This is a genomic window from Palleronia marisminoris, assembly GCF_900172315.1.
GTDB lineage: Bacteria > Pseudomonadota > Alphaproteobacteria > Rhodobacterales > Rhodobacteraceae > Palleronia > Palleronia marisminoris.
Genome location: NZ_FWFV01000001.1, coordinates 226019 through 280894, shown reverse-complemented (window position 1 = coordinate 280894; position 54876 = coordinate 226019). Strand labels below are relative to the sequence as shown.

At 66.8% G+C, this 54876-nt stretch carries 55 protein-coding genes, 2 tRNA genes and 1 pseudogene (2 of these 58 only partly in view); 26 read left to right on the top strand and 32 right to left on the bottom strand.

Annotated features, from left to right (window positions below):
* Positions 1 to 465: the 3' portion of a hypothetical protein gene (locus PAM7066_RS18800; protein ID WP_176237554.1), read on the top strand. It extends 33 nt beyond the left edge of the window; only the last 465 of its 498 coding nucleotides appear in the window; its start codon lies off the left edge, out of view; the stop codon is at positions 463 to 465.
* A gap of 142 nt (positions 466 to 607) precedes the next feature.
* On the opposite strand, the pseudogene PAM7066_RS01360 reads toward PAM7066_RS18800, so the two are convergent.
* Positions 608 to 1341, bottom strand: a pseudogene (locus PAM7066_RS01360) (IS3 family transposase); the annotation flags it as partial.
* A 390-nt stretch (positions 1342 to 1731) separates the two neighbouring features.
* Here PAM7066_RS01360 and PAM7066_RS01355 point away from each other — a divergent pair.
* Both PAM7066_RS01355 and PAM7066_RS01350 read left to right on the top strand, forming a co-directional pair.
* Positions 1732 to 2364 (top strand): SOS response-associated peptidase family protein, encoded by a 633-nt coding sequence (locus PAM7066_RS01355; protein WP_175484557.1) that lies wholly within the window; start codon positions 1732 to 1734, stop codon positions 2362 to 2364.
* Positions 2365 to 2491: 127 nt separating this feature from the next.
* Positions 2492 to 2854, top strand: a complete 363-nt coding sequence (locus PAM7066_RS01350; protein ID WP_139214927.1) for a hypothetical protein — start codon at positions 2492 to 2494, stop codon at positions 2852 to 2854.
* Between the two features lie 27 nt (positions 2855 to 2881).
* On the opposite strand, the gene PAM7066_RS01345 is transcribed toward PAM7066_RS01350, so the two are convergent.
* Together PAM7066_RS01345 and PAM7066_RS01335 are read right to left on the bottom strand one after the other, a co-directional pair.
* Positions 2882 to 4660 (bottom strand): SLC13 family permease, encoded by a 1779-nt coding sequence (locus PAM7066_RS01345; protein WP_085852316.1) that lies wholly within the window; start codon positions 4658 to 4660, stop codon positions 2882 to 2884.
* A gap of 571 nt (positions 4661 to 5231) precedes the next feature.
* Positions 5232 to 5308 (bottom strand) — tRNA-Ile (locus tag PAM7066_RS01335).
* A 103-nt stretch (positions 5309 to 5411) separates the two neighbouring features.
* Between PAM7066_RS01335 and purM the strand changes: the two genes are divergently transcribed.
* Positions 5412 to 6455 carry a phosphoribosylformylglycinamidine cyclo-ligase gene (purM, locus tag PAM7066_RS01330; RefSeq protein WP_085852314.1) on the top strand — a complete coding sequence of 348 codons (1044 nt, stop codon included), beginning with the start codon at positions 5412 to 5414 and terminating at the stop codon, positions 6453 to 6455.
* Positions 6452 to 7057, top strand: coding sequence for a phosphoribosylglycinamide formyltransferase (purN, locus tag PAM7066_RS01325; protein ID WP_085852313.1), 606 nt, complete (start codon positions 6452 to 6454; stop codon positions 7055 to 7057). Before purM ends, purN begins: the two co-directional genes overlap by 4 nt.
* 62 nt (positions 7058 to 7119) lie before the next feature.
* On the opposite strand, the gene PAM7066_RS01320 is transcribed toward purN, so the two are convergent.
* Genes PAM7066_RS01320 through PAM7066_RS19235 form a run of 3 tightly spaced genes read right to left on the bottom strand, consistent with a single transcriptional unit; the run spans position 7120 to position 8525 of the window.
* The gene (locus PAM7066_RS01320) at positions 7120 to 7437 is read right to left on the bottom strand and encodes a phosphoribosyl-ATP diphosphatase (protein WP_085852312.1); all 318 of its coding nucleotides are present in this window, start codon (positions 7435 to 7437) and stop codon (positions 7120 to 7122) included.
* Positions 7434 to 8195: an imidazole glycerol phosphate synthase subunit HisF gene (gene hisF, locus PAM7066_RS01315; protein ID WP_085852311.1), complete on the bottom strand. Its 762-nt coding sequence runs from the start codon at positions 8193 to 8195 to the stop codon at positions 7434 to 7436. Before hisF ends, PAM7066_RS01320 begins: the two co-directional genes overlap by 4 nt.
* 6 nt (positions 8196 to 8201) lie before the next feature.
* Complete coding sequence (locus tag PAM7066_RS19235; protein WP_245749578.1) at positions 8202 to 8525, bottom strand: hypothetical protein; 324 nt, start codon at positions 8523 to 8525, stop codon at positions 8202 to 8204.
* On the opposite strand from PAM7066_RS19235, the gene PAM7066_RS19230 reads away from it, so the two are divergent.
* The gene (locus PAM7066_RS19230; RefSeq protein ID WP_306456054.1) at positions 8464 to 8673 is read left to right on the top strand and encodes a formate dehydrogenase accessory sulfurtransferase FdhD; all 210 of its coding nucleotides are present in this window, start codon (positions 8464 to 8466) and stop codon (positions 8671 to 8673) included. The two genes, PAM7066_RS19235 and PAM7066_RS19230, sit on opposite strands and share 62 nt — an antisense overlap.
* Here the strand turns inward: PAM7066_RS19230 and hisA are convergent.
* Positions 8608 to 9327 carry a 1-(5-phosphoribosyl)-5-[(5-phosphoribosylamino)methylideneamino]imidazole-4-carboxamide isomerase gene (gene hisA / locus PAM7066_RS01305; protein WP_085852309.1) on the bottom strand — a complete coding sequence of 240 codons (720 nt, stop codon included), beginning with the start codon at positions 9325 to 9327 and terminating at the stop codon, positions 8608 to 8610. The two genes, PAM7066_RS19230 and hisA, sit on opposite strands and share 66 nt — an antisense overlap.
* 134 nt (positions 9328 to 9461) lie before the next feature.
* On the opposite strand from hisA, the gene PAM7066_RS01300 reads away from it, so the two are divergent.
* Complete coding sequence (locus PAM7066_RS01300; RefSeq protein WP_085852308.1) at positions 9462 to 9851, top strand: DUF2147 domain-containing protein; 390 nt, start codon at positions 9462 to 9464, stop codon at positions 9849 to 9851.
* A gap of 69 nt (positions 9852 to 9920) precedes the next feature.
* Positions 9921 to 10742 (top strand): alpha/beta fold hydrolase, encoded by an 822-nt coding sequence (locus PAM7066_RS01295; RefSeq protein WP_085852307.1) that lies wholly within the window; start codon positions 9921 to 9923, stop codon positions 10740 to 10742.
* A gap of 34 nt (positions 10743 to 10776) precedes the next feature.
* On the opposite strand, the gene PAM7066_RS01290 is transcribed toward PAM7066_RS01295, so the two are convergent.
* From PAM7066_RS01290 to rimK, 3 genes are read right to left on the bottom strand one after another with little or no spacing between them, the layout of a single operon-like run.
* Entirely contained in the window at positions 10777 to 11130 is a 354-nt protein-coding gene (locus PAM7066_RS01290; RefSeq protein ID WP_085852306.1) for an SUF system Fe-S cluster assembly protein, read from the bottom strand.
* Positions 11131 to 11190: 60 nt separating this feature from the next.
* A complete protein-coding gene (locus tag PAM7066_RS01285; protein ID WP_085852305.1) occupies positions 11191 to 12900 on the bottom strand; it encodes a mechanosensitive ion channel family protein in 1710 nt (569 codons plus the stop codon).
* Between the two features lie 47 nt (positions 12901 to 12947).
* A complete protein-coding gene (gene rimK / locus PAM7066_RS01280) occupies positions 12948 to 14345 on the bottom strand; it encodes a 30S ribosomal protein S6--L-glutamate ligase (RefSeq protein WP_085852304.1) in 1398 nt (465 codons plus the stop codon).
* Between the two features lie 179 nt (positions 14346 to 14524).
* Here rimK and tgt point away from each other — a divergent pair, with 179 nt between their 5' ends.
* Complete coding sequence (tgt, locus tag PAM7066_RS01275) at positions 14525 to 15652, top strand: tRNA guanosine(34) transglycosylase Tgt (protein ID WP_085852303.1); 1128 nt, start codon at positions 14525 to 14527, stop codon at positions 15650 to 15652.
* Here tgt and pyrC read toward each other — a convergent pair.
* The gene (gene pyrC / locus PAM7066_RS01270) at positions 15649 to 16689 is read right to left on the bottom strand and encodes a dihydroorotase (protein ID WP_085852775.1); all 1041 of its coding nucleotides are present in this window, start codon (positions 16687 to 16689) and stop codon (positions 15649 to 15651) included. The genes tgt and pyrC overlap by 4 nt on opposite strands.
* A gap of 164 nt (positions 16690 to 16853) precedes the next feature.
* On the opposite strand from pyrC, the gene PAM7066_RS18470 reads away from it, so the two are divergent.
* From PAM7066_RS18470 to PAM7066_RS01255, 3 genes are read left to right on the top strand one after another with little or no spacing between them, the layout of a single operon-like run.
* Complete coding sequence (locus tag PAM7066_RS18470) at positions 16854 to 19088, top strand: glycosyltransferase family 2 protein (RefSeq protein ID WP_245749574.1); 2235 nt, start codon at positions 16854 to 16856, stop codon at positions 19086 to 19088.
* Entirely contained in the window at positions 19085 to 20656 is a 1572-nt protein-coding gene (locus PAM7066_RS01260; protein ID WP_085852302.1) for a class I SAM-dependent methyltransferase, read from the top strand. The genes PAM7066_RS18470 and PAM7066_RS01260 overlap by 4 nt, the downstream gene beginning before the upstream one ends.
* Positions 20653 to 22032 carry a hypothetical protein gene (locus PAM7066_RS01255; RefSeq protein WP_085852301.1) on the top strand — a complete coding sequence of 460 codons (1380 nt, stop codon included), beginning with the start codon at positions 20653 to 20655 and terminating at the stop codon, positions 22030 to 22032. Before PAM7066_RS01260 ends, PAM7066_RS01255 begins: the two co-directional genes overlap by 4 nt.
* Before the next feature lie 19 nt (positions 22033 to 22051).
* On the opposite strand, the gene PAM7066_RS01250 is transcribed toward PAM7066_RS01255, so the two are convergent.
* Entirely contained in the window at positions 22052 to 23017 is a 966-nt protein-coding gene (locus PAM7066_RS01250; RefSeq protein WP_085852300.1) for a hypothetical protein, read from the bottom strand.
* A gap of 173 nt (positions 23018 to 23190) precedes the next feature.
* Between PAM7066_RS01250 and PAM7066_RS01245 the strand changes: the two genes are divergently transcribed.
* The 4 genes from PAM7066_RS01245 (at position 23191) to PAM7066_RS01230 (ending at position 28452) form a co-directional block, all read left to right on the top strand.
* The gene (locus tag PAM7066_RS01245) at positions 23191 to 24129 is read left to right on the top strand and encodes a hypothetical protein (protein ID WP_139214926.1); all 939 of its coding nucleotides are present in this window, start codon (positions 23191 to 23193) and stop codon (positions 24127 to 24129) included.
* Positions 24130 to 24276: 147 nt separating this feature from the next.
* Positions 24277 to 26373, top strand: a complete 2097-nt coding sequence (locus PAM7066_RS01240) for an OmpA family protein (RefSeq protein WP_085852298.1) — start codon at positions 24277 to 24279, stop codon at positions 26371 to 26373.
* Positions 26374 to 26488: 115 nt separating this feature from the next.
* Positions 26489 to 27466 carry an XdhC family protein gene (locus PAM7066_RS01235; RefSeq protein ID WP_085852297.1) on the top strand — a complete coding sequence of 326 codons (978 nt, stop codon included), beginning with the start codon at positions 26489 to 26491 and terminating at the stop codon, positions 27464 to 27466.
* Positions 27466 to 28452, top strand: coding sequence for a molybdopterin-binding protein (locus tag PAM7066_RS01230; protein WP_085852296.1), 987 nt, complete (start codon positions 27466 to 27468; stop codon positions 28450 to 28452). Before PAM7066_RS01235 ends, PAM7066_RS01230 begins: the two co-directional genes overlap by 1 nt.
* 72 nt (positions 28453 to 28524) lie before the next feature.
* On the opposite strand, the gene infC is transcribed toward PAM7066_RS01230, so the two are convergent.
* Entirely contained in the window at positions 28525 to 29067 is a 543-nt protein-coding gene (gene infC, locus PAM7066_RS01225; RefSeq protein WP_085852295.1) for a translation initiation factor IF-3, read from the bottom strand.
* Between the two features lie 146 nt (positions 29068 to 29213).
* Between infC and PAM7066_RS01220 the strand changes: the two genes are divergently transcribed.
* Positions 29214 to 29957 (top strand): hypothetical protein, encoded by a 744-nt coding sequence (locus tag PAM7066_RS01220; protein ID WP_085852294.1) that lies wholly within the window; start codon positions 29214 to 29216, stop codon positions 29955 to 29957.
* A gap of 97 nt (positions 29958 to 30054) precedes the next feature.
* On the opposite strand, the gene PAM7066_RS01215 is transcribed toward PAM7066_RS01220, so the two are convergent.
* The 6 genes from PAM7066_RS01215 to cysG form a co-directional block, all read right to left on the bottom strand.
* A complete protein-coding gene (locus tag PAM7066_RS01215; protein ID WP_085852293.1) occupies positions 30055 to 30873 on the bottom strand; it encodes a ferredoxin--NADP reductase in 819 nt (272 codons plus the stop codon).
* Positions 30874 to 30937: 64 nt separating this feature from the next.
* Entirely contained in the window at positions 30938 to 31357 is a 420-nt protein-coding gene (locus PAM7066_RS01210; RefSeq protein WP_085852292.1) for a DUF934 domain-containing protein, read from the bottom strand.
* Positions 31354 to 32106 carry a phosphoadenylyl-sulfate reductase gene (locus tag PAM7066_RS01205; RefSeq protein ID WP_085852291.1) on the bottom strand — a complete coding sequence of 251 codons (753 nt, stop codon included), beginning with the start codon at positions 32104 to 32106 and terminating at the stop codon, positions 31354 to 31356. The genes PAM7066_RS01210 and PAM7066_RS01205 overlap by 4 nt, the downstream gene beginning before the upstream one ends.
* The gene (locus tag PAM7066_RS01200) at positions 32096 to 33763 is read right to left on the bottom strand and encodes a nitrite/sulfite reductase (RefSeq protein WP_085852290.1); all 1668 of its coding nucleotides are present in this window, start codon (positions 33761 to 33763) and stop codon (positions 32096 to 32098) included. Before PAM7066_RS01200 ends, PAM7066_RS01205 begins: the two co-directional genes overlap by 11 nt.
* A gap of 3 nt (positions 33764 to 33766) precedes the next feature.
* The gene (locus PAM7066_RS01195) at positions 33767 to 34066 is read right to left on the bottom strand and encodes a DUF2849 domain-containing protein (RefSeq protein WP_085852289.1); all 300 of its coding nucleotides are present in this window, start codon (positions 34064 to 34066) and stop codon (positions 33767 to 33769) included.
* Positions 34066 to 35496 carry a siroheme synthase CysG gene (cysG, locus tag PAM7066_RS01190; protein WP_085852288.1) on the bottom strand — a complete coding sequence of 477 codons (1431 nt, stop codon included), beginning with the start codon at positions 35494 to 35496 and terminating at the stop codon, positions 34066 to 34068. The genes PAM7066_RS01195 and cysG overlap by 1 nt, the downstream gene beginning before the upstream one ends.
* A gap of 138 nt (positions 35497 to 35634) precedes the next feature.
* On the opposite strand from cysG, the gene PAM7066_RS01185 reads away from it, so the two are divergent.
* Complete coding sequence (locus PAM7066_RS01185; protein WP_085852287.1) at positions 35635 to 36096, top strand: Lrp/AsnC family transcriptional regulator; 462 nt, start codon at positions 35635 to 35637, stop codon at positions 36094 to 36096.
* Here PAM7066_RS01185 and PAM7066_RS01180 read toward each other — a convergent pair.
* From PAM7066_RS01180 to PAM7066_RS01145, 8 genes are all read right to left on the bottom strand, one after another.
* Entirely contained in the window at positions 36093 to 36422 is a 330-nt protein-coding gene (locus tag PAM7066_RS01180) for a hypothetical protein (protein ID WP_085852286.1), read from the bottom strand. The genes PAM7066_RS01185 and PAM7066_RS01180 overlap by 4 nt on opposite strands.
* On the bottom strand, positions 36423 to 36791 hold the full coding sequence (locus tag PAM7066_RS01175; protein WP_085852285.1) for a PRC-barrel domain-containing protein: 369 nt from the start codon (positions 36789 to 36791) through the stop codon (positions 36423 to 36425). It abuts the gene before it with no gap.
* A gap of 88 nt (positions 36792 to 36879) precedes the next feature.
* Entirely contained in the window at positions 36880 to 38835 is a 1956-nt protein-coding gene (acs, locus tag PAM7066_RS01170) for an acetate--CoA ligase (RefSeq protein WP_085852284.1), read from the bottom strand.
* A gap of 42 nt (positions 38836 to 38877) precedes the next feature.
* Positions 38878 to 39642 (bottom strand): ABC transporter ATP-binding protein, encoded by a 765-nt coding sequence (locus PAM7066_RS01165; RefSeq protein WP_085852283.1) that lies wholly within the window; start codon positions 39640 to 39642, stop codon positions 38878 to 38880.
* Between the two features lie 11 nt (positions 39643 to 39653).
* On the bottom strand, positions 39654 to 40412 hold the full coding sequence (locus PAM7066_RS01160; protein ID WP_085852282.1) for an ABC transporter ATP-binding protein: 759 nt from the start codon (positions 40410 to 40412) through the stop codon (positions 39654 to 39656).
* A gap of 12 nt (positions 40413 to 40424) precedes the next feature.
* A complete protein-coding gene (locus tag PAM7066_RS01155; RefSeq protein WP_090928667.1) occupies positions 40425 to 41588 on the bottom strand; it encodes a branched-chain amino acid ABC transporter permease in 1164 nt (387 codons plus the stop codon).
* A 106-nt stretch (positions 41589 to 41694) separates the two neighbouring features.
* Positions 41695 to 42726 (bottom strand): branched-chain amino acid ABC transporter permease, encoded by a 1032-nt coding sequence (locus PAM7066_RS01150; protein WP_085852280.1) that lies wholly within the window; start codon positions 42724 to 42726, stop codon positions 41695 to 41697.
* Between the two features lie 111 nt (positions 42727 to 42837).
* Positions 42838 to 44211 (bottom strand): substrate-binding protein, encoded by a 1374-nt coding sequence (locus PAM7066_RS01145; RefSeq protein WP_085852279.1) that lies wholly within the window; start codon positions 44209 to 44211, stop codon positions 42838 to 42840.
* Between the two features lie 219 nt (positions 44212 to 44430).
* On the opposite strand from PAM7066_RS01145, the gene PAM7066_RS01140 reads away from it, so the two are divergent.
* From PAM7066_RS01140 to PAM7066_RS01120, 5 genes are all read left to right on the top strand, one after another.
* Complete coding sequence (locus PAM7066_RS01140; RefSeq protein ID WP_175484538.1) at positions 44431 to 45678, top strand: helix-turn-helix domain-containing protein; 1248 nt, start codon at positions 44431 to 44433, stop codon at positions 45676 to 45678.
* A 90-nt stretch (positions 45679 to 45768) separates the two neighbouring features.
* Positions 45769 to 46158, top strand: coding sequence for a response regulator transcription factor (locus PAM7066_RS01135; RefSeq protein ID WP_245749555.1), 390 nt, complete (start codon positions 45769 to 45771; stop codon positions 46156 to 46158).
* Positions 46155 to 46424: a hypothetical protein gene (locus PAM7066_RS01130; RefSeq protein ID WP_085852277.1), complete on the top strand. Its 270-nt coding sequence runs from the start codon at positions 46155 to 46157 to the stop codon at positions 46422 to 46424. The genes PAM7066_RS01135 and PAM7066_RS01130 overlap by 4 nt, the downstream gene beginning before the upstream one ends.
* Position 46425: 1 nt before the next feature.
* Entirely contained in the window at positions 46426 to 49095 is a 2670-nt protein-coding gene (locus PAM7066_RS01125) for a sensor histidine kinase (RefSeq protein ID WP_085852276.1), read from the top strand.
* A gap of 71 nt (positions 49096 to 49166) precedes the next feature.
* Positions 49167 to 50090 carry a FliM/FliN family flagellar motor switch protein gene (locus tag PAM7066_RS01120; RefSeq protein WP_085852275.1) on the top strand — a complete coding sequence of 308 codons (924 nt, stop codon included), beginning with the start codon at positions 49167 to 49169 and terminating at the stop codon, positions 50088 to 50090.
* Positions 50091 to 50249: 159 nt separating this feature from the next.
* On the opposite strand, the gene PAM7066_RS01115 is transcribed toward PAM7066_RS01120, so the two are convergent.
* Together PAM7066_RS01115 and PAM7066_RS01110 are read right to left on the bottom strand one after the other, a co-directional pair.
* Complete coding sequence (locus PAM7066_RS01115; protein WP_085852274.1) at positions 50250 to 50684, bottom strand: protein tyrosine phosphatase family protein; 435 nt, start codon at positions 50682 to 50684, stop codon at positions 50250 to 50252.
* Positions 50685 to 50747: 63 nt separating this feature from the next.
* Complete coding sequence (locus PAM7066_RS01110) at positions 50748 to 50963, bottom strand: hypothetical protein (RefSeq protein WP_085852273.1); 216 nt, start codon at positions 50961 to 50963, stop codon at positions 50748 to 50750.
* A gap of 125 nt (positions 50964 to 51088) precedes the next feature.
* On the opposite strand from PAM7066_RS01110, the gene PAM7066_RS01105 reads away from it, so the two are divergent.
* The 3 genes from PAM7066_RS01105 (at position 51089) to PAM7066_RS01095 (ending at position 52048) form a co-directional block, all read left to right on the top strand.
* A complete protein-coding gene (locus PAM7066_RS01105) occupies positions 51089 to 51352 on the top strand; it encodes a DUF2312 domain-containing protein (RefSeq protein WP_085852272.1) in 264 nt (87 codons plus the stop codon).
* 46 nt (positions 51353 to 51398) lie between these two features.
* Positions 51399 to 51474, top strand: a tRNA-Thr gene (locus PAM7066_RS01100).
* Positions 51475 to 51694: 220 nt separating this feature from the next.
* A complete protein-coding gene (locus tag PAM7066_RS01095) occupies positions 51695 to 52048 on the top strand; it encodes a response regulator (protein WP_175484537.1) in 354 nt (117 codons plus the stop codon).
* A gap of 82 nt (positions 52049 to 52130) precedes the next feature.
* Here PAM7066_RS01095 and PAM7066_RS01090 read toward each other — a convergent pair whose 3' ends face one another.
* The 3 genes in view from PAM7066_RS01090 to PAM7066_RS01080 are tightly spaced (at most 10 nt apart) and all read right to left on the bottom strand, a layout consistent with a single transcriptional unit that may run on beyond the window.
* Positions 52131 to 53183 carry an ABC transporter ATP-binding protein gene (locus PAM7066_RS01090; RefSeq protein WP_085852270.1) on the bottom strand — a complete coding sequence of 351 codons (1053 nt, stop codon included), beginning with the start codon at positions 53181 to 53183 and terminating at the stop codon, positions 52131 to 52133.
* 10 nt (positions 53184 to 53193) lie between these two features.
* Positions 53194 to 54249: a carbohydrate ABC transporter permease gene (locus PAM7066_RS01085; protein ID WP_085852269.1), complete on the bottom strand. Its 1056-nt coding sequence runs from the start codon at positions 54247 to 54249 to the stop codon at positions 53194 to 53196.
* Positions 54246 to 54876: the 3' portion of a carbohydrate ABC transporter permease gene (locus PAM7066_RS01080; protein WP_217639905.1), read on the bottom strand. The gene runs 383 nt beyond the window's last position; 631 of the gene's 1014 nt are visible here — the last part of the coding sequence; the start codon falls outside the window, past its right edge — the gene reads right to left on this strand; the stop codon is at positions 54246 to 54248. The genes PAM7066_RS01085 and PAM7066_RS01080 overlap by 4 nt, the downstream gene beginning before the upstream one ends.

Here is a 54876-nt window from a genome sequence, read left to right as displayed (position 1 = left end):
CCTGATCGTGTCGGTGGTGTTCTTTGGGATATCGGTCGCGTCTTTTTTCTCATATTAGACTTCCGCTGGATTTTCAGCACCCGCCGCGTCTGGGTCTTTCGCCCCTCGAGCAACGCGCGGATCATCGGCACGGAGAACAGGATCGGACGGTCGGTCATTCCGGAACGCTCCATCCACAGCGACGGCCGACGCGCTCTGGCCGCAGCAGCTCGCGCGCCAGTGATGCAGGCCCAGACGGCACAGGATGCGCCGCCACCGCTTCTTGTCGGCTGCGTAAACGGCGACGATACGCTTGGCCTCTTCCTTGGTGATGCGCCGGTAGGGCTCTTGCTGCTTTTCGGGGTTCACGCCGCGACCCCCTTCTCGACCCGCGCCCTGCGTGCCCGGTATGAGGCGATTTCCGAGGATGACCGAGGCGCCTATTGGGTGCTGACCGTCTACCGCAATCCGCCGGGCAACAGGTAGGGGAGCCTAGAGTCGACTGACATTCGCAGGTCGAGCGGAAAATGACAGGAAGACGAGGCTCTTGTGATGCGATCATCAGCGATCGATGCGTCATGCACCAAGACTGAAACCGGACCTCCCGATGGGGGCTGGCCAACCAATGGATGGCCTCCGGCGCGGGCGGCCGGTAGCCCAGGGACGAGTGGGGCCGCGCTGTATCGTAACGGACGCGCCATGCCTCGTTCACGCCGCGAGCCTCAGCGAGGGAGTGGAAGATCCCGCCATCCAGCAGCTCGTCCGCTGCCCGGAAGGAGATTGCAGAGCAATCTGCCGAGAGGGGGACGTGGTTCGGCCGCTCCGGCCGCAGACGGATGCACGACCCGTCGTTCAGCCAGAGCCGAGCCTTCCTGGGCTGCTTCTGGGAAACCTTCAGCCCCTCCCGCCGCCAGATCCGTTCCACACGCTTGGCGTTCAAGACCCAGCCGGCATCACGCAGCATCGCTGCAATCCGACGATAGCCGTAGCGGCCGTAGTGCGTGGCGAGCGCGACGATGTCCTCAGTCAGCGCGTCCTCGTCCGCCCGCCCTCGCGGCACCTTCCGCTGTGCGGGGCGATGCTGTCCGAGAACACGGCAGGCGATCCGTTCCGACACCCGGAATTTCTGCCTGATGTGATCGAAGCCTTCCGCAGGCGCTCGTTCTCCTTCTCGAGCGCTTTCAGCCGCTTCACCTGGTCGATCTTCAGACCGACGAACTCCTTAAGCCACCGGTAGCAGGTGAACTGCGTCACGCCGATCGATCGCACCGGCTCGGCCACCGCCTGGCCCTGCGGTACCAGCACGTCGACCTGCCGAAGCTTCGCGACGATCTCTTCCGGCTTGTGTCTCTTCCGGGGCATTCCTGCATCCTCCAATCGGCTCGCAAGCCATACTTCAGGGAGGACCACTTTTCAGGGGGCAGGCCACCCGGCGCCTGATCGTGTCGGCGGGAACTACTGGCGACCATCCGAAAGGGTGCCGGCATGATCGACAATTGGCACTGAAGGGCGGATCGTCTGGAGGATAGCCACCAAACTTGCAGGACGCAGGAGATGGAAGAACCAATTGGACGTTACGCACGAGATTCCGAAGATTGCACCGGCACTCTAAATGCCGCCAACGTGCTTGGAACGGGCGTAGCGAACACCATCTAGGCCAGCGGGTTCTTCTCGCGCAAACAGGCCGGACATCTGATGGCAATCGACTTGGTCGGAAATCTGCTACCATCGTGACAAGGAGGAGCCGTCCACATCTGCAACCTCTATTCAATGAATCGGACTCAGGACGAGTTGCGAGGGCTGTTCGCTGGACGGCGCGTTGATGACCGACTCGGCAACCTTGGGGCTGGAGAAGAGGTCTATCCCGATCAAGGGGCGCCGATCGCGCGCGTGAGCGGCGCCGACATCGTTCTGCAGAGTGCCCGCTGGGGTATGCCCAGTCCGAAGCAGTATCACAGCAAGAGCGGTATCGATCGAGGAGTGACGAACATCCGGAATACTGCCTCGCCCCATTGGCGCCGGTGGCTCGGCCCGGAGCATCGCTGCCTCGTTCCTCTAACGGCCTTCGCGGAACCGCTCGGCAGGGGCCGCGGCAACGTGTGGTTTCGTTTCCCACAGGATGTCACGCCGATGTTCGCAGGCATCTGGGTCGAGAGCTGGACGAGCCTCCGTAAGCTGAAGGACGGCGAGACCACGGACAACCTGTTCGCCTTCCTGACGACGGAGCCGAACGCGGAGGTTGCAGAGATCCACCCGAAGGCGATGCCGGCGATCCTCACCGAGCCGGATGAGAGGGAGATCTGGCTCCACGCGGAGTGGGGCGAAGCGAAGAAACTCCAGCGCCCGCTTCGGGACGGTGTGCTCCGGGTCGGATCACCTTCTTAGCTCATCAGCGGTCTTCTGCTCGTCTTCCAGTAGGTTGGAACCGGGCTGGGGCGATAGAGTTGCCACGTCGAAGCGACCCTTTCGTGGCAACAAGCTGCAGCACCGAACCGGTATGGGAATCCTGCGCATGACCTATCTGAATACACTCGCCGCGATTGCGCTTGCGGCCGTTTCCTTTGCTGCAGCGCAGCCTGTCGCTGCACAACCCGGCAACTGCCCCCCGGGACTCGCAAAGAAGAACCCACCTTGTGTGCCTCCCGGGCAGGCAAAGAAGGGTGTAACGACGCAAGAGTGGCTGAACCGCCACCGGATCGGTGAGCGAGTCGATCCCGAAGACGTGGATTGGATAGACGACATCTCACGTCTTAATCTGCCGCCGTTGACAGACGGGAGCCGCTACGCCGTGATCGACGGTATGCTGGTCGCGCTCGACGCGGACAGTTACGAGCTACTGCAACTCGTTCGGAAAGCGGCTGCTGTCTTCCAATAGAACCCTCAAGTTTCCGAACCTACGCGCTCACAACGGCCAGATGAGCGGGATGAACAGGCAGGCCGTGATCCCTGTCACGATGTTGAGCGGCAGGCCGATCCGGGTGAAGTCAGTGAATTTGTAGCCGCCCGGTGCATAGACCATCGTGTTCGTCTGGTAGCCGATCGGTGTCGCGAACGCGAGCGTTGCCGCGAACATCACCGCGACCACCAGCGGTCGCGGATCAAGGCCGAGAGTCTGGCCCAGAGTGATGGCGACGGGTGTAACGATCACCGCGACGGCGTTGTTCGACAGAAGCTCGGTCAGGATCTGGGTCAGGAAATACAGCGTGAAAAGCACGGCCAGCGGTGGCAGATCCGCCAGCCAGGGCAAGAGCGGGTCCACGATCAGCTGTGCGGCCCCCGATCGATCCATCGCGTCGCCGACGATCAGCATCGACAGGATCAGGATCAGGAGCGGTGCACTGACCGCTGAATATGCCTCCTCTGGCTCGACTGTCCTGGTGGCAAGCAGGATCGCGACCCCCAGCATGGCGAGGATCTGGATCGGCGCGAGGTCGAATGCCGACAGAATGACGATTGCGCTCACCACGCCCAGAACGAGCGGCGCATGCTTGCGCCGGTAGGGCCGGTCGGTCGGAGCGCTGAGATCCGCAAGGTTCATGTCGGCGGCGAGGCGACGAATGTCATCCGGTGCCCCCTCGAGCAACAGTGTGTCCCCAACCCGCACCACGATGTCGTCGAGCTGGCGGCCGATGTTCTGGCTGCGCCGGTGGACCGCCACCGGATAGACGCCGTAGCGTCGCCGGAGCCTGAGCTGCCCGAGCGAGCGGCCGATCATGCGGCAGCCGGGAAGGATCAGGGTCTCGACCGTCGACGTGCGGGTGGAGGCGATGCGGTCGACCAACGTCACCTGTTTGGAGTCCTTGAGGCCGAGGAGCTCCTGCATCTCCGTGCGAAGCACGACCCGGTCGCCTTCGGCCAGAGCGACGTCGGGAAAGCTCCGTCGCAGACTCTGATCGCCGCGGATCACGTCGATGAGGCGCATCCCCTCGCGCCTGAAGATCGTGACCTCCGTCGCGCGCGCTCCGATGAGGGGCGAGCCCTGCGGCAAGACGACCTCGGTGAAGTACCTGGGGCGCTTCCGCGCGCCCAGCAGGTCCGAGATCGATTGGCGGTCCGGCAACAGCGATGGCACCAGGACCCACATCGCGACGAATCCGACGACGCTGACCGCGAGGCCGAGTGGCGCGATCTCGAACAGGCCGAAGGGCGCCAGGCCTTGCGCCCGCGCCACGCCATCGACGAGGATGTTGGTAGAGGTGCCGATCATCGTGATCATCCCGCCGAGCACGGCCTGGTAGGATAGCGGGATGAGGAGCTTGGAGGGCGACATTCCCATCGCCTGCGCAAGCTGGACTGTCACGGGGATCATCACGGCGACAAGTGGCGTATTGTTGGTGAAGGCCGAGGCGGCCGCCACGACGACTGCGACACCACAGATCACCAGCACCTTGTGATCGGCCGCCTGCCGCGACACGAACCACGCGAAGCTGCCGATCAGGCCCGTCCGGACCAGTCCGGCCGAGACTATGAACATGGCGGCGATGGTCCAGGGTGCCGGGTTCGCGAATACCTCGAGCACGCCATCGGCGGGGACGATGCCAAGGATGACGACAGCGGCCGCGCCCAGCATTGCCGAAACCTCGACAGGGTAGGTCTCGAGCATGAAAAGCGTGAACATGATGAGCAGGACGCCCAGCGTCAGATAAGCGTCGACATGCGGCTCGGAGAAAAAATCCGTCATCTTCCGGCCATGTGCCCATGCATACCAAGACGGTTCTGCCGTCGCCCGCCTTCCAAGGCGGAGGAGTGTTCACTCATGCATAAGCTCCGGCCTGCACCTGCCTCACCCGAAAGGCGAGCCACGTTCTCCTCAACGGCCCTTTCTATCAGGGTTCGCAAGACGTGCTCAATGGCTTTGCGCTGGCGTTCCATGGCTGCCTGCGCCGTAGCCAACGATGCAGAACGTCCCCGGCAACAGGGCGCGGACTTGATCCGTCGCCGGGACACCCAGTTTCGCCTCCGAGCGGCATTCGGTTTCCCATGTGTCAGGCGCATCGAACGACCCGCCTCCTTCCCCAGTGAGACGCACGTTTGCCCCCGGCGCCCACACGGTGTCACCGTCGATGATCATTGCGGCGGTAACGGCCAGGACGGCGAGACAACTCATCGTGCGTCCTTGTGACGTTTGGGCGGCATGTAGTGATGAGCGGGAATCGTGGGACACAAAGCTTGCAAGTCATTGAAGACATATGCCCCCGGCGCGCAATCCGTGGGGCACTTTGTGCCTTATCTTACCGGTGTTCGGCGGGAAATGGTAGGCCCGGAGGGACTTGAACCCCCAACCAAAGCGTTATGAGCGCTCTGCTCTAACCAATTGAGCTACAGGCCCGTCCGCCCCGCCCTTAACAGAGGTGCGCGGGCAGGGGAAGCGCCCGGCTTGCGGCAGCTTCCGTTCCGCGCTAACGCCGCGGCACAATCTTCCGGAGGCTGCCATGACCGACAAGAACGACGGACTGACCTATTCCGCGGCGGGTGTGGACATCTCTGCCGGGAACGACCTTGTCGAGCGGATCAAGCCGGCGGCGGCACGCACCGCACGCCCCGGCACGATGTCGGGACTGGGCGGATTCGGCGCGCTGTTCGACCTGAAGGCCGCCGGCTACACCGACCCGATCCTGGTCGCCGCGACCGACGGGGTCGGGACGAAGCTGCGCATTGCCATCGACACGGGCGAGGTCGGGCAGGTCGGCATCGACCTCGTCGCCATGTGCGTCAACGACCTAGTCTGCCAGGGCGCCGAGCCGTTGTTCTTCCTCGACTATTTCGCGACCGGCAAGCTCGACACGGACAGCGCGGCCAAGGTGGTCGAGGGCATTGCCGAGGGCTGCGCGCGCTCAGGTTGCGCCTTGATCGGTGGCGAAACGGCCGAGATGCCCGGCATGTACGAGGGCGGCGATTTCGACCTTGCGGGCTTCGCCGTCGGCGCGATGGAGCGGGGCAGGGCGCTGCCCGCCGGCGTGACGGATGGAGACTTGATCCTCGGCATCGAAAGCAGCGGCGTGCACTCCAACGGCTACTCGCTCGTCCGTCGCATCATCGAACGCGCGGGGATCAGCTGGTCCGACGCCTGCCCGTGGGACGACAGCACCACGCTGGGTGCCGCGTTGCTGTCGCCGACGGCCCTTTACGTCAAGGGTGCGCTCGGCGCGATGGAAGCCGGCGCGCACGGCTTCGCCCACATCACCGGCGGCGGGTTGCTCGAAAACCTGCCGCGCGTCCTGCCCGAGGGCCTCGGTGCCGAGATCAACCTCGGCGGATGGGAGCTGCCCCCGGTCTTCACCTGGCTGCGCCAGGAGGGCGGCGTGAGCGAGGTCGAGATGCTCCGGACCTTCAATTGCGGCATCGGCTTCGTCGTCGTGGTGCCCGACGAGGCAAGCGCCGCTGCCACCGCCGCCTTCGAGGCCGAGGGCCAGGCGGTCCACCAGATCGGCCGCGTCGGGCAAGGGCAGGGCGTCGCGACCGTCGGCGCCCTGTGAAACGCGTCGCGATCCTGCTTTCGGGCGGCGGGTCGAACATGGCCTGCCTGGTCCACAGCATGACCGGCGACCACCCGGCGCGACCCTGCCTCGTGCTGTCGAACGATCCCGAGGCGGGTGGCCTGAAGCGCGCCCGGGACTGGGGGATCGAGACGGCGGCGGTGGATCATCGTCCCTTCGGCAAGGACCGCGCCGCGTTCGAGGCGGCCCTGTCGGAACCCCTGCGCGCCGCCCGACCAGACGTGATCTGTCTCGCCGGCTTCATGCGGATCCTGACCGCCGATTTCATAGCCGAGTGGAAGGGCCGGATGCTGAACATCCACCCCTCGCTCCTGCCGAAATACCGGGGCCTGCACACGCACGCCCGCGCGCTGGACGCTGGCGAGACCGAGGCCGGCTGTACCGTTCACGAGGTCATCCCCGATCTCGACGCCGGCCCGATCCTGGGCCAGGCGCGCGTGCCCGTCATGCAGGACGACGACCCCGCGACTCTCGCCGCGCGGGTTCTGACGATGGAGCACCGGCTTTATCCGGCTGTCCTGCACAGCTTCGTCCTGGACGACCGCAGCCCGGTTTCCATGGACTGGCCGCCGCAGGATTGAGACACGAAGATGCGTGGGATGCTCTGTTCTAACTTCGGCGACCGCGTCGCTGAAGCGACAGCTCAGCGCGCCGCCTTCTCCTCGAGGCCCGAGCGCTGCTCGCGCCGGGTAAGCTCCGCCTCGATATCCGCCAGCGAGACGTCGCGCGCCGCGCACATGACCAGCAGGTGATACAGCACATCTGCCGCCTCGTAGGTCAGCCGCTCGCGGTCGCCCCTTACCGCTTCAATCACGGCCTCGATGGCTTCTTCGCCGAACTTTTCGGCAGCCTTTTCGGGGCCCTTCGCCAGCAGCTTCGCGGTCCAGCTTTCCTCGGGGTCCGCTCCCTTGCGCAGGTCGATCGTGGCGGCAAGGCGGGCGATGGCGTGGTCGTCCTTCATTCCAGCCTCACGGGAATGCCGGCGGCGGCCATATGGGCCTTGGCCTCGCCGATGGTGTAATCGCCGAAATGAAAGATCGAGGCCGCCAGCACCGCCGAAGCGCCGCCCTCGGTCACGCCTTCGACCAGGTGGTCGAGCGTGCCGACACCGCCGCTCGCGATTACCGGGACCGACACGGCATCAGAGATCGCGCGGGTCAGCGGCAGGTTGAAGCCCGACCGCGTGCCGTCCCGATCCATCGATGTCAGCAGGATCTCTCCGGCGCCCTTGGCCACGACCGTCTGCGCGAACTCGACCGCGTCGATGCCGGTGGGCTTGCGGCCACCATGGGTGAAGATCTCCCACCGGCCGGGCTCGACCGTCTTGGCGTCGATGGCGACGACGATGCATTGAGCGCCGAAGCGGTCGGCGGCCTCGGCCACGACATCCGGGTTCGCCACGGCGGCCGAGTTGAAGGACACCTTGTCCGCCCCAGCCAGCAGAAGGTTGCGCACGTCGTCCGCCGTCCGCACGCCGCCGCCGATGGTCAGCGGCATGAAGCACTGCTCGGCCGTGCGGCGGGCGAGGTCGAACATCGTGCCGCGATTCTCGTGCGTGGCGTGGATGTCGAGGAAGCACAGCTCGTCGGCGCCTGCGGCGTCGTAGGCGCGCGCGGCTTCCACGGGATCGCCGGCGTCGCGCAGGTCGACGAAGTTGACGCCCTTGACCACGCGGCCGTCGGCCACGTCGAGGCAGGGGATGATGCGGGTCTTCAGCATGGCCCCTCAGTAGCGGCGACGCAGGCCGGGAACAAGCGCCCGCAGCGGTCGCTCAGCCCGCCGCGTGGCGCTCGAACCGCCCCGGGTGAGCCTTGGATCCCGGCGTCTTGACATCGTGTCGTGCAGCGACAGGGGCATGAGGACATTGGCCTCGGGATAATCGGAGCCGACCGTGCCCTCGCAAATTTGGAACCGGATCACCGAAAGCGCGCCGAGCCGCCGCTCGATCCCGTCTCCGGCGTCACCCACAGCGAAGGCGGGTTGCACCGTGCTGATCGCCGTGTCGACCCCGACCATCGCCTCCGTTGCCGCCGCCGAGGAGGCCGACATGACCCTCGTGGCCCTGGCGCGCGGCAGAGCGTACGAGGTCTTCACCCACCCACCCGCACCGCATCGCATCGCTTGGGGCCTGTCAGTCGCGCAACGCGTGAAGCGCCCGGGCCAGGTCGATCGCGCCGTCATACAGCGCTCGTCCTGAAATCGCGCCCGCGATCACGCCGGTGTCTCGCAGCGCCGTGAGGTCGTCCATCGAGGAAACGCCGCCCGACGCGATGACCGGGATCGAGACGGCCCTTGCCAGTGCCTCGGTCGCGGCGACGTTCGGGCCCGCCATGGCGCCGTCGCGGTCGATGTCGGTGTAGATGATCGCCGCCACGCCGGCATCCTCGAAGCTGCGGGCAAGGTCGGTGACCTGCATGTCCGTCTCTTCGGCCCAGCCGCGGGTGGCGACCCGGCCGTTCCGCGCATCGAGGCCCACGGCGACCTGCCCGGGATGTTTGGCGGCAGCTTCGCGCACGAGGTCGGGGTTTTCGACCGCCACCGTGCCCAGGATCACCCGCGCGAGGCCCTTGTCGAGCCACATGTCGATCGTCTCCATGTCGCGGATGCCGCCGCCCAACTGGCAGGGGACGTCCACGCGCTTCAGAATCGCCTCGACCGCGGCGCCGTTCACCGGTTTGCCCTCGAACGCGCCGTTCAGGTCCACGAGGTGCAGCCACTCGCAGCCCGCCTGTTGGAAGGTCACGGCCTGGGCGGCTGGGTCCTCGCCGAACACGGTGGCCGCGTCCATGTCGCCGCGCAACAGGCGCACACATTGGCCATCCTTGAGGTCGATGGCGGGGTAGAGGATCATGGCGCTCTCCAGGGATCAATGTCGCCCGCCTTCTGGCACCGGGGCGCCTGCTTGCCAAGCCGACCCAACGTCACGCTTTGTCGGGCGCGCGGAATGGGCAAGCATCGCCGCGGTTCTCATGGGAGGAGACAGACATGAAACGCACGCTCATCGCCCTCGCTGCGGGTTTCGCGGTCGCCGGGATGGCAAGCGCCGACCCGATCGAGGGGACTTGGCAGACCCAGCCCGACGAGGGGCGCGTCGGCCATATCCAGGTCACGCCATGCGGAGACGGGTTCTGCGGCACCAAGGTCCGCACCTTCGACACCAGCGGCGCACCCGTTCAGTCGCCGACGGACGGAGTGCAGATCGTCCGGTCGATGGTGCCGCAGGGCGACGGTCGCTACACCGGGCAGGTCTACCGGCCCGCCAACGAGAAGGTCTATTCGGGCAAGGCGGCGGTCGATGGCAACCAGATGACCCTCTCCGGATGCGTCGCCGGGGGCCTGATCTGCAAGAGCCAGACTTGGGTGAAGGTCCAGTAGCAGGCGGAACGACACGCGCGGCATGGTGTTGGTCCGGTAACCTGACAAACAGGAACGAGGACCTATGCCATGCCCATCGTGCAAACCGCAGACAAGACAGAGCTTTACGTCAAGGACTGGGGCGAAGGCCGCCCCGTCGTCCTGATCCACGGCTGGCCCTTGAACTCGGACAGCTGGGAGCATCAGGCCCTCGCCCTGACCGAGGCCGGCTTCCGCGTGATCTCGTACGATCGCCGCGGCTTCGGCCGGTCGGGCCAGCCCTTCAAGGGCTACGACTACGACACGATGGCCGACGACCTGGCAAGCGTGATGGACGCGCTCGACCTGCGCGACGTTACGCTTGCGGGCTTCTCGATGGGGGGCGGCGAGGTCGTGCGCTACATCTCGCGCCATGGCACGTCGAAGCTACGGCAGGCGGTGCTGATCTCGTCCATCGCGCCCTACATGAAGAAGGCCGACGACAACCCGAAGGGCGTGGCCGAAGAGGTCTTCACCCAGATGAAGGACGGGGTGAGGAAGGACCGCGCGGCCTTCATGAAGGACTTCTTCCCCGGCTTCTTCGGCAACGACAGCAAGGGCGGCGGCGTGTCGGAAGCGGTGCTGCACTGGGCATGGGCCATGGCGATGATGGCATCGCCCAAGGCGACGCTCGACTGCATCGACGCCTTCGGCCACACCGACCTGCGCCGGGACATGAAGGCGATCGACGTGCCCACGCTGGTGGTGCACGGAACCGGAGACGCCGTGGTGCCGATCGACACGTCGAGCCGCGCCGCCGCCAAGGCGATCAAGGACGCCACGCTGAAGGAATACGAGCACGCGCCCCACGGCCTTCTCGCCACCCATGCCGAGCAACTGAACCGCGACCTGATCGACTTTTTGAAAGCCTGAGCCAGGCATGCGGCGTGCGAGCGCCGCAAGCCGCCTACATGAAGCCCAGTTCAAGCCGCGCTTCATCGGACATCATGTCCATGCCCCAGGGCGGCTCCCACGTCAGTTCGACATCCACGTGCTTGACCCCGGGCAGGGGTTCGATCGCCTCGGCGACCCAGCCCGGCATCTCGCCGGCGACGGGACAGCCCGGCGCGGTGAGGGTCATGATCACGTTGACCTCGTTCTCGTCGTTGACGAGGATCGTGTAGACGAGGCCGAGATCGTAGATGTTCACCGGGATCTCGGGGTCGTAGACCGTTCGGCACGCCGCGACGATCTGCTCGTGCAGCGGGTGGTCGGTCGAGGACGGCTTGATCAGCGGCGCCCCTTCCAGCTGGTCGGACATGCGTTTCCCCTTCGTCTGCTCGAAATGACATAGGAATTGCCGGCCGGACAGTCCAGAGGGTCAGTCCGACATGTCGCCGATCCCGGTGTCGGGCAGCATCCGGCGGTCCGTCTCGGATTCGAGCCGCTGAGCCTCCTTCATGATGCGCTCGCCCATGTCGCACTGCGTGGCCCAGACCTTGTTCGCATCCTCGACCCGGTACTGGAAGCGGACCGTGATCCCGAAGGCGTCATGCCCGAGGACCAGCGCCTTGCAATCGTCGTCCCTCGTGACGTCGGGATGGTCGTCGGCGAGGTCGAGGAACGCCTCCCGGATCGCGTCGACATCGGCATGCTGGTGCAGGGTCATCTTGTTCCAGCAGATCTTGCCGCCCGATTCCATGGACCAGTTCTCGAACTTGTCGCTGATGAAGTGGCTGACCGGCACGACGACGCGGTTGTCGTCCCAGGTATGCAGCTGGATATAGGTGAAGTGGATGCGCTCGACCGTGGCGAAGACGCCCTCGAAGATGATCAGGTCTCCGATCCGGGCCGAGCGATTGATGGCGATCTGCAAGCTCGCCAGGATGTTGCCCAGGACATGCCGCGCGGCGAAACCGATGATCAGCGTGAGGGCGCCGGCCGAGGCCAGAAGCGAGAACCCGAGCGAGCGGAACGCGTTGGCCGAGGACAGCACGATCCCGAGCCCCACCAGGCACCCCAGCAGGATCGTGGCCCGCCGGGCCGCCGTCATGACCGTCGCGTAGTTGCGGACGGTCGAATTTTCGGGGTCGGACAGGCTGTCGGCGTCGAGCGTGACGATGCGGTTCAGCGCGGTGTCCAGAAGCGACATCGTGAACATCAGCACCGCGATCACATAGGCGATCAGGGTCGCCGGCGTCAGCACCGAGGCGACCTTGCCCGACACGGTCAGCACCTCCAGCGCCAGGGCGAGGATGACGGTCGTCGTCACGATGATGATCAGCGGCCACCTGATCGCCCGCAACGCCACGCGGGACCAGTAGCCGGTGGCCCGGCGCGACAGCATGGCGAAGACCTTGTAGGTGAGCCATCCCGCAATTCCTGCCGCGATCAGGACGAGGGGAAGGCCGATCGCCTCGAACACCCGCGGACCGAAGAAGGTCTCGCGCTTGAGCCAGCCCGGAAGGCTCTTCTCGAGCTCGGTGGGGCCATATTGATCGTAGAGCGACGGGATCTGCGAGACGGTACGCTGCGAGAACACCCAGACAGGGTCTCCGTCCTCGGGCTTGACCCGGTTCAGGCGGATCGCCGCCTCGCGGTCGCCGTCGTCCAGCACGCCGATGAGAAGGGATCGGCGCGGCTCTCCGGACATGGCGGCCGAGGAGGCTTGGCCTGCGTTCAGCGCATCGGGCCGTCCAAGGAGTTGCCGCCACGAGATGATCGCCCGCCGGTCCAGCACCGCGTCGAGATGGGCGGCGAGGGTTGCGCCGCGCTCAAGCTGTTCTTCGGGCGGGATGGCGGTCAGGTCGAGCATGTGGGCGGCAACCTCGGGCGCGTTCGAGCTCATGGCGTCGAGGAAGCTCTCGACCGCTCCCTGCGGGGTGCGGCGGTCCACCCAGTCCGGCGGCGGGGGCAGCCCATCGTTCAGGGTCTCGACCGGGAACCAGGTGCCCGGCGGGCTATCGCCCGATGACGAGGAGCCGGAGCCGCCCCCGGATTGCGATGATCCGCCGCCGAGCGGCTGTCCCACGGCGGGCAGGCAGAACAGGGCGGTCAGAAGGGCGAGGGCAGCGGCGCGTAGAATGGTCATGGCGCGTGATATGGCGCGCCGCGCCGCAAAGTCCCGTGGCAGGGCGCCTAGCTCTGGCTCGATCTACCTCGTTTGCGCGCGGGCGCGGGGCGGGCGCGTTTCTCGATCATGTCGTAGAGCGCGCCGCAGAGGTTCTTGCCGCTCGCCGTCTCGGCCCCCTCGAAACCCGGAGAGCTGTTGACCTCGAGCACCTTCGGACCGTCATCCGACCGCAGAAGGTCCACGCCCGCCAGCCCCAGCCCGAAGGCGCGGGCGGCGCGGATCGCGGTCTCGCGCTCGGCCTTGGTGATCTTCACGGCAGAGGCGGTGCCGCCCATGTGCAGGTTCGACCGGAACTCGCCCGCCGCCGCGCTGCGTTTTATGGAAGCCTCGACCCGGCCACCCATGACGATGCAGCGAATATCCTCGCCATTGGCCTCTTTCACAAACTGCTGGACGAGGAAGTTGGCCTTGAGGCCCCGGAAGGCCGAGATGACGCTTTCGGCGGCTTTCTTGGTTTCGGCCAGTACGACGCCCTTGCCTTGGGTCGACTCGAGCAGCTTCACGATCACGGGCGCGGAGCCGACGATGTTCATCAGGTTCGCCGTGTCCTTCGGCGACGAGGCAAATGCGGTGACCGGCATCCCGATCTTCTGGCGGGCGAGCACCTGGTGCGCGTGGAGCTTGTCGCGGCTGGCGGTGATCCCGGCCGAGCCGTTCAGGCACCACGTCCCGATGGTCTCGAACTGGCGGACGATGGCCGTCCCGTAGGGCGTGATCGAGGCGCCGACGCGCGGGATGACGGCGTCGTAGCGGGGCAGGCGCTTGCCGTCGTAGTAGATGTCGGGCGCCATTGCGTTCAGCGTCATGTAGCAGCGCAGGGTGTCGATGACCTCGACCGTGTGGCCGCGCTTTTCCCCCTCTTCCACGAGGCGGCGAGTCGAATACGTGTCCGGCTCGCGGCTGAGGACGGCGATGCGCAGCGACCGGTCGGGCGCGACCTCGCGGACCTTGGCCGAGGAATAGACGTCGTAGGTCAGCTCGGGCTGGCAGAAGCTGTCCTGCGGGGCGACGACGGCATCCTCGGGGATGCCCTGCCGGCCGATCAGCATCCGGTATTGCATCGATCCGCGGTCGGTCAGCGTCAGCTCGACCGGCCAGGTGCGGCCGTCCAGTTGGAGCTTGCTCTCGATCACGTAGCGCAGTTCGGCCTCGCCGTTGGACGAGGTCACCTCGCGGCGATCCACGACCGGGGCGGAGCAGGCGATCGCCAGCTCCGGCTTCTGCGGGACCGGGTACATCAGGAACCGCACCTTCGGATTCGAGGCGGGGCCGAAGGGCTCGATCTCGAACGCATGCAGCGCCGAGGTCTTGGCACCGGTATCGACCTTGGCCTTCAGCGCGGGCAGCCCGAGATCGGGCAGGGCGACCCATTCTTCCCAGCCAAGGCGTAGCGGTTCGGTCATGCGTCAGCTCTCCTGCTTCGGTCGCAGTAATTCGGTCCGGGGGCAATTGCGCGAAGCCGCCGCTCCCCGCAACCCGAGATACGTATTTTGGATCACAACGGTGCGACCGCGTCGTGGGTTCGACTTGCCCGGGATCGGGTGCTTCCCATCCAGCCCGCGGCGGCGTAAGTCCCGCGCCCATGACCGAGTTCCACTTCACGCTCCATGCGACCGATGGTGCCGCCCGCACGGGCCGCATCGACACCCCCCGCGGCGAGATCCGCACCCCCGCCTTCATGCCCGTCGGCACCGCCGCCACGGTCAAGGCCATGCTCCCCGAAAGCGTCCGCGAGACCGGCGCCGACATCCTGCTGGGCAACACCTATCACCTGATGCTGCGCCCCGGCGCCGAGCGGGTCGCGCGCCTGGGTGGGCTGCACCGCTTCATGAACTGGGACCGGCCGATCCTGACCGATTCCGGCGGCTTCCAGGTGATGAGCCTTGCCGAACTGCGTAAGCTCGACGAGGACGGCGTCACGTTCCGCTCGCATATCGACGGCTCGAAGCACCGGCTGAGCCCCGAGACGTCGATGGAGATCCAGCGGCTTCTGGGCTCGGACATCGTGATGGCCTTCGACGAATGCCCCGCGCTGCCGGCCGACCGCGAACGCATTGCAAGTTCCATGCGCCTGTCGATGCGCTGGGCCGCCCGCTCGCGCGCCGCTTTCGGGGACCGTCCTGGCCACGCGCTGTTCGGTATCCAGCAGGGTGGGCTCGAGCGCGACCTGCGGGCCGAGTCTGCCGAGGCCCTGCGCGAGATCGGGTTCGAGGGCTACGCCATCGGCGGCCTCGCCGTGGGCGAAGGGCAGGAGGCGATGTTCGGCTGCCTCGACTACGCGCCCGGCATGCTGCCCGAGGACAAGCCGCGCTACCTCATGGGCGTGGGCAAGCCGGATGACATCGTGGGCGCCGTGAAGCGCGGCGTCGACATGATGGATTGCGTGCTGCCCTCACGCTCGGGGCGAACGGGGCAGGCGTGGACGCGGCGCGGGCAGGTGAACATCAAGAACGCCCGCCACGCCGACGATCCGCGTCCGCTGGACGAGCATTGCACTTGTCCCGCCTGCCGCAGCTATTCGCGCGCCTATCTGCACCACGTGTTCCGGGCGGGCGAGATGATCTCCGGGATGCTGCTGACCTGGCACAACCTCCACTACTTCCAAGAGATCATGGCCGGGATGCGCGCGGCCATCTCCGAAGGCCGCTTCGCCGCGTGGGAGGCCGACTTCCACGCCACCCGCGCCGAGGGCGACATCGAGCCGCTTTAGGCGTCGCGCACCCGCCAGTGCAGGGGCATACCGGGGTCGAAGACGGTGACCGGGCCGTCCCCGGTCTCGATCGCGGCGGGGTAGATGACCGGCTCGCCTTTCTCGAGTGTGATCGTGCCCTCGTTCACGGGCAGGCGGTAGAAGGCCGGGCCATTGAGCGAGGTGAACGCCTCGAGCCGGTCCAGCGCCCCCATCATCTCGAACACCTCGGCCAGGATCGACAGGGTGTTCGTCGCGGTGAAGCACCCAGCACAACCGCAGGGCTGCAGCTTGGCGTGATCGGGGTGCGGTGCGCTATCGGTGCCCAGGAAGAACGAGGCATGACCGGTGATCGCCGCATCCACCAGCGCCTGACGGTGGGTCTCGCGCTTGGCGACCGGCAGGCAGTAATAATGTGGGCGGATGCCGCCGGCGAGGATGTGGTTGCGGTTGATGACGAGGTGATGCGCCGTGATCGTGGCGGCAAGGTCGGAGCCGCCGTCGGTGACGTAGTCCACGGCCTCGCGCGTCGTCACATGCTCCATCACCACGCGAAGACCGGGGATGTCGCGGCGGATCGGGTCGAGGATGCGGTCGATGAACACTGCCTCGCGGTCGAAGATGTCCACGTCCGGATCGACGACCTCGCCATGGACGAGCAAGGGCAGGCCGATCTGCGCCATGGCCTCGAGCACGGGACGCACTTTCGCGAAGTCGCGCACGCCGGAGGCCGAGTTCGTCGTGGCGCCCGCGGGATAGAGCTTCACCGCCGTGATCAGCCCCTCCTCGGCCACGGCCCGCAGGTCCCGCACCTCGGTCTCCTCGGTCAGGTAGAGCGTCATCAGCGGCTGGAACTTCGCTTCGGCGGGCGTGGCCGCGAGGATCCTGTCGCGGTAGTCGGCGGCGTCGGCCCCGGTGACCACGGGGGGCACGAGGTTCGGCATCACGATGGCGCGGGCGAAATGGCGCGCAGTTTCGGGAAGCACGGCCTTCAGCATGGCGCCGTCGCGCAGGTGAAGATGCCAGTCGTCGGGGCGGCGTATGGTGAGCGTGTCCATGGCGCCCCGATACGACGTCCCGCCTTGCTCGTCCATCCGTGGCGCAGGCTCGATCCATCTGGATGGATGCAAATTGTTCTTATAATCCCCATCCCCATTCGTGAGGTTTGACGTTATCCGGAGCGAAGCACGCGGCCCCGGCGCGAGGAGTCGTCCTCTTGGACGTGATACATCGGCATCTCGCGACCCAGGATGTGGGGCGCGGCCAACTCTGGGCGCTCGTTCCGGGTGACAGAGACCGCGTGTCGTGCTTCTTCCCGGCTGGGTTTCCCCAGCAGGCGATCACCAACACCGATGGGTTCGTCGTGGAAGAGTTGCGCTCGATCGGTTCCGGCGTGCAGGTCATCGGCCGCGCGGGCCGAGTCGGTGAGGGTCGCGTTCTGCCTTTGGTCGGCGACCGTCGGACGGGTCTTGCGACCAATCCCGAGCGGCAGTTGTTCCGCAGCCTGCGGACGGCGCTGACACAGCGGATGGCCGAGGATGATCGGGCGTTGCGGGACTGGCTCGTCTGGCACGCGCATCACCATGGGCTCGAGGCCGCGCTCGTGGTGGATCGCAGCGGCGCCAACCCGGCGGCGGTGGTCGCGCGGCTTGCGGCGCAGCCGGTCGAGGGCATCGCGCGCGTGATGATTCTGACGACCGACCAACCCCTTGGCCGACCGGGCGAGGGGGACGAGCGACTGCCCTTCCACGCCCCCGACGCGCCAGGCAAGGACCGGATGCAGGTGCCCGCGCCCGATCCGCTGCGGGCGCCCTTCGGCGAAATGATCCTCTACGAGCTCTGCCGCGCGCTCTATCTCGGCGAGGCGCGGGGCGTGCTGAACGTGGACGTGTCGGACCTGGTCACGCCGGGGCAGCCGACGGTGTTCGAGATGGCCGAGGCAAGTCCGCGGGGCGTCGTCATGCTGGCGGGCCGGCGCATCTATCCTTGGGGCGTGGACGACGCGGCCAGCCTGGGCTTCGCCGACCACATCTGCGAACGGTTCGACGGCGCGCCGGGCAATCCACGTTGGTGCATCGCGCCCGATCAGCTGCCCGACGGCGCGGTCTGGCGCATGGTGCGCATCGGAGGCGTCGATGCCGGCGACCGCGCGCGCCTCTACTGGCGATGCACCGGATTGCGTCATCCGACCGCCAGGATCAGCGAGATCGTTCCCAAGACCGCGCTGGTCGAGGATGCGCTCCTCCTCGCGACGCTGCCCGCCTTCTTCGGCGGCACCCCGCAGCGCCCGCCGACCGAAGAGCTCAAGCCGGCGGCGCAGCGTTCCACCAACGTCACCGGCATCGTCACGACCATGAAGAACGAGGGGCCGTTCATCCTGGAATGGATCGCCTATCACCGGGCGATCGGGGTCGACACGTTCCTCGTCTACAGCAACGACTGCACCGATGGCACGGACAGGATGCTCGACCTGTTGCAGACGAAGGGCATCCTCCAGCACCGCGAGAACCCGTTCCGGAAGACGGACCTCAAGCCGCAGCACGCGGCGCTGCAAGCCGCCGATGCCGAGCCCGTTATAAAGGCGCTCGACTGGGTGGTCTGCATGGATTGCGACGAGTTCATCAACATCCACATCGGGGAGGGTCGTCTGACGGATCTTTTCGCCGCGGTTCCCGACGCCAACATGATCTCGATGACGTGGCGGCTGTTCGGCAACGGTGATGTCGACGGATTCCGCGATGAGCTCATCACCGAGCGCTTCACCTCCTGCGCGCCGCAGTTCGCGCGAAAGCCGCATCAGGCCTGGGGGTTCAAGACGCTGACCCGCAACACCGGCATCTTCAAGAAGCTGGGCGTGCATCGCCCCAAGGGCCTGAAGCCGCAGCTCGTCGGGCATGTGAACTGGGTGAACGGCTCCGGCGAGCCGATGCCCGAGACCGAGTATCGCAATGCCTGGCGCTCGACCATCGGGACGTACGGCTACGACCTGGTCACGCTGAACCACTATGCGCTGCGCTCGGCCGAGAGCTTTCTCGTCAAGCGCGACAGGGGGCGCGTGAACCATGTGGATCGCGACCAGGGGCTGAACTACTGGTTCCGCATGAACTTCAACGCGGAAGAGGACCGCTCGATCCAGCGGATGCTGCCACGGCTGCGGGAGGAATACGACCGCCTCATGGCCGACCCGGAGATCGCGGCGCAGCACCGGGCCTGCGTCGCCGCACACCGCGCCAGGATCGACGCGCTGCGCCGGACCGCGAAATACGACGACTTCTACCGCGAGATCACCGGCGAGCGCCTGCGCCGCCTCAGCCGGATGCTCGAGCACTTCGGGTCGAACGTCTTTCTCGCCGGTCCCGACGTGATCCCCGACGAGGTACTGGACTTCGCCGACCGTCCCGACTTCTTTTTCACCATTCCCGACGCGCAGGTGCCGTCGGAGGCTGCGGCCCGATGACACTTCCTGAAATCGGCTCGCTCTGGGTTGGCGCGCAGCTGACATGGCTCGAACAGCTCTGCTTCAAAAGCTTCGTGGATGCGGGGCACGCGGTGACACTATTCACCTACGAGGACGTGGCCGGCGTGCCCGACGGCGTGCGGATCGCTCCGGCGAGCGACATCTTGCCCGCCGAGAACATCCTGCGGCACGCCAGGACCGGCTCGCCCGCCTATCACGCCGACATCTTCCGCCTGCACCTGATGGAAGGGACGGACCTGATCTGGGCCGATGCCGACGCCTATTGCGTGCGCCCTTGGGAGGTGGCCTCTGACGCTCCGCTCTATGGCTGGATCGCGGGCGACGTGGCGCAGGTCAACAACGGCGTTCTGCGCCTGCCCAAAGGGTCCGAGACGTTGCGCCGGATGTCCGAGTTTGCCGCCGACCCCTGTCCGATCCCGCCTTGGCTGCCCGCGGCGCGGCAGGATGAGCTGAGCAGGGCCAAGGCTGCGGGGCGGGGCGTCCATGTTTCCGAACTGCCCTGGGGCGTGCTGGGCCCCGATCTGCTGACGCATATGCTGCGCGAAACCGGCGAGATCGCTCATGCGAAGGCGCCGCAGGTGCTCTACCCGGTGCCGTTCGACGACACGCACCACATGCTGAAGGACAGACGCCGCGAGGAGGTGGCGGCCCGGATCGGGGAAGAGACGCTGTCGGTGCATCTCTGGGGGCGGCGGTGCCGAAACGTGCTGGCCAAGTTCGGGGGGCAACCGATGTCCGGGTCCTGGCTTTCGGGTCTACTGAAGCGGCACGGGATCGACCCTGAGCCCACGCGCCACCTGATCCGCTACCGTCCGCCCAGCAAGGCCAAACGGCGGGCCGACCTGCCCGACGCGATCGACTTCTCGATGTTCACGGACCAGGACGTGGCCAACCTGATCCTGCAGCGGTCGGAGGTGATCGACTCCGGGTCCGCCGTCCGTGCATGGGCCACGGGGGACGATGCCCCGCTTCTGGACCTGGCGCGAAGGCATCGCGAGACCGTGTTGTCGATCGCGCTGGAACGGCTGCGGACGGAATGCGAGCGCTTCGTGGACGCGGTGGACGAGGATCCGCCGGCGCGGATCGCCGATATCGGCTGCGGATACGGTTTGGCGAGTCTGGTGCTCTATCACCGCTACGAGGCCGAGGTGCTACTGATCGACATCGAAAGCGCCGCGGACCGGCATATGGGCTATGCAGATCGCGGGGCGGGCTACGCCGACCTGTCCACCGCGCGCGCGTTTCTCGAAGCCAACGGCGTACCGGCGGAGCGCATAATCACGCTGAACCCGAACAAGGTGCCTTTGGACAACGCGGGGACGGTAGATCTCGCGGTCTCCCTTTTGTCCTGCGGATTCCATTACCCAGCAAAGACTTACGAGACATTCTTCGGCCGGCAAGTGAGGCCGGGCGGGCGGATCGCGATGGACATCCGGAAGGGCTCGGGTGGGATCGCCTACATGCGCCGCTTCGGTGCGGTCCAGATGTTGGAGAAGACTGGCAAGAGCGCTGGGATCCTCGTGCGGAAAGAGGCGGTTAACGCATGAGGCTCACTCAGGACGAAATCCGTGACATCCTTGGCGCGCTGGATCGCGACGAGGTCGCCCGGGTGGCGGACCTGAACGGTACGACACCAGAACTGACGGCGGCTCTGCAAAAGCGGTTCGGCTGCAAGGTCGATCTCGTCGCCATCGGGGCCGAAGGAGAGCGCGAGGCGGTGAGCGATGGCGATCTCGCGGCCTACCGTGCCGCGGTTGCTGGGTGCGGTGGCGTCCCGGAGGCGATCCGCGGGACCAGCCCCGACAAGAAGGTGCATCCGTATGATGTGATCGTGACGCTGGGTGGATTTGGATCATCTTTGAAGATCAAGCACCTGCGAGGGTTCCTTCAGGCGGCGCTGCATGGCCAGAGCCGCTTGGTCCTCGACATCAAGCTCGGCTCCGGCAGTTACCCGTTCCTCAACGGGTTCGGCACCTGCCATACGCTGATCGAGCCGGCACAGCACCGCCCGGGCCGCGCGATCATGTCGGCAACGTCGCCCAGCAGCAATTCCGGGCAATGGTCCGCGATTGCCCGCGATCTGGCAGGGGCTCGGGGGTTCTTCCACGATTTGGGCGAGCACTCGATGCTGTTCCAGGACCGGTCCGAAACGTTGGTCGTGACCTTCGACAACCTCGACATCGCGATGGAGAAACGCGACGAGCGTCGCCCCTGGGGCTATTCCTTCATCGAGGCGCAGGGCTGGTCGATGCTGGGTGTCATGGCCGACGGCTGGACGTGGTTCCGCGACGTCGCGGTGGACGAGGCGTTCCTGCGCCTGTCGCGCGACCGGTTTTTCGACCGTTTCTCCCGCGTGATCTTCTACGGTGCCAGCATGGGCGGCTACGGCGCGGCGGCATTCTCGGCCGCGGCGCCGGGATCGACGGTGTTCGTGACCTCTCCGCAATCGACGCTCGACAAGGCAGTCGTGCCTTGGGAGATGCGCTACAAGACCGCCTGGGGGCGCAATTTTTCCGGCCCGTTCGGTGATGCAGCCGCCGCGTCGCGGACTGCGAAGGCCGTGCATCTTCTCTATGATCCCTATGTCGCCGCGGATGCTGCACATGCCGCACGATTTACGGGCAGGAACGTCCTACACTGGCCTTGTCCGCTGCTGGGGCACCGGCTGGGTTCATCGCTGCACCAGATGGGCGCGCTCAAGGAGATCACGGTCGCGGCGATCGAAGAGCGTCTCGACCGGCAGAGCTTCTACCGACTGCTCCGCAAGCGACGCGATCTACCCCGATATCAGCGCGAGCTCGTGCATCAGGCGGTCGAGCGGGGGCACCCGGAGCTGGCGTTGAAGGTCTGCAATCACGTGCTCGCGCGGCGCGAGGACAAGGCGCTGTCCGGGATCGCCCGGCAGCTGAAGAACCTTGCCTGAAGCTCGGCGGTTGAAGCGCTCAGACAGCTCCGAACGTGCCGGGCAGGGCGCCCTCGGCTTCCATCTGCCGAAGCGCAGCCTTGAGGTGCTTCTGGAAGGGCGGCGAGTTGCGGCGCGCGGTGACATATCGGCATAGGACCGCCGTCAGGAACGCGGAGTTGCGGCGCCCGGACCGGCGCAGCGTGCGCGTGAGGAAAGGCATGTGATCGCGTCGGGCGCGCAGCAAACGGTAGATGTCGACATGCCCCAGGCGCCCCGAGCCCAACCCTTCGATCATCGGGTGCAAGGCGCCGATTTCTTCCAATGTCGTCTCGAGCGGGCCGTCCTTCGGCGTGGTGAGGTTGTTTGCCCGCAGGTGGGTCACGTTGCTTCCGGCGAAGAGGCTGGCATGGACGTGGTCCAGCGCCCGCGACGGGTCGTAGAGCAGGAACGCGGCTTCGGCGGCTTCGATCATGTCTGGGGCGTAGGGGTAGCGCGGGCCCGGTCGGGACAGAAGCTGCTGATAGAACCGGCTGTCCCAGCCGGCGCGGCTGCGGTCGACCGTGGCCAGCGGTTCGACCAGAATGACCCGCGCACCGGGCGCCGTGACCGAGTAGGTTGCCGCCGCAAAGCCGCCGGGACCGGCGCCGTAGAAGATCACCCGGTCGTATTCGTCGAAGAACACATCGTCGGCGAGTTCGTCGAAATACGAGAACATCGCTTCGCTGCGGAACCAGCTGCGGCGCCTGGCCGCGACGTGGAGGATGGACCAGTTCTTGTCGTCGGCGAAATCGGCCGAGATCGGGACCCCGCTGTCGCGCGCGAGCGTGCGCCCGGTTTCTTCGAAAGTGACCAGAAGCGTCGCTCCCCGGGGGACGAAGGTGACGAAATGGTCGGAGTCGAGCGTCCGCACCGAACCGCGCGACCCGGCAAGGTCTGCAAGAGCGTCGTGCAGATCCTCTACCGTCCCTGGCCGCTCGAGATCGTGCTCGACCATTTCGTTCATCCAGCGCTCCACCCGTCACCTGTTCGGCTGTGACTACGTAGATCCCGTGTCGAGATTAAGGAAGCGGGATGCCATGGCGAAGGATTAACCGTGACCACCGGAATTTCACCGGTCGTGTTGTTGCGGGCCGTGCGCGCGGATACCCTATGAACCCCAGCGAAGGGAGCATCCCCGTGGCCCACCAAGATCCGCCCGCGGCAGTCGGCGCCCGGCGCTACAGTGACCCCGACACCGGGATCGTCCTGCACCTGGGCGTGCACTGCACGGATGACGAGAAGCTGATCTGGTCGCTCAGGCGGGACAAGGGGATGCTTGAAGGGATGAACATCGCCGTGCCGCGTCGGCGGTTCTTCACCTCGATCCTGCGCGAGTTCACCACCCAGCGCCTGAAGGGCGCGCGTGCCGGGCTGGCCGATCAGGAAGAGCTGTTCCGCCGCCTGATCGGCACAACGCGGGTCGAACGGTTGGTGCTGAGCTACGACAGCTTCCTCGGTGCGCCTGACCGGATCTGCGCCGACGGCACGCTCTATCCGCAGGCGGGGCGCAAGGCGCTGGATTTGCATAACCTCTTTCCCGACAACAGGATCGAGTTCCTCTGCGCCGTGAAGAACCCGGTGACGTTCCTGGCCGACCTTTACCGGCGGGTGGATGACGGCGGCAGCTTCGATGACTTCGCGGAGCGGATCGACATGTCCCGCTTTCGCTGGTCCGATATGATCGCCCGGATACGCGACGCGACGCCGGACGTACCGATCACCGTCTGGGCCAACGAGGATACGCCCCTCGTCTGGGGCGATGTGCTCCGCGCGGCGGCCGGGGTCGCGCCGGATCACGCGATGACCGGCCGGTTCGACGTCGCTCGCTCGATCTTGACGGACGAAGGGTGTGCCGCCTTCGATGCCTACGTCGCGCAAATGCCGCCCAGGGACGACCGACAGGCCGCGCGCGTGCTCGAGATCTTCCTCGACCGGACCGCCCGGCCGGCCGAGATCGAGGAGCCGCTGACGCCCTCGGGACTTTCGGACGCTGCGATCGACACGCTGACCCGTCGCTACGAAGAGGATCTTGGGCGCATCGCGTCGATGCCCGGAGTGACGTTTCTGGCCCCCTGAACGCATGCGGCCGGTCATGCCACGAGCTCGTGGCAAATGCGGCTGCTAGCGCCTTTCCGCCCGTTGATATGCGATAACAGGGGGGTGTTGGGAACGCCGGGCGCATCCACTTGTTCTCCACCCACATTGTTTCGGAGGAACCCAGGGATGAAACGAACTTTGAAAGCCACGACGGCGCTGCTCGCCAGCGTCAACTTGGCGGTGCCGCTGCCCGCTCTGGCGCAGGCCGAGGCCGACGGGCGCCAGGCGCTCGACCGGGCCGTGGAAGCCTGCGCGCTTGATACGGGCTCGGACGAGTGCCGAGCAGCGACCGACGATGCAACGAGTCAGGGCGTAACCCCCGAGGACATCGAGGCCGGTATCGCAGCAGAAGCCTCGGGCGAGGCTGCACCTGAGACTCCGGCGGCGCCTGCCGAGGCTGAGGCCTCTGCTGATACCGATGTCGAAGCGGAGGCGACCGCGTCCGAGCCGTCCGAAGCGATGGACGCCCCCGATGAGAGCGCAGCGCCCGAAGCTCCGGCCGAGCCCGAGACCACCGCTCCGGTTGAGGACGAGCCTGTGACCGAGATGCCGGCAGACGCCGAGCCAGAAGCGCCCCAAGCCCAGGATTCTCCGGAATCGGCTGTGGAAGAGGAACTGCCTTCGGAGCCGGTTGTGGACGAGGAGATGCCCTCGGAAAGCGAACTCCAGGAAGGTCTTGCGAACGACGCACCGGACGCTAGCGCAAGTTCCGCGCCCGAGACAGAGACAGAAGCTGAAACCGCGACCGACGCCGAGGCCGATGCTGCGCCCCCCACCGAAACGTCCGAGGGCGATACGGCAGGCGATCTTCCCTCCGAGGATGAACTCCGCCAAGGGCTGTCGGCTGAAGCCGGAGCCGGAGCCGGAGCCGACGCCGAAGCTGAGGTGGATGCAGGAGCCGAAGCTGACGCCGAAGCCGAAGCCGAGGCGACCGCCGACAGCGAAGCGACCGCAGACGAAGCCGAGGCGATGACCGACGCCGAAATGACCGAAGGCGAGGCCGACGCCACGACGGAGGGCGACGCGACGTCGACCGCGGCAGAGGCCCCAGCAGATGGGTCCGAAACGACCGGCGCCGAGACTGAGGCCCAGGGCGAAACCGGTGCGACCGCTCAGACCGATGCCGAAGCCGAAGCTCTGGCCGGCACTGCTCCGGTCGCCGCCGCGGCCGCCGAAGATGCTCAGGTCGTCGAAAGCACCAGCGACACGGTGACCGCAGAAGAGGCCCGGACGAGCAACGAGGACTTCGACTCCGCCATCTCGCGTGATGCGAGCCAGCAGACCCAGGCTCAGGCGCAGACGGATCGGTCCGAAGCCGATGATGACGACGATGACGGGCTTTCCAACCTCGAGAAGGCGCTGCTGGTCGGCGCGGGTGCCCTCGCCGTGGGCGCGATCCTGAACAATCGCCGCGTCGTCGCGTCGTCGAACGACCGTGTCGTCGTGTCGGGTCAGGACGGCGGCTACCAGCTGATCAAGGACGACAACGCCCTGCTGCGCCAGCCCGGCGCCGAGGTGCAGACCGAAACCTTCGACGACGGTTCGACCCGCACCACGATCAGCTACGACGACGGTAGCCAGGTCGTGACGATCCGCGACGCCGATCTTCGCGTCGTGCGCCGCGTCCGGGTTACGCCGGATGGCCAGCGGATCACGCTGATCGACGACCTGAACCAGAACATCCAGCCGGTGGACGTCAGCCAGTTGCGCCAAAGTGCCCTGCAGTCGAGCACGGTCGATCTGAACGACGAGGCGGCTCTGCGCCAGGCCCTTGCCGTCGACAGGAATATCGACCGGGCCTACTCGCTCAGCCAGGTGCGCAACATCTCCGAGGTGCGCCAGCAGGTTCCGGCTGTCGATCTCGAGGCGATCACCTTCGACACCGGCTCGGCCGCGATCCGGCCCGAGCAGGCCGAAGCGCTGCGTGAACTGGGAACCTACATCCGCGAGACGATCGCGGACAATCCGCGGGCGATCTTCCTGGTCGAGGGGCACACGGACGCCGTGGGCAATGCTGCCTACAATCTCGCGCTGTCGGACCGGCGCGCGGAATCGGTCGCCCTGGCGCTCGGCGAATATTTCGACGTGCCGACGTCGAACCTCGTGGTGCAGGGCTATGGCGAGCGCTTCCTGAAGCGCCAGACGCAGGACGCCGAACGCGCGAACCGGCGGGCCAGCGTGCGCAACATCACGCCGCTTCTGCAGGTTGCCGCCGCGAACTGATCCGTCTGGATCGCGAACACGGGGCCGGCGCGGTAAACCGCGCCGGCCTTTCTCGTTGCCCGGGTGCAACTGCGGTGGCCGCGGCCTAGGTTGAGACGCCGAGCTGGAGGCATTCATGCAGACATCCGATTTCGACGACATCCCCGCCATTGCGCAAGCCTGGCACGCGGCCGGAAAGGGCGCGGTCCTGGCGACCGTGATCGAGACCTGGGGCTCGGCGCCGCGCCCCGTGGGAAGCCAGCTTGCTGTCTCGGGCGCGGGCGAGATCGCGGGCTCGGTCTCGGGCGGCTGCGTCGAGGGCGCGGTCGTGGTAGAGGCGTTGGAGGCCGTCGAAGAAGGTGGCGCGCGGGTGCTGGAATTCGGGGTCGCGGACGACGAAGCCTTTGCCGTGGGCCTGGCCTGCGGGGGGCGGATCCGGGTGTTGGTCGAACCCGTGCGCGACGGCGACCTCTCTCCCGATCTGTTGGATGATCTCGTCGCGGCCCGGTCCGCCCGCCGCCAGGTTGCTTACGTGGTGGACACGGAAAACTGGGACCGGCGCCTAGAGGGGCCGCCTGCCCATGCCGACCGCTTCCGGCTCGATCGGTCGGGGTTCGAGGAAGACGGGCGGACCTTCGTCGCCATCCATAACCCGCCCTTGCGCATGGTCGTCGTCGGCGGCGTGCACATTGCGCAGCCCCTGATGCAGATGGCGCGGTTGGTGGGATATGACGCAGTGCTTGTGGACCCCCGCGAGAGTTTCGCCAGCGCCGCACGCTTTCCCGGCGAGACGCTGATCCACGACTGGCCGGACGAGGCGCTGGCGGCCCACGGTCTCGATCCGCGGACGGCGGTGGTGACGTTGACCCACGATCCGAAGCTCGACGATCCCGCCATCGAGGCGGCGCTGGCCTCGGAGGTGTTCTACCTCGGCTGCCTCGGGTCGACCCGGACCCACGCCAAGCGCGTCGCGCGGCTGGAGGGAAAGGGCTTCGGCGCCGACCGGATCGCCCGCATACACGCGCCGGTGGGGCTGAATATCGGCGCGCGCAGTCCGTCCGAGATCGCCTTGGCCGTCATGGCCGAGATCACGCAGCGGCTGAGGAAAGGCTGATGGAGTTCGGCGAAGTCCGCGTGCGCGATGCCTTGGGCGCGATCCTTGCACATTCCCACCGGGTCAAGGACGGCCGCATCCGCAAGGGCCACGTGCTCGGCGCCGACGAATTGGCGCGACTGGAGGCGGCGGGCATCCACGCCGTGGTGGTGGCGCGTCCCGGTCCACAGGATCTGACCGAGGATGCCGCGGCCGCGCGCATTGCCGCGGCGCTGGTTCCCGATCCGGCAGCCGCCGGGCTGCGTCTGACCGAGGCCGCGACGGGGCGGGTGAACGTCTATGCCACCGGCCCTGGGGTGGTGCGGATGGATGCGGCGGCGCTCCACCGGTTGAACCTGATCGACCCGATGGTGACGGTCGCGACCCTGCCGCCCTTTGCGCGGGTCGAGGCCGGCACGATGGTGGCGACGGTCAAGATCATCTCATACGCGGTGCCCGAACTCTCGGTCGAAAAGGGCGCGCGGGTCGCCCGCAATGCGCTGAGCGTCGCGCCGGTGGTGCTGCGTGATGCGACGCTGATCGTCACCGACATGGGCAGCGGTCCGGGCAAGGGCGAAGCGGCGGTGGCCACGCGGCTGGACAGGCTGGGAATGCGGCTCGCCGACGTGAGGGTCGTCGCCCACGATGCAGCGTCGATCGCTGCGGCCCTCCGCGCAGTCAAAAGCGATCTTGCGCTGGTGCTTACCGCGTCGGCCACGTCCGACATAGGGGATGTGGGGCCCGAGGGTCTCGTTGCGGCAGGCGGGCAGGTGGTGCGGTTCGGGATGCCGGTCGATCCGGGGAACCTGCTGTTCTACGGCAGCATCGGTGCGCGCCCCGTGATCGGCCTGCCGGGCTGCGCGCGGTCCCCGGCGCTAAATGGTGCGGATTGGGTGCTCGAGCGGATCTGCTGCGGGCTCGAACCATCGGGGGACGAGATCGCGGCAATGGGCGTGGGCGGATTGCTGAAGGAAAGCCCGTCCCGCCCGCATCCACGTGCGGGCTGAGGACGGCGACCCAAATGAAAACGCCCGGCCGCAACGGGACCGGGCGCGGATCGCATCGACAGGCTTGCCGAATTAGCGGCTGGGGCCGATCATCATCACCATCTGGCGGCCTTCCATCTTCGGGAAGTTCTCGACCTTGCCGACTTCCTTGGTGTCCTCGGCCACCCGCTCGAGCAACTCGCGGCCGAGGTTCTGGTGCGCCATCTCGCGGCCGCGGAACCGCAGCGTGACCTTCACCTTGTCGCCGTTCTCGAGAAACTTGAAGACGTTGCGCATCTTGACGTCGTAGTCGTGCTGATCGGTGTTGGGGCGGAACTTCACCTCCTTCACCTCGATCGTCTTCTGCTTCTTGCGCGCTTCGGATTCCCGCTTCTGCTGTTCGTACTTGAACTTGCCGAAGTCCATGATCTTGCAGACGGGGGGGGAGGCGTTCGGCGAGATCTCGACCAGGTCCAGCCCGGCGGCCTCGGCCAGTTCCATCCCGTGTTCGGGCGTCACAACGCCTACATTCTCGCCGTCGGCTCCGATCAGGCGGATCTCGTTGGACCGGATCCGTCCGTTGACGCGTGGGCCGGTGTCGCGCGTGGGGGGCGCATTGTGGGGTCTGCGGGCGATGGGGGTGTCCTCTCTCTAGACAAATGCTGTGGCAACAAATTAGCGGGGGCCGGCCCTTGTTTCAAGGCGCTTACGGACCCCTCCGCGCTGTCGGGCGTTGGAGCGTGAAAGCCGTGGAAGCGGCGGCAGTGATATAGGAGAATTCAATGATCACGCGCATGACATCCCTCGCCGCTCTGGTCGCAGCTGGCATGACGCTGGCGGCCTGCCAGGAAGAGGAAGCCGAGGTCACGACCGAGGAAGAGGTCACCACCGAAGAGGCTGGCAACGAGGTCGACATGGAGCCGGCCGATACCGAGGTGGTGGAGACCGAAGCCGAGCCCGAGGCGGTCGAGGCCGAAGGCGAGGTTTCCGAAGCCGAGAGCGAGCTCGTCGAAGCCGAAACCGACACGGTCGTCGTGGAAGAGGGCGAGACCGCTGCGGAAGGCGCCACCGGCGACACGGCGGCCGAGGTCGAGGAGAACGCCACGGCACCGATCGAGACTGACATGCCCGAGCAGCCGGACGCCGAGACTGCGGCCGAAGTCGATGCGCAGGCGGCGGAAGTCGATGCCGAAGCTACGGCAAGCTCTGACGCCAGTGCGGCCGAAGTCGAAGCGACCGCGGCCGAGGTCGAAAGCACCGCCGGCGCCGCGGGCGGCAGCGACGCGGGCGGCAGCGACCAGGACATCGAGGACCTTCTCACGACCGAGAATTTCCAGCCCGATGAGGTCGTCACCTACCTTGAAACGGCGGATATCGACGACAACACCCGCGAAGCGCTGACCCAGGCGGTCGAGCAGGTGGACACGTCGGATGAAGCGGCTGTCAACGCGCTCATCTCCCGCCTGGAGATCGCGCTCGGCATCCAGGCCGACGCGGGGGGCCAGCCGGCTGCTACCACCGAGTGATTGCAAAATGCCGGTCTTCCCAAGGAGGACCGGCCATTTCGCACGGGGATGAGTTGCGGGCGGCGGGTCATACGGGAACCTGCCGCCCGCGTCATTTTCAGCCGACGAAGGCCTTTTCGACCACGTATTCCGCAGGCTCGCTGTTGGCGCCCTCTCGCAGGCCGTAGCCTTCGAGGATCTCCTTGATGTCGTTGTTCAGACCCAGCGATCCACAGACCATGGCGCGGTCGGTATCGGGCGACATGCCCTCGATGCCAAGATCGTCGAACAGGTCTCCGGACTTCAGCAGGTCGGTGATCCGGCCCATCTTGGGCGACTGCTCGCGCGTCGTGGTCGGATAGTAGACCAGCTTGTCCACCCCGCCTTCGGTCAGCTCTCGCAGCATCTCGTCCGACTTGACCTCTTCGACCAGCTGCCGGCCGTATTCCAGGTCGGCCACGTCGCGGCAGGTGTGGGTCAGGATGACCTGGTCGTAATCCTCGTAGGTCTGCGGCTCGCGGATCAGGCTCGCGAAGGGGGCGATCCCGGTGCCGGTCGAGAAGAACCACAGCCGTTTGCCGGGCAGCAGCGCGTCATGGACCAGCGTGCCGACGGGCTTGGGGCGCAGGATGATCTGGTCGCCCGGCTCGATATGCTGGAGGCGCGAGGTCAGGGGGCCGTCCTCGACCTTGATCGAATAGAACTCGAGCTCGTCGTCCCAGGCGGGCGAGGCGATGGAATAGGCGCGCAGGAGCGGCTTTCCGTCCTCTTTCAGCAGCCCGATCATCACGAACTCGCCCGACCGGAACCGCAGCGATGCGGGACGGCTGACGCGGAACGAAAACAGCTGGTCGGTCCAGTGCTTCACCGACAGGACGGTCTGCGCATCGGGAAGTGCCTTGGGTTTGGCGGCGGTGGCGGTGGTCATGTCGTTCATGTGCTCTTGCCGGACGGGTCCGGCCCTCTCTTACAGGGGGATATCTGGCGGCGAAAGGCGGCGTTCAGCCGCGCAGACGGCTCTGGTAGTCGTGGGCCTGCCATGCGGCGCGGCGCTGCCACTGGTCTTCGGGCTGGCGGGCGGCGAGGTCTTCGCTGATCTCGACTTCATCGAACCCCGACCGGCGGGCCATCGCGTACTGGTCGGCGATGAGATGCCCCTTGGCGCGCAGGCGGCCGTCATAGCCCTGGCGGCGCAGCTGACGGGCGATCGTGAAGCCGCGCCCGTCCGAGAAGCTGGGGAAATCGACGCGGATCATCGCCACGCCGCCCAGCTTGCCCTCGAGCTGCGTCGGGTCGGTATCGGACGTCACGTCCAGCGCCAGGCCGCGGCCGGCCTCGTCGCTGGGGTGGTCCTGCAGCGCGGTATAGCCCGCCTGCCAGTCGTCGTCGCGGAAACCTTCGTCGGTGACGATGACGCTCATGCCGCGTCCTCCTTCTTGATGCGGACCATCTTGCCGTCGACGAAATGGATGCCGCATTCTTCCTTGTCCTGCCCGCGCCACCGGCCGGCGCGCTCGTCCTCGCCGGGGTTCACCTTCGAGGTGCAAGGTGCGCACCCGATCGAGGGGTATCCCTGGCTGACCAACGGGTGCTTGGGCAGCTTGTTGTTGTCCATGTAGTCGCGCGTATCGTCGCGCTGCCAGTGGACCAGCGGATTGATCTTGATGCGGCCGGTCCCGGCCTCTTCCTCGAAGAAGTCGAGCTCCGTGCGCGCACCGCCTTGGTATTTCTTCCGCCCCGTGATCCAGGCGTCGAACCCGCCGAGAGCGCGGGCGAGGGGCACCGTCTTGCGGAAGTTGCAGCAGGTGTCCGGGTCGGTGACGTTGAGCTGCCCGTCGGGGTCCAGCCGCGCGACATCGTCCAGATCGGGGTGCAGGACGCGCACATCGGTGAGGCCGAGCTTCTTCGCCACGGTGTGCTGGTAGTCCAGCGTCTCGCGGAACAGCATCTCGGTGTCGAGGAACAGGACCGGCGTGTTCGGGTTCACGACCGCCACGAGGTGCAGAAGGGCTACGGACTCGGCCCCGAAGGACGAGACCATCGCCACCTTCCCGACGTCCCGGTCCTTCAGCGCGTGTCGCAGAACATCGATCGCGGCATGGTGCGCGTATCGTTTGTTCAGTTCCGCGACGCGGCTTGCGACCGGAATGTCGAACGCCTCACGCCGCATTTTGCTTGGCCTTCTCGGGGTAGAGCGCTTCCTTGAACGGCTCCATGCCGACCCGGCGATAGGCCTGCAGGAAAGTCTCGCCCTCGTCTTCGCGCAGGTCGAGATACTTCAGCATGATGCGCTCGATCGCCGGGACGATCTCGTCATAGGCGAAGCCCGGGCCGGTGCGCGTGCCGATGGCCGCGTCCTCGGAGCCGTCGCCGCCGAGCGTGATCTGGTAGTTCTCGACGCCCGCCCGGTCGAGGCCGAGAATCCCGATATGGCCCACATGGTGGTGGCCGCAGGCGTTGATGCAGCCCGAGATCTTGATCTTCATCGGCCCGATCTCGTGGGCGAGCTTCAGCTCTTCGAAGCGGGTCGCGATCTCCTGCGCGACGGGGATCGAGCGGGCCGTGGCCAGCGCGCAGTAATCCATTCCGGGGCAGGCGATGATGTCGCTGACCAGTCCGATATTTGCGGCGGCGAGGTCGGCCTCCTTCAGCGCCGCGTGGATCGCGGGCAGGTCGGCGCGGTTCACGTGGGGCAGGATGACGTTCTGCTCATGGCTGATGCGCAGCTCGTCATAGGCGTAGGTCTCGGCAAGGTTTGCCATGACCTCCATCTGGTGCGCCGTGGCGTCGCCCGGCGTCGCGCCCGGCTTCTTCAGCGAGATCGACACGATCCCGTGGTCGTCGCGCTTGTGCAGCTCGACGTTGGTGTCCACCCAGGCGCGGAAGACGGGGTCGTCGTCATAGGCCGCCTGATACGCGGACAGGTCGGAATCCTTGTAGGCCGGCGGAGCAAAATGCGACTGGATCTCGCCAAGGATCTGCTGGTCGACGCCCGTGAAGTGCGGTCGGATCTCGGCAAAGCGTTCTTCGACCATGCGCCGGATCTCTTCGATCCCGGTCTCGTGCACGGTGATCTTGAGGCGCGCCTTGTACTTGTTGTCGCGGCGACCGAGCAGGTTGTAGACGCTGACGATGGCCTCGCAATATGGCAGAAGGTCGGCCTCGGGAATGAACTCGCGCACCACCTGGCCGATCATCGGCGTCCGGCCAAGACCGCCGCCGGCGAGGACCTGGAAGCCGATCTCGCCGTCTCTCTCGACGATCTGGATGCCGATGTCGTGCGACCGGATAACGGCGCGGTCATGGGTGGCGCCGGTAATAGCGATCTTGAACTTGCGCGGCAGGAACTGGAACTCGGCATGGTCGGTGGACCATTGGCGCAGCAGCTCGGCATAGGGCCGGGGATCGCGGATCTCATCCTGCGCGGCACCGGCGAAATGGTCCGAGGTCACGTTGCGGATCGTGTTGCCGGAGGTCTGGATCGCGTGCATCTCGACATCGGCGAGCGCCTCTAGGATGTCGGGCACGTCCTTCAGCTTGGGCCAGTTGTACTGGATGTTCTGGCGCGTGGTGAAGTGGCCGTAGCCATTGTCCCACCGGGAGGCGATCATGCCCAGCTGCCGCATCTGCCGGCTGGAAAGCGTGCCGTAAGGGATCGCCACCCGCAGCATGTAGGCGTGGAGCTGCAGGTAGAGGCCGTTCATCAGGCGCAGGGGCTTGAACTCGTCCTCGGTCAGGCTGCCGTCGATCCGGCGCTCGACCTGGGCGCGGAACTGGCTGACGCGCTCGCGCACGAAGGCTTCGTCGAAGTCGTTGTACTTATACATGATTCAAATCTCTGCCTGCTTGCCGTGGGGATAATTCGACGGGCCGCGGGTGCGGAACGTCTCACGGAAGTGGGTGGGTTCGGGGCCGTTCTCGCCCGCCTTCGCGTCTGCAAGATAGGCGCCGACGACATGATCCGGCTGGCTTTGCGCGTGGATCAGGCGGTCCTGCGCCACGGCTTCGTCCTCGATCAACTCGGCCTCGGACATGTTGGGCGACCAGCGGTCGTCGGCGGTCAGCCAGACGGCGTCGCCCTCGAGAAGCCGGTTGGCGGTGATGACTTTCGGTGTGAAGGCGCGGGGCATCAGAAGGCCTCCTGAAGGGCGGTTTCGGGCTGTGAGACGTCCGCAGGACTTGTGTGCGACTCGCGGATCGTATGACTCGAACGGGGCGCCAAGCCAAACAGGACGAGGGCGGGTCCGGTCAGCCCGGCTTCGGTCAGCTTGGGCTCGAGGTTCGACAGGGTCGTGGCCAGCACCCGCTCGTCGGGGCGCGAGGCGTTCTCGATCACGGTGACGGGCGTTGCCGGGTCGGCGCCGTGCATCAGGAGGCGCCCCTGGATGAAGCGCGCGGCGCGCTTGCCCATGTAGATCGCGGCGACCTCGTTCGGTTTTGCAAGCTGCGCCCAGTCGTGATCGGCGAAGCCCTTCATGTCGTGCCCCGTAAGGAAACGGACGCTGGCGTTGCGGCCGCGGCGGGTCAGGCTCTGCCCGATCGAGGCGACCGAGGCCGAGGCGGCGGTGATGCCGGGCACGACGGACCACGACAAGTGCGCTGCCTCGACGGCCTCGACCTCTTCATCGAGACGACCATAGATGGTCGGGTCGCCGGACTTGAGGCGCACGACCTGCGCGCCATCCGCGACATGGCGCACGATATGGGCGTTGATCTCGTCCTGGGGCGTGTGGCGGCCGAAGCCTTCCTTGCCGACGTCGATCATCAGCGCCTCGCGCCGGGCGAGTTCAAGGATCGCGGGCGTCACCAGCCGGTCGTAGATCACCACGTCGGCGGCATCGAGCGCGCGGCGGGCCTTCATCGTCAGAAGCTCGGGATCGCCGGGGCCGGCGCCGACGAAGGCGACGTGGCCGGGGCGGGAGGTGCGGGCGAGGTGGTCGCCCAGCAGGCGGTCGAGCGTGGCGCGCACGACCGTCTCGCCGCCCTGGGCATGGGCGCGGGGGCCGTCGCGGTCGTAATAGTCCGCCCAGAAGTCGCGGCGGGCGCGGCCCATCGGCAGCGCGTCGGCCATGTGGCGGAAGGTCTTGCCGATCCGGGCGAGGGGGCCGAGGACCGTGGGCAGACGCTCTTCCAGCTCGCGCTTGATGGTGCGGGCGAGGACGGGGGCGGCGCCTTCGGTGCCGATAGCGACGGTTACCGGGTCGCGGTCGACGATGGCGGGCGTGATGAATTGCGAGCCCTGCAGGTTGTCGACCATGTTGACCAGCGCGCCGTCGGCGCGGGCAAGTTTCGCGACGCGGGAATCCTCGGCATCGTCGTCGTTCGCGGCGTAGAACAGCGCGGCGCACATGGCGTCGCCGGGCTGGGCGCGGCGGCGGACGAGGCGCAGGCGGCCCTCGGTCGCCCAGGCGGCGATCTCGGGCGCGGGGTCGGCGGCGAATACGGTCAGGTGCGCCTGCGTCTTGAGCAGCAGGCGGAGCTTGGCCAGCGCAGCCTCGCCCCCGCCCGCCACTACGACGCGGCGACCCTCGAGATCGAGGAAGACGGGAAAGTGCTTCATGGTGCGCTCCGGGTTTCGGTTACGTCCGACTTAGAACATTATCCCCCTTCCTTGCAGGGGTGCGGCGTATATAAGGAACGGGTGTTCCAGAGGACGCCCCGTCCGGGCCAAGTGTTCGCAGAGAAGGAAGAGTTGCGGATGGATGTTCGCCTGGACGATCTGGACCGGAAAATATTGCGCGAATTGCAGCGCGACGCGGGGCAATCGCTGGATGAAATCGCCAAGGCGGTGGCCAGCTCGAAGACCCCGGTGTGGAACCGGATCCGCAAGATGCGCGAGGCGGGGATCGTGGGCACGCAGACGGTTTTGCTGGATGCCGAGGCGCTGGGGTTCGACGCCTGCTTCTTCGTGCTGATCCGCACCAGCGAGCACGAGCGGGACTGGCAGGAGAAGTTCCTGACTGCGTTGCGCGTCCGTCCCGAGGTGCAGGAGGCGCACCGGCTGGCCGGCGATATCGACTACATCCTGAAGGTCAGGGTCCCGAACGCGCGGGCCTATGACACGTTCTACCAGGCGCTGATCGCAGAGGTGAAGATACACAACGTCACTGCGCTTTTGTCGATGGAAGAGCTGAAATTCACGACTGCGCTGCCGCTTTAGGCGGTCTTTGCGTCGTCGGGAAGCGCCGCCCACCAGTCGGCGTAGCTGGAGTTCCACGGGGCCGTGCGCGTCTCGTCCGGGGCGCCGTCGTCCCACCAGACGGGGCCACGTTCGCCCAGATCGTGCTTGGCGGCGTCGACGTGGGCACGCGCGTCCTTTGTCTCGGCCTCGGTTTCGGCGCGGAAGACGTCGCGGCGGGCCTGCATCAGGCGTTTCACGGCGGCGCGGCGGTCGGTGTCCGACAGGCGCGGGTCGGTCTTGCGCCAGAGGCGGCCCTTGGCGACGAAGTAGCGGCCATCCGGGGTTTCCGGGTGGTCCTTGCGCATTCAGGCGCTTTCGTATGCCGCGAGCGCGTCGATCTCGGCCTTCGTCAGGGACGTGGTCGCCGTGACGGTGCCGTCATCGGATGTCTCGATGCGGATGTCCGAAAGTTCGAGCAGGACCTTGCGGGTCGAGAGGTCTCCGTAGCCGCCGGTGCCGACGACGACCTTGTCGGTGTCGCCTTCGAGGATGAGCACGTTGTCGATCGTGCCGATCCGGTCGCCCGATGCACCCATCAAGGGGGCGTCCACGAGGTCATCGGTGCCAAGATCCTCGAGGTCGCTGACCTCGGCCGGGTTCTGCGGCTCGGTCTCCTGGGCGAGCACGGGCAGGGCCGGGCCGAGGATGAAGGGCAGGACGAGCAGGTGACGCATCGGGGTCTCCTTTGTCGCGTTGGAACCGGTCAACCCGTAGGCCCGGGGGCGCGTTCCCTCGATTTGGAACATGTGCCCCCGGAAGAGTCTAGCGATTCAGGCGATGCTCGATCAGGTCGTCCACCACCTCGGGCTCGGCGAGGGTGGAGGTGTCGCCAAGGCTGTCGTGCTCGTTCGCGGCGACCTTGCGCAGGATGCGGCGCATGATCTTGCCCGAGCGGGTCTTGGGCAGGCCGGGAGCGAACTGGATGAAGTCGGGCTTGGCGATCGGGCCGATTTCCTTGCGGACCCAGTCGGCGAGTTCCTTCTTCAGGTCGTCCGAGGGGTCGTGCCCGGCCATGAGCGAGACGTAGCAATAGATGCCCTGTCCCTTCACGTCATGGGGGACGCCGACCACCGCGGCCTCGCTGACGGCCGGGTGGGCGACGAGGGCCGATTCCACCTCGGCCGTGCCCATACGGTGGCCCGAGACGTTCAGCACGTCGTCGACGCGACCGGTGATCCAGTAATAGCTGTCCTCGTCCCTGGTGCAGCCATCGCCCGAGAAGTAGTAGCCCTTGTATTGCTGGAAATACGTGTTCTCGAACCGCTCGTGGTCGCCATAGACGGTGCGCATCTGGCCGGGCCAGCTGTCGGCGATGGCAAGGATGCCCTCGACGCCGTTGCCGTCCTTTTCGGTCCCGGCTTCGGGGTCGAGGACGACGGGCTTGATGCCGAAGAAGGGCAGGGTGGCCGAGCCGGGCTTGGTGGGCGTGGCACCGGGCAGCGGCGTCAGCATGTGGCCGCCGGTTTCGGTCTGCCACCAGGTGTCGACGATGGGGCAGCGGCCCTCGCCCACGACCTTGTCGTACCAGTTCCAGGCCTCGGGGTTGATGGGTTCGCCCACGGTACCCAGCACCTTGATGGATGAGCGGTCGTACTTGGTGACGAAGTCGTCGCCCTTGCCCATGAGGGCGCGGATCGCGGTGGGGGCGGTGTAGAACTGTGCGACCTTGTGGTCCTGCACGATCTTCCAGCAGCGGCCGGCGTCGGGATAGGTCGGAACGCCCTCGAACATGAGGGTCGTCGCGCCGTTCGCGAGGGGGCCGTAGACGATGTAGCTGTGGCCCGTGACCCAGCCCACGTCGGCGGTGCACCAGTAGACGTCGCCATCCTTGTAGTCGAACGTGTATTCGTGGGTGATCGCGGTGTAGAGCAGGTAGCCGCCCGTGGTGTGCACCACGCCCTTGGGCGCGCCGGTGGAGCCTGAGGTGTAGAGCACGAAGAGGGGGTCTTCGGCGTTCATCTCGACCGGATCGCAGTGGTCGTCGACGCCGTCTTCCATCTCGTGCAGCCAGTGGTCGCGGCCTTCGACCATGTTGCAGGGCTGGCCGTGGCGCTTGACCACGAGGACCTGCGCGTCGTGCGTGACCTTGTCCATCGCGCGGTCGGTGTTGCCCTTCAGATCGGTGACCTTGCCGCCGCGGGGGGCGCCGTCGGAGGTGATGACGACCTTCGCCTCGCAACCGTTGACCCGCTGCGCCAGCGCGTCGGGCGAGAAGCCGGCGAAGACGACCGAATGGACCGCTCCGATCCGCGCGCAGGCGAGCATCGCGTAGGCCGCCTGCGGGATCATCGGCAGGTAGATCACCACGCGATCGCCCTTTTCCACGCCCATCTTCTTCAGGACGTTGGCGAACTTGTTCACGTGGGACGACAGCTGCTTGTAGGTGATGTGCTGATCGCTGCCGTCATCCTCGTCCGGGACCCAGATGATCGCGGTCTGGTCGCCGCGGTCCGTCAGGTGCCGGTCGATGCAGTTGGCGGCGACATTCAGCGTACCGTCCTCGAACCACTTGATCGACACGTTGCCGTAGTCGAACGAGGTGTTCTTCACCTTGGTCGGCGCCTTGATCCAGTCGAGGCGCTTGGCGTGTTCGCCCCAGAAGCCGTCGGGGTCGTGGATCGAGCGGGCATACATCTCGTCATAGCGGGCGCGGTCGATATGGGCGCTTGCGGCGAAATCGTCTGACGGGGCGTGCATTTTCTGGTCGGTATCAAGCATGTCGGCTCCTCCTCCGGTTTGCTTCGAGGTAGCGGAAGCGGGTCATATGGCGAGGTATTCCTGCCGCAACTCTTCATTCTCGAGCACCTCGGACGCGGCGCCGTCGAAGACCACTGACCCAGTGTCGAGTATCACCGCCCGGTCCGCGATCTTGAGCGCGGCGATGGCGTTCTGCTCCACCAGGATCGTGGTGATCCCCTGGTCGCGGATGAGGTTCAGCGTCTTGGCGATCTCCTGCACGATGACGGGGGCGAGCCCCTCGTAGGGCTCGTCCAGCAGCAGCACCTTGATGTCGCGGCAAAGCGCGCGGCCGATGGCCAGCATCTGCTGCTCGCCACCCGACAGGGTCACGCCCTCTTGCTTGCGGCGCTCGCCGAGGCGGGGGAAGAGTTCATAGATGCGGTCGATCCCCCAGCCCTTGGGCGGGGCGATCTGGGCCAGTTGCAGGTTTTCCTCGACCGTCAGGCCCGCGATGATGCGGCGATCCTCGGGGACGAGCTGGATGCCGGCGGCGGCGGCCTCGTGGGCCTTCATCTCGTGCAGGGGCTGGTGGTCGAGCCAGATCTCGCCGTGCTTCAGTTCGGGCGTGCCCACCCGGGCGATGGTGCGCAGGGTCGAGGTCTTGCCGGCGCCGTTGCGGCCCAGAAGGGCGAGGATCTCGCCCTCGTGGACGTTGAAGCTGACATCCTGGACGATGTAGCTTTCGCCGTAATAGCCGTGGATGTTGGCGACCGACAGGAAAGCTGGCGCGGTCGCGGCGCGGTTGGCGTTCGGATTGAAGCCGTCTGATGTTGCGGGCTTGTTCATCGCGTTTCCTTTCAGACCTCGGCTTCGCCCAGATAGGCTTCGCGCACCTTCGGGTGGCCCTTGATGTTCTCGGGGATGTCCTCGACCAGGGGGGTGCCCTGGGCCAGGACCGTGATCCGGTCGGCAAGGCTGAAGACGACGTGCATGTCGTGCTCGATGATGCACATCGTGACGTCGCCCTTGGCCTTGATGGTCTTCAAGAGGTCGATCGTGTTGTTGGTGTCGGCGCGGGCCATGCCGGCCGTGGGTTCGTCCAGCAGCAGGAGCTTGGGCTTCTGCGACAGGCACATCGCCATTTCCAGCCGCCGCTTGTCGCCGCGCGACAGGGACGAGGCCACCACGTCGCGCTTTTCGAACATGTTGACCTCGCGCAGCATGCGTTCGGCCTGATCGACGATGCCGGTCTCGCTGTCCGTGCGCTCGAACGCGTGCATCCGGAACGACCCGTCGCGCTTGGCGAAGCAGGGGATCATCACGTTCTCGAACACCGTCAGGTCGGCGAAGATCTCGGGCGTCTGGAAGACGCGGGAGATGCCCATCTGGTTGATTTCGTGCGGCTTGCGGCCCAGCACCGAGTTGCCGTCGAACATGACCGACCCGGTATCGGGCACCAGCTTGCCGACGAGGCAGTTCAGCAGCGTCGACTTGCCCGCGCCGTTGGGGCCGATGATGGCGTGGCAGGTGTTTTCCTTCACGCTGAGGTTCACGTCGCCCAGGGCCTGCAACCCGCCGAAGCGCTTGTTGACGCCTTTGACTTCAAGGATTCCCATCGTTGCGTCTCCTTATTCCGCGTTGCGCTTCTGGGCGGCCTGCTGTTCGACCGGACCGGACTTGCGGTCGCGGCGGAAGACCGTGGCGATCCGCTTGCCGCCTTCGACAAGGCCGCCCGGCAGGAAGCACACGATGAGCATGAACATCAGGCCCAGCGTCAGGTGCCAGCCCTTGCCCACGAAGGGGTGGACGATGGTCACGAGCGCGTTCTCGATCCCGTCGGGCATGAAAGCGAACCACTGGTGCAGGACGCCGTCGTTGATCTTCGAGAAGATGTTCTCGAAATACTTGATGAGGCCGGCGCCCAGCACCGGGCCGATCAGGGTTCCGGCACCGCCGAGGATGGTCATCAGGACGATCTCTCCGCTCGCGGTCCACTGCATCCGCTCGGCCCCGGCAAGGGGGTCCATCGAGGCCATGAGGCCACCGGCGAGGCCGGCATACATGCCCGAGATCACGAAGGCGGCGAGCGTGTAGGGACGCGGGTTGAGGCCGGTGTAGTTCATCCGCTGCTGGTTCGACTTCACCGCCCGCAGCATCATCCCGAAGGGCGAGCGGAAGATGCGGATCGCCATGTAGAAGGCCAGCACCATGACCACGGCGCAGAAGTAGTAGCCGAAGTTGAAGTCGAAGGACCAGCCGCCGACCCGGACGGTTTCGGTCGCGCGCATGGTGATCCCGAAGAGGTGGGGCATGTCGGGCGACCCGGCCGCGCGCAGCCATTGCGGGTCCGAGGTGTAGACCTGCAGGCCGGTCTCGCCGTTCGTGATGGGCGTCAGGACCGAGTAGGCCAGTGCAAAGGACATCTGCGCGAAGGCCAGCGTCAGGATCGAGAAGTAGATGCCCGACCGACGCAGCGAGATGTACCCGATCAGGAGCGAGAACAGCGCCGCCACGATCACCGCCAGCACGAGGCCCGGCAGGACGTTGTAGTTCAGCAGCTTGAACATCCACACGGTCGAATAGGACCCGACCCCGAGGAACGCGGCGTGGCCGAAGGACAGGTAGCCCGTCAGGCCGAAGAGGATGTTGAAGCCGATCGCGAGGATCCCGAAGATCACGAAGCGCTGCATCAGGTCCGGATAGCCCGCGTTGAATTGCGCGAGGCTCGACCCTTGCGGGAACGGGTTGAGGATGATCGGCGCGGCCATGGTCAGGATCAGCACGACGATCATCAGCGTCACGTCCCGGCCCTTGAGGCCCAGGAAGCCCCCGGTCGAGCGGCTTTCGCGGTTGGTGGTGGCCCCGGCGGCGGTGTGTTGGGTCTGGTCGGTCATGTGATTATTCCTCCATCACGCCCTTGCGGCCCAGAAGCCCGCGGGGACGGGTCAGGAGCACGACGATGGCGACGAGGTAGATGATGATCTGGTTGATCCCCGGCACGAGGCCGATCGCCCAGGTGGTCGAGGCGAAGCTTTCGAGGATGCCCAGCAGGAAGCCCGCGAGAACAGCGCCGGGAAGCGAGCCCATGCCGCCGACGACGACCACGACGAAGGACAGCACCAGGAAGTCCATGCCCATGTGATAGTTCGGCGGGTTGATGGGGGTGTACATCACCCCTGCCAAGCCTGCGACGGCCGCGGCGATGCCGAACATGATGGTGAAGCGCTTGTCGATGTCGATCCCGAGGATGCCCACCGTCTCGCGATCGGCCATGCCGGCGCGGACCACCATCCCGAAGGTGGTGAACTGCAGGAAGCCGAACACGGCGGCGATGATCGACAGCGAGAAGAGGAAATAGACCAGGCGCCAGATCGGGTAGATGATGACGTTGGGATCGAAGCCCAGCATCACGCCGAAATCCATCGAGCCGCGGAACACCTCGGGCGCGGGCGTCGGGATCGGGTTGGCACCGTAGAAATACTTGATGACCTCTTGCAGCACGATCGCAAGGCCGAACGTCACGAGGATCTGGTCCGCGTGGGGGCGCTTGTAGAAATACTTGATGAGGCCGCGCTCCATTATGAAGCCGACGAGCAGCATGACCGGGATCGCGAAGAGGATCGACAGCGGCACCGCCCAGTCGATGATCGAGGCGCCGATCTCGGGGCCGAACCAGGCCTCGGCGTAGGGCGTCTGGACCTCCATCGGGTTGCCGAGGAAGTCGGTCCGCGTCTCGTCGATGGTGATGAAGCTGGCGCTGAGGATGCGCGACAGGGTCACGGCGCAGAAGGCGCCGATCATGAACAGCGCGCCATGGGCGAAGTTGACGACACCAAGCGTGCCGAAGATGAGCGTCAGCCCCAGGGCGATCAGCGCATAGGCCGATCCCTTGTCCAGGCCGTTCAGAATTTGGAGGAATATGGCATCCATGGGTGTCGCCTCGGGTCGAGTGAGGGCGATCCGGCGCACGAGATCTGCGCGCCGGCCACCGTTTCGGTCGAACTGCGGGATCGGGGCGGCGTCAGGGCCGCCCCGTCGGGCTCAGGCGCCCGGGTTGCACTCGCCCAGGTCGCCGCCGGCGAACATCGGGTGGTCGGGCTCGTAGGTGACGGCCTCGGTCGGGGTGACCTCGACGATCTCCACCAGGTCGAACTCGTTTTCCGGGTTCTCCTTGCCGCGGGTGACGACCACGTCCTTGAAGCACTGGTGGTCTTCGGCGCGGTAGAGGGTCGGGCCGTTGCCCATGCCGTCGAACTCGAACCCTTCCAGGGCCTCGACCACGGCGCAGGGATTGAAGCTGCCGGCACGTGCCACGGCATCCGCGTAAAGCAGCGTCTGGACGTAGCAGGTATGGGCGGCCTGCGAGGGCGGGAAGCCGAACTTCTCGCCGAAGGATTGCACGAAGGCGTTGGTGCCCTTGTAGCGCTCGCCCAGCTGGTTCTCGAGCTTCCAGTCCCAGTTCTGCGAGCCGGGGATGCCGGCGATGTTCTGGCCCGCACCGCGTGCCATCAGCTCGGAGTAGAGCGGCACGACGATCTCGAACTGCTTGCCGTTGGCCTGCGCCTCCTTCAGCCCGAACTGCACGGCGTTGGTGAGCGAGTTCACCATGTTGCCGCCGTAGTGATTCAGGAACAGTACGTCCGCCCCCGATTGCAGGACCGGGGTGATGTAGGACGAGAAATCCGTCGCGGCGAGCGGGGTGAGGACGTTGTTCACCGTCTCCCAACCCATGGCCTCGGTGGCGGCCTGCATGGATTCCTGCGTGGTCCAGCCCCAGGTGTAGTCGGCCGTCAGGTGGTAGGCCTTGCGGTCGGTGCCGTAGAGACGCTCCAGAACCGGTCCCATCGCGGCGGCGGACTGGTAGGCGTTGAAGAAGTGGCGGAAGCCGTTGGCCTTGCGGTCCTTGCCGGTCGTGTCGTTCGAATGCGTGAGGCCGGCCATGAAGATGATGCCGGCGTCCTGGCACAGACCCTGAACGGCGACGGCCACGCCCGAGGACGAGCCGCCCGAGATCATGATGGCGCCGTCCTTCTCGATCATCGAGCGGGCAGAGGCGCGCGCCGCGTCGGACTTGGTCTGCGTGTCGCCGGTGACGTATTCGACCCGCTTGCCGTTGATGCCGTTGCCCTGCAGCGCGTCGGACGAGAACGTCTGCAGCATCCCGCCGTCGCCCTCGCCGTTCAGATGCTCGACCGCGAGCTCGAACGCGCGCAGCTCGTCGGCGCCCTCGTCGGCATAGGGGCCGGTCTGGGGCACGTTGAAGCCAAGCGTCACCGTGTCGCCGGTGGGCGCATTGGCAAAGCCCTGCTCCTGCGCCCAGGCGGCGCCTGTGAACAGCGTCGGCGTGGCAAGTGCTGCACCCGTGGCGGCACCGGTCTTGATCAGACCCCGGCGCGTCAGATGGGACTTGGACATGAAACTCCTCCCTTCATGCTATTATTCGGAACGCCAGCCGCTGGCTCCTCCCGCGGCTGTCGCTCCGGTGTCCGTGTTCGGACTGGTTCGAGTTGAGCCCGGTTGCCGCGACAGGTGCAACGTCTTGCAAAGACCTTGCACGAGATCGGTAAATGTCTGGACGTCGCGGCGCGGCATTTTGTAAATGTCTTTTCAGGGCGGCGCAGAATGGAAGCGCGGATGGAGAGTGGACGAGCAGGGGCGCGCATCCGGGCGCGCCGGGCCGACAGGGGCATCAGCCAGGCCGAGCTTGCGCGGCGGGCCGGGATCTCGGCCTCGTATCTGAACCTGATCGAGCACGACAAGCGGCCCATCGGCGGGCGCGTGCTGAACCAGATCGCCCGCGCGCTGGGAACCGACACGACCCGGCTTGTCGAGGGTGCCGGGCCGGACCTCGAGCGGGCGCTGCGCCGCGCGGCCAACGCGCTGCCGACCGATCCCGCGCCCGAATCCGACCGGATCGAGCAGCTGACGACGGACTTCCCCGGTTGGTCCGCGCTGATCGGCGCGCAGTCCCGGCGGATCGCCGCGCTGGAACGGCAGGTGGCCGAGCTGGGCGACCGCATGGCGCACGATCCGGTCCTGTCGGCGTCGGTCCACGACATCCTGTCGGCGGCGACCGCGATCCGCTCGACTGCCGCGATCCTGAAGGACGGCGACCTTGCCGCCGAATGGCTGGAGCGCTTCCACCGCAACGTGGACGAGGACAGCCGCCGCCTGGCCCGCACCGCGCAGGGTCTGGCCAGCTACCTCACGGCCGGGGAGGGCGCGTCGCACGACGCCGTCAGCCCGCAGGAAGAGGTCGAAGCCTGGCTCGCGGCGCGCGACTTCCGCGTTGCCGGCGACGAGGAACCGAACGCGCAAGGCCTGAGCGAGCAGGGGCGCGCGGCGCTGGCCGCCTATCTGGCGGAGGTGCGGGCCGATGCCGCCGCGCTGCCCGAGGAGCGGCTGCTAACGGCGTTCGGACTGGCGGGCGATCCGCTGGCGCTTGCGCGAACGCTCGGCCAGCCGGCGGGGCGGGTGATGCGGGCGATCGCACGGCTGCCGGTGGCGGCGGTCGGCGGGCCGGTGGGGCTGGTCGAGTGCGACGGCTCGGGGGCGATCCTGTTCCGCCGCCCGGTTCCGGGGTTCGAGATGCCGCGCTACGGCGCGCCCTGCAGCCTCTGGCCGCTTTACCAGGTGCTGCTGATGCCGCAGGCGCCGCGCCGGGACGCGTTGCGCCAGTTCGGCGCCGACAGCCGCCCGGTCGAGACGTGGTGCGCCGCCGAGATTGACCACCCCGAGGGTTATGGCGGCCCGGCGGTGGCGCGGATCACCATGCTGATCCTGCCGGAACCGGACGCCGATCCCGCCCCCAGCGTCGGCGCGACGTGCCGCCTCTGCCCGCGCGAGGGGTGCGCGGCCCGGCGCGAGGCGGCGATCCTGTAAAGCGTTTTGACAAGGGCGCGCTCCGGCGGCCATAGTCCGGCAAGCTCATGCGCGGGGGGAAACGGCGCGGGCAGAGGAGGAGGGTCGGTCTTGACCGACAGGCAGCACGTTCTTCTGATCGAGGACGAGCCCAACATCATCGAAGCGATACGCTTCCTGCTGGCCCGCGACGGCTGGCATGTCTCGACCCACGGCGAGGGCCGCGGTGCGGTCGAGGCCGTGCGCCAGCGGGCGCCGGACGTGGTGATCCTGGACGTGATGCTGCCCGACCGGTCGGGATACGACATCCTGTCGGACCTGAAATCCGACCCGGCCTTGGCGCGTCTGCCGGTCCTGATGCTGACCGCGCGGGGCCAGTCGAAGGAGCGCGAGATGGCGCTGCGGATGGGCGCGGACCTCTTCATGACCAAGCCGTTCTCGAATGCCGAGATGCTGGAAGCCGTCCGCGGCCTCGTGCGGCCCCGGTCCGAGACGCCGTGAGCGCGCCCGGCGATCCGCCGTTCCTCGAACGCCGGAGCTACCGGCGCCGCCGCCTGTCCGACGCCGCGCGGGCGCTGCCCATCTTCGGCACGGTGCTGTTCATGCTGCCGGTTCTCTGGGCTGCGGGGCCGGGCGGCACGACGGCGCGCAGCGGGCTTTACCTGTTCGGCTGCTGGTTCGTCCTGATCGTGATCGCGGCGGCGCTGTCGCGTCCCCTCACGCGGATCGCCGAGGCGGCGCGGGACGACAAGGACGACGCCCGCTGACATGCCGGCCTTCGACGTCATCCTCATCGCCTGCATCCTCTACGCGACGTTCCTCTTCGCGGTTGCCTTCGCGGCCGAGCGGCTGGCGGCGCGGGGTCGCGCCCGCTGGCTGAGGGGCGGAGCGGTCTATACCCTGTCGCTGTCGATCTACTGCACGGCCTGGACCTTCTACGGTGCGGTCGGATACGCGGCGCGGTCGGGGCTGGAGTTCGTCACGATCTACCTCGGCCCCACGCTCGTGCTGATCGGCTGGTGGGGGCTTCTGCGCAAGCTCGTCCGGGTGGGGCGGGCGCAGCGGATCACCTCGGTCGCCGATCTGATCTCGTCGCGCTTCGGGAAGTCGAACCTGCTGGGCGGGCTGGTCACGCTGCTCGCGGTATTCGCGACGACGCCCTACATCGCGCTGCAGTTGCAGTCGGTGACCTTGTCCTTCGCCGTCTTCGCGGCAGAGGACGGCATGGCCCCCGAACTCGACGCCCTCGGTTTCTGGGTCGCAGCCGGCCTTGCCGTGTTCGCGGTGCTGTTCGGGACGCGAAGGCTCGACGCCAACGAGCGCCACGACGGCATCGTCGCGGCCATCGCGACCGAGGCGATCGTCAAGCTGGTCGCCTTCATCGCGGTCGGTGTCTTCGTCGTCTTCATCGTCGCCGGCGGCCCGACGCAGACCTTCGCCGCCATCGACGCTTCGCCCATCGCGGCGTGGGAGCTGCGCCCCGGACGCTGGGCCGGGCTGACTTTCCTTGCCGCAGCGGCGTTCATCTGCCTGCCGCGCATGTTCCAGGTGCTGGTGGTCGAGAATTCGGACGAGCGGCACCTCGCCATCGCCTCCTGGGCCTTCCCGCTCTACCTCTTCGCGATGTCCGCCTTCACGGTGCCGATCGCGGCGGTGGGGCTGGCGCGGCTGCCGGCGGACAGTAATCCCGACCTCTACGTCCTGTCCTTGCCCCTGGCCGAGAACCAGGACGGACTTGCCTTGCTGGCCTTCCTGGGCGGCTTTTCCTCGGCGACGTCGATGGTGATCGTGGCGGCCATCGCTCTGGCGACGATGATCTCGAACCACGTGGTGATGCCGATCTGGCTGCGCTCGGGGCCATCCGGGGCCTTCGTGTCGGGCGATGTGCGCAACGTGGCGCTGAGCGCGCGGCGCATCTCGATCGTGGGGATCCTTGGGCTCGGATACCTGTATTTCCGCCTGTCCGGGGGGGGCGAGGCCTTGGCCTCCATCGGATTGATCTCGTTCGCGGGGATCGCGCAGGTGCTGCCGGCGATGATCGGCGGCCTGTTCTGGCGCGGGGCCACGCGGGTCGGGGCGGCGGCGGGGCTGACGCTGGGCCTCGCGATCTGGGTGTGGACGCTGTTCCTGCCCTCGTTCGCGGGTGGTCTGCCCGAGATCGTCATGACCGAAGGGCCCTTCGGTGCAGGCTGGCTGCGGCCCGAGGCGCTGTTCGGGATCGCGGGGATCGACCCGATCCTGCACACGCTCTGCTGGTCGCTTCTGCTCAACACCGGCGCGCTGGTCCTGCTGTCGCTCGTCACCTTCCCCAGTCCCATCGAGCGGTTGCAGGGCGCGGCCATGGTCAACGTGTTCCGCACCGGCCCCGGCGCGCGCGGATGGCAGCCGACCCATGTCGAGGCCGAGGATCTGCTGGTCATGGCGCAGCGCATCCTCGGGCCCGCCGAGGCGCAGGCGGTCTTCCGGGCCGAGGCGATGCGGCAGGGCAAGCTGGGCTACCTGCCGAACCCCTCGCAGGAGTTCCTGGAGCGGCTGGAGCGCGAGTTGGCCGGATCGGTAGGCGGTGCCACGGCGCACGCCATGCTGGGCCAGATGACGGGGGGCGGCGCCGTTTCGGTCGAGGAACTGATGCGCGTGGCCGACGAGACGGCTCAGATCATGGAGTACTCGGCCCGGTTGGAAACGCAGAGTCGCGAGCTGGCCCGCACCGCCGCACAGCTACGCGAGGCGAACGAGAAGCTGACCCGCCTGTCGGTGCAGAAGGACGCCTTCCTCGGCCAGATCAGCCACGAGCTGCGCACGCCGATGACGTCGATCCGCTCGTTTTCCGAAATCCTGCGCGATGGCGGCATGGGCGACGCCGACCGAGCCCGCTTCGCCGGCGTGATCCATGACGAGGCGCTGCGGCTGACGCGGCTTCTCGACGATCTGCTCGACCTGAGCGTGCTGGAATCCGGGCAGGTCAGCCTGCGCATGGCCGAGGAACAGCTGGGGGCGATCCTGGACCGCGCGATCCAGGCCTGCGACGGCGGCGGCCCGGTGCGGATCGAGCGGCGGGGCGCTTTGGATACGGTGCTGGTGACCGATGGCGACCGGTTGGCGCAGGTTTTCATCAACCTCGTGATGAATTGCCGGAAATACGCGCTCGTGGCCGAGCCCCATCTGCGGATCACGGCCCGACGGGACGGGGAGATGGTCGAGATTGACTTCGTCGATAACGGCCCCGGCATCCCCACGGGCGAACAGGAGATGATGTTCGAGAAATTCGCCCGGGGCGGCGACAGTCGTGCCGCCGGGGGCGCGGGGCTGGGGCTGGCGATCTGCCGCGAGATCATGACGCGGCTCGGCGGGACGATTTCGTATCTGCCGGGGCAGGGCGGGGCAGCGTTCCGGTTGCGCGTGCCGCGGGCCCTGGGGCATCTGCGGGCGGCGGAATGAGACGGGATTCACCTTTAGGTAAGAACCGCGCGATATCCAAAGGGCCAGGCCCCGACGGAATATCTCCGACCATGACAATTCAATCGCCCCTGCGCCGCAAGATCGGTGCAATCCGGCACGACGCGCCCCCGCTGCCAAGCGCCGAACGTGTTCTGCGGCGGGCGATCGTTCACGGCCTCTCGCGGGGCCTCGGGCTGATGGCCGAGGTCGAGAAACCGACGCGCGAGACGATCCAGCCCGAGAAGGCCGCGGCGTTGATGGCCGAAGGGACGCTGGCAGTGCTGCTCGACGGTGCCGCCGGACCGGGCGTTCTGCTGCTGGAGCACGGACCTCTTGCGGCAATCATCGAGCAGACGACGACGGGACGGATCGGCAAGCGCGTGCCGCGCGCGCGCGCGCCTTCGGCAACCGATGCCGCGCTCGTGGCCGACACGTTCGACCGGATCTTCTCGACCCACGAGGCCATGTTGGAGGAGTTGAAGCTCTCCAGCGCCGTCACCGGGTTCCGCTATGCCGCGCCGTTGGCGAAAGCCCGGGACATCGTGCTGGCGCTGCCCGACGAGACCCACGATCACTGGACCTCGCGGCTGAGCTTCGCGGATGACGAGCATCGCCGAGGGGCGCTGCACCTGATCCTCCCGACGGAAGCCGCGGCGGCAGCGGCGATGTCCGAAGGCGCAGCGGGACCGGACTGGCCCACGCGCATGCAAAGCCGGGTCATGGCGAGCGAGGTCACCCTCGAAGCCGAACTCGGCCGTACGACCCTGACGGCCGCGGCCCTGCGCGCGTTGCGCGTCGGCGACCGCGTCGTCCTCCCGCGAGAGCAGGTCGGCAAGGTCCGCCTGCTCGGACCCGGCCACGTCTGCGTCGCTACCGGCCGCCTGGGCCAGGCGACAGGACGCAAGGCGGTCCGGCTCGAGCCACCCGCCGAGGACGAGGACCACGGGTTCGAAGCTTCGGGTGAAGGAAGCGAGATGGGTGGCCTGCTGATGTGATGCGCCGCGACTGAGGGCGCTGCCGATCGATCAAGGCACCCCGGCTCGTTCGCGCCGTCGGTTCAGCGCGCAACGGCAACCTGTCGCTTGCGAAACAAGTCGCAGCCGTCCGGACGCCCGGAGCGAGCTGCTCCAGCAGCCGGACCCGCGCGGCTTGCGTCAGTCTCGCCGGGTCTGGGCGATCGCGCCAAGGGTTTCGCGCATCGGGGTCAGGTCGTATCCGCCCCTGGCACCGGCGGCGATGATCTCGTCCGGGTCCATCTCGCCCGCTCGTCCCAGGGCCCACACGTGACAGGAGCGCGTGCCCGACCGGCAATAGGCGAGGACCGGCCCGTCCGACGTGTCGATCGCCTCGCGCTGCTGGGCGATCAGATCGGCGGTCATGCCGGCATGACCGACCGGAATGACGTGGAAGGACAGCCCGGCCTCGGCGCAGGCGGCCTCGATCGCGGCAGAGGTTTCGTCCCCCGTCACTTCGGAGTCGGGGCGGTTGCAGATGACGCGGGTGTAGCCGGCCTCGGCCAGGTCGGGCACGTCTTCGGGTCGGATCTGCGGGCTGACCGAATACCGGTCGGTGATGCGGCGAATGTCCATGCGGGGCCCTCGGCTGTGTGCGTGCCTGACGTTGTGCCGCCCGCGCCGCGCGGGAACAAGCCCTTACCTCAGGAACAGGCCGGTCACGACGAGGATGAGACCGAGCGTGGACAGCAGGAGCGCGCCCATGTTCCACGCCACGAGGCGCTGCAGCCGCGCGCGCATCGCATCCTCGTCCAGCCCGCTGCGCCGGGCCCGCAGCGCCGCGACGATGCACAAGCCCAACCCCAGAAGGCCCAGGCAGGACAAAAACGTGCCGATCCAGGCGAGAATGTCCATATGCGCCCCAAAGCTTCGTTCGGGGTCCGGATAGGCCATTGGATGCGGCGCGGCAACCGCCCTTGCCAGCGGCGCCGGGACTGCTTAGGAGACGCCTCCGAACAGGGAGAACGGAGGCCCCGCCCATGTCCGACACGAGTGCCGCAGACGCAAACTACTCGGTAACCGCAGACGAGTTGCGCCAGTTCGTCGAGCGCTACGAGCGGCTCGAGGCCGAGAAGAAGGACATCGCCGACGCGCAGAAAGAGGTGATGGCCGAGGCCAAGGGACGTGGCTACGACACGAAGGTGCTTCGCAAGATCATCGCGCTGCGCAAGCGGGACAAGGATGACCTTGCCGAAGAGGAAGCCGTCCTCGAAATGTACATGGCCGCGCTCGGAATGGCCTGACGACGGGGCTTTCGCCTCAGGGCGGATCGCAGTATGACGGGGCGCGGCCGGTATAGCTCAGCTGGTAGAGCACCTGATTTGTAATCAGGGGGTCGGGGGTTCGAATCCCTCTGCCGGCACCAATTCTTCTCGTCGCTCCGAACCGTGCAGTGTTGACGCCGGCAGGAATATTCCTGCATCATCCAGACACTAGTTACTATTTTTGGTAGGTACATGAGTTCCTTGGATCGGGATCAGTCCGAATATGACGGCGGGGGGGCGGCCGACCGTCCGACAGCCGAGGCGACTGGTCGGATCGGCACGCCGAAGCGGCCAGGAACAATCGCCGAGCCACTGAAGGGCATGGCTGTTCTCATCGTCGAAGACGAGGCCATCATCAATCTGGACCTCGCAATGACAGCCGAAGCGTTCGGCGCGCGCATGATCGTATCGGCACATAGCCTCGAAGAGGCGCGGGGCGCCCTCGAAATGGGGCAGTTCGATATCGCCGTGCTTGACCTGAGCCTGCCCGACGGGGATTCGATGCCGCTTGCCGAAGAGCTGCACGGCAACGGCGTGCGCATCTACTTCTATTCGGGCGACGAAGAGCGTACTGACATTCTCGACCGCTTTCCCGGCGCAGGCTTCGTCATGAAGCCGGCGACCGAAAGCGCGTGGTCGGATGTCTTTGCGGGCCTGGTCGGCTCCGACGGCTGAGCCGCGATACCTCGACGCGGCGGAGCCTTGGCTCCGGTGCTCGATCCACCACATTGGCAATACGGCACGGGCAGCTCGCGCGTCAGGACGGGTCGATCCTCTGTCCTTCGGCGTCGAACAGATGAACCTCGCCGCGGTCGAGCGCGATGCGTATGGCGTCTCCGATACCCAGGTTAGGCTGGCCGGAAAGAACGGTGACCATGGCGGTCCCGTCCAGTGCGCGCGCATGGACGACCGTTTCGGCGCCGAGCGCCTCGACCAGCGTCACGGTGCCCTCCAGGGCCTCTTCCTCGCGATTGGCGAGGCGGAGATGCTGGGGACGGATGCCGGCGGTGATCTTGCCGTCCTGCGGTACATCGATATGCAGACCGCCCGGCAGTTCGGCCCGGCCGTCGCTGGCCGTGGTCTCGAAAAAATTCATGTTGGGCGCGCCGATGAACCCCGCGACGAAGAGGTTCGCAGGCCGGTTGTAAAGGTTCAGCGGCGTGTCCACCTGCTCGATCCGGCCTTTGCGCAGCACCACGATGCGGTCCGCCAATGTCATCGCCTCGATCTGGTCGTGGGTGACGTAGATCATCGTGGTCCCCAGCCGCTCGTGCAACTGTGCGAGTTCGGCCCGCATGGTCACCCGCAGTTCGGCATCGAGGTTCGACAGCGGCTCGTCCAGCAGGAACGCCGAAGGTTCGCGCACGATGGCCCGCCCGATGGCGACACGCTGACGTTGCCCGCCAGATAGCTGGGTCGGGCGGCGGTCCAGAAGCTCTTCGATCTCGAGCATCCGGGCGGAGTCTTCGATCCTGCGGCGGATCTCGGCGCGCTCCATCTTGGTATTTTCCAGCCCGAAGGACAGGTTCTGGCGCACGGTCATGTGGGGGTAAAGCGCGTAGCTCTGGAACACCATCGCCAGCCCACGATTGGCGGCCGAGTGTCGGGTGACGTCCGCGCCGTCGATCTCGATCGTGCCGGAGGTCGGCCGATCCAGCCCGGCGATCAGCCGCAGAAGGGTGGATTTGCCGCAGCCCGAGGGGCCGACGAAGACCACAAGCTCGCCATCCTCGACCGCAAGATCGACGCCGTGAATCACCTCGGTCTTGCCGAAGCTCTTGCGGATGTCGTTGAGCGCGATGCGGCCCATGGCCCCTCCCTTACTTGATGCCGGCGCCGGCGATGCCGGTGGTGATGAACCGCTGCAGGAAGACGAAGACCAGCACCACGGGGATCATCGTCACCACGGTCATCGCGAGGATGTAGTGCCACTGCACGTTCAGCTCGCCCGCGTAGGTATTGAGTCCCACCTGCAGCGTGTAGGTCTCGCGCCGGGACAGGACGATCAGCGGCCAGAGGAAGTCGTTCCAGCGCCACACCACCGAGAAGATGGCCAGCACGGCCAGCGCCGGCGCGGCCAGAGGCAGCACGATGCGCCAGTAGATCTGCCACTCGCTGGCATTGTCCATGCGCGCCGCTTCGAGCAGTTCATCGGGGATCGTCAGCATGTACTGGCGCAGCAGGAACACGCCCGTCGGCGTCGCCACCGTGGGCAGGATTACCCCCCAGAGGGAGTTCAGCAAACCCGTGGCGTTCACGACCGAGTAGAGCGGGACGAGGATGACCGAAAGCGGCACCATCAGCGTCGCGACGATCAAGAGCATCACCGCGTCGCGCCCGGCGAAGCGGTATTTCGACAGCGCGAAGGCCGCCATCGAGTTGGTCAGCAGCGTGATGAGCGTCGCCATCACCGTGACGAAGACCGAGTTCCAGAGGAACCGCAGGAAGTCGTTGGTGACCAGCGGCTCGACATAGTTTTCGGTGGCGAGGCCGACTTCGCGCAGGGGCGCGCGATTTTCGATGTCGACGTCGATCCGCTCGGACGGGGTGTCGGGATCGACCATCTGGGCGCTTGTGCCGATGCGGCGAATCTCGGCCAGGATGGTCGTCGATCCGTCCTCCTGCGTCACAGTGAAAAGGGGCAGGGGGTCGTCGTAGCCCTCCACCTGGGCGGTGATCTGGGTGTAGGGCAGCAGGGTCGGCGGAAACTCGGCGAGCTGCGCGGGGCCCTTGAAGGACGACGCCACCAGCCACAGCGCCGGGCCGAACATCAGGACCGTTCCGCCGATCAGCCAGATCCAAGTGACCACATCCGTCCAGTGCCAGCGATTTCCATGGCCCCGGCGGCGGAACACGAAACGCGAGGCGGCGCTCATTGGCGGCTTCCTCTCTGCTCGTTCCGCCGCGACAGCCCGAGCTGCACCAGCGTCAGGACCACCAGCACAAGCCCCATCAGGATCGACGCGGCGGCCGCGAGGCCCGGATTGCGCAGGATCGAAGCAAAGCCGACCTCGTAGATGTATTGCGTCAGGTACAGGGTCGACGTGCCGGGTCCGCCGCCGGTCAGGACGTAGACCTCGTCGAAGATCTGCACGCCGCGGATCAGCGCCAGCACCAGCACGACGGCAAGGTTCGGCCCCAGAAGCGGCAGGGTGATGCGCCAGAAGACGCGGGCGGGGGGCGTGCCGTCCATCTCGGCGGCTTCATAGAGATCCTTGGGGATCGCCTGAAGGCCCGCCAGAAGGATCAGCGTGTAGAACCCCATATGCGCCCAGACCGACACGCCGATGGTCGCGGTGAAGGCGTAGGCGCGGTCGTTCAGCCAGACTTCGGGCTCCATCCCGAGGTTCACCATGATGAGGTTCAGAAGCCCCTGCCGCTGCAGGATCCAGCGCCAGATCAGGCCGACAACCACGGGCGACAGAAGGACGGGAAAGAAGAACACCGCGCGGAAAAAGCCGCGGCCGCGGATGTTGCGGTTCAGGATCAGCGCGGTGATCGTC

Excerpts from the sequence above, each read along its gene's own strand:
- PAM7066_RS01230 (WP_085852296.1), top strand. The coding sequence starts at position 27,466 with ATGGAGTTCGGCGAAGTCCGCGTGCGCGATGCCTTGGGCGCGATCCTT.
- PAM7066_RS01175 (WP_085852285.1), bottom strand. The coding sequence starts at position 36,791 with ATGCGTCACCTGCTCGTCCTGCCCTTCATCCTCGGCCCGGCCCTGCCC.
- PAM7066_RS01200 (WP_085852290.1), bottom strand. The coding sequence starts at position 33,763 with ATGTATAAGTACAACGACTTCGACGAAGCCTTCGTGCGCGAGCGCGTC.
- pyrC (WP_085852775.1), bottom strand. The coding sequence starts at position 16,689 with ATGGACACGCTCACCATACGCCGCCCCGACGACTGGCATCTTCACCTG.
- PAM7066_RS01140 (WP_175484538.1), top strand. The coding sequence starts at position 44,431 with ATGGAGAGTGGACGAGCAGGGGCGCGCATCCGGGCGCGCCGGGCCGAC.
- PAM7066_RS01185 (WP_085852287.1), top strand. The coding sequence starts at position 35,635 with ATGGATGTTCGCCTGGACGATCTGGACCGGAAAATATTGCGCGAATTG.
- PAM7066_RS01345 (WP_085852316.1), bottom strand. The coding sequence starts at position 4,660 with ATGACGGATTTTTTCTCCGAGCCGCATGTCGACGCTTATCTGACGCTG.
- PAM7066_RS01350 (WP_139214927.1), top strand. The coding sequence starts at position 2,492 with ATGACCTATCTGAATACACTCGCCGCGATTGCGCTTGCGGCCGTTTCC.
- hisA (WP_085852309.1), bottom strand. The coding sequence starts at position 9,327 with ATGATCCTCTACCCCGCCATCGACCTCAAGGATGGCCAATGTGTGCGC.
- PAM7066_RS01165 (WP_085852283.1), bottom strand. The coding sequence starts at position 39,642 with ATGAACAAGCCCGCAACATCAGACGGCTTCAATCCGAACGCCAACCGC.
- PAM7066_RS01210 (WP_085852292.1), bottom strand. The coding sequence starts at position 31,357 with ATGAGCGTCATCGTCACCGACGAAGGTTTCCGCGACGACGACTGGCAG.
- PAM7066_RS01105 (WP_085852272.1), top strand. The coding sequence starts at position 51,089 with ATGTCCGACACGAGTGCCGCAGACGCAAACTACTCGGTAACCGCAGAC.
- PAM7066_RS01260 (WP_085852302.1), top strand. The coding sequence starts at position 19,085 with ATGACACTTCCTGAAATCGGCTCGCTCTGGGTTGGCGCGCAGCTGACA.
- PAM7066_RS01085 (WP_085852269.1), bottom strand. The coding sequence starts at position 54,249 with ATGAGCGCCGCCTCGCGTTTCGTGTTCCGCCGCCGGGGCCATGGAAAT.
- PAM7066_RS01320 (WP_085852312.1), bottom strand. The coding sequence starts at position 7,437 with ATGAAGGACGACCACGCCATCGCCCGCCTTGCCGCCACGATCGACCTG.
- tgt (WP_085852303.1), top strand. The coding sequence starts at position 14,525 with ATGACCGAGTTCCACTTCACGCTCCATGCGACCGATGGTGCCGCCCGC.
- PAM7066_RS01125 (WP_085852276.1), top strand. The coding sequence starts at position 46,426 with ATGCCGGCCTTCGACGTCATCCTCATCGCCTGCATCCTCTACGCGACG.
- PAM7066_RS01215 (WP_085852293.1), bottom strand. The coding sequence starts at position 30,873 with ATGAACGACATGACCACCGCCACCGCCGCCAAACCCAAGGCACTTCCC.
- cysG (WP_085852288.1), bottom strand. The coding sequence starts at position 35,496 with ATGAAGCACTTTCCCGTCTTCCTCGATCTCGAGGGTCGCCGCGTCGTA.
- PAM7066_RS01155 (WP_090928667.1), bottom strand. The coding sequence starts at position 41,588 with ATGATCGTCGTGCTGATCCTGACCATGGCCGCGCCGATCATCCTCAAC.
- PAM7066_RS19235 (WP_245749578.1), bottom strand. The coding sequence starts at position 8,525 with ATGTCGGCCTCCTCGGCGGCGGCAACGGAGGCGATGGTCGGGGTCGAC.
- hisF (WP_085852311.1), bottom strand. The coding sequence starts at position 8,195 with ATGCTGAAGACCCGCATCATCCCCTGCCTCGACGTGGCCGACGGCCGC.
- PAM7066_RS01195 (WP_085852289.1), bottom strand. The coding sequence starts at position 34,066 with ATGCCCCGCGCCTTCACACCGAAAGTCATCACCGCCAACCGGCTTCTC.
- PAM7066_RS01205 (WP_085852291.1), bottom strand. The coding sequence starts at position 32,106 with ATGCGGCGTGAGGCGTTCGACATTCCGGTCGCAAGCCGCGTCGCGGAA.
- PAM7066_RS01235 (WP_085852297.1), top strand. The coding sequence starts at position 26,489 with ATGCAGACATCCGATTTCGACGACATCCCCGCCATTGCGCAAGCCTGG.
- PAM7066_RS01300 (WP_085852308.1), top strand. The coding sequence starts at position 9,462 with ATGAAACGCACGCTCATCGCCCTCGCTGCGGGTTTCGCGGTCGCCGGG.
- acs (WP_085852284.1), bottom strand. The coding sequence starts at position 38,835 with ATGCTTGATACCGACCAGAAAATGCACGCCCCGTCAGACGATTTCGCC.
- PAM7066_RS01120 (WP_085852275.1), top strand. The coding sequence starts at position 49,167 with ATGACAATTCAATCGCCCCTGCGCCGCAAGATCGGTGCAATCCGGCAC.
- rimK (WP_085852304.1), bottom strand. The coding sequence starts at position 14,345 with ATGACCGAACCGCTACGCCTTGGCTGGGAAGAATGGGTCGCCCTGCCC.
- PAM7066_RS01110 (WP_085852273.1), bottom strand. The coding sequence starts at position 50,963 with ATGGACATTCTCGCCTGGATCGGCACGTTTTTGTCCTGCCTGGGCCTT.
- PAM7066_RS01160 (WP_085852282.1), bottom strand. The coding sequence starts at position 40,412 with ATGGGAATCCTTGAAGTCAAAGGCGTCAACAAGCGCTTCGGCGGGTTG.
- PAM7066_RS01095 (WP_175484537.1), top strand. The coding sequence starts at position 51,695 with ATGGCTGTTCTCATCGTCGAAGACGAGGCCATCATCAATCTGGACCTC.
- PAM7066_RS01220 (WP_085852294.1), top strand. The coding sequence starts at position 29,214 with ATGATCACGCGCATGACATCCCTCGCCGCTCTGGTCGCAGCTGGCATG.
- PAM7066_RS01290 (WP_085852306.1), bottom strand. The coding sequence starts at position 11,130 with ATGTCCGACCAGCTGGAAGGGGCGCCGCTGATCAAGCCGTCCTCGACC.
- PAM7066_RS01150 (WP_085852280.1), bottom strand. The coding sequence starts at position 42,726 with ATGGATGCCATATTCCTCCAAATTCTGAACGGCCTGGACAAGGGATCG.
- PAM7066_RS01240 (WP_085852298.1), top strand. The coding sequence starts at position 24,277 with ATGAAACGAACTTTGAAAGCCACGACGGCGCTGCTCGCCAGCGTCAAC.
- PAM7066_RS01255 (WP_085852301.1), top strand. The coding sequence starts at position 20,653 with ATGAGGCTCACTCAGGACGAAATCCGTGACATCCTTGGCGCGCTGGAT.
- PAM7066_RS01250 (WP_085852300.1), bottom strand. The coding sequence starts at position 23,017 with ATGAACGAAATGGTCGAGCACGATCTCGAGCGGCCAGGGACGGTAGAG.
- PAM7066_RS01180 (WP_085852286.1), bottom strand. The coding sequence starts at position 36,422 with ATGCGCAAGGACCACCCGGAAACCCCGGATGGCCGCTACTTCGTCGCC.
- PAM7066_RS01285 (WP_085852305.1), bottom strand. The coding sequence starts at position 12,900 with ATGACCATTCTACGCGCCGCTGCCCTCGCCCTTCTGACCGCCCTGTTC.
- PAM7066_RS01295 (WP_085852307.1), top strand. The coding sequence starts at position 9,921 with ATGCCCATCGTGCAAACCGCAGACAAGACAGAGCTTTACGTCAAGGAC.
- PAM7066_RS01090 (WP_085852270.1), bottom strand. The coding sequence starts at position 53,183 with ATGGGCCGCATCGCGCTCAACGACATCCGCAAGAGCTTCGGCAAGACC.
- purM (WP_085852314.1), top strand. The coding sequence starts at position 5,412 with ATGACCGACAAGAACGACGGACTGACCTATTCCGCGGCGGGTGTGGAC.
- PAM7066_RS01115 (WP_085852274.1), bottom strand. The coding sequence starts at position 50,684 with ATGGACATTCGCCGCATCACCGACCGGTATTCGGTCAGCCCGCAGATC.
- PAM7066_RS01145 (WP_085852279.1), bottom strand. The coding sequence starts at position 44,211 with ATGTCCAAGTCCCATCTGACGCGCCGGGGTCTGATCAAGACCGGTGCC.